The sequence below is a fragment of the Streptomyces sp. NPDC060064 genome (assembly GCF_042736455.1).
Lineage (GTDB): Bacteria > Actinomycetota > Actinomycetes > Streptomycetales > Streptomycetaceae > Streptomyces.
The window spans coordinates 1-57671 of record NZ_JBHWWF010000039.1 but is presented as its reverse complement, the minus strand read 5'-3'; the positions used below and the strand labels follow the sequence as shown (position 1 = coordinate 57671).

The window sequence follows — 57671 nt, the reverse complement described above, 5'->3', positions numbered from 1 at the left end:
GTGCGTCCACGCGGTGCTGTCGACCTCTTCGAGCAGCACGCGGAAGGGCAGTGCCGCCTTCTCGTCGAGGGCGCGCAGCATCACGGTCGTCTGGATCGGGTCGCTGTCGTGGGTGTAGCTGGTGAGCAGGGCGAAGTGGTCGCCGTCGCTGCGCAGCCGCTGCTCCAGGGCGCGGGTGGCCTCGTTCGCGGGGGTGGTGCCCATGCCGTCGGGCAGGAGGATCTTCTCCTCGGGGCAGCCGCGGGCGATCAGCCAGGACTGGGCCGTGGACGGCAGCGGCAGGTCCTCGTGGACGAAGCGGTAGGTGCGCGCTGCCGGATCGCGTTTGAGGTGCAGGGCGACGATCTGTGGTTCCCCGGGGATGCCCCAGGTGACGGCTCCGTTGTGCATCAGGTAGAAGCTGTGCTCGGCGTCGTCGCTGTGGTGCTCGGCGAGGACGGTCATCATGTCCTGCTCGATGCCGATGTGCCCCCAGAACTGATCGGCGACGTGGTCGTTGACGGCTTCGTATCCATCGAGGCGGAAATCGGGTTCGCTGGGCATCGGTGCTTTCGGTCGTGACGCCTGCGGCGCCGTGCGCGCGGCACGGACGCGCCGTTCAGCGGCGTGTACGGGAGACAGCGGGGAAGGCCGGCGGCAGGGGCACGGGCGTGGTCCCGGGCGGTCCGGCGCGGCGGGGTGCGGTCAGCGCGGCTCGGCCGGCGTCGGTGAGGGTGACGGGCTGACCGCCCTGCACCGGGTGCGCGGTGTCGCGCTCCACCAGGCCCATCGCCTCCAGGCGCTGCAGCTGGGCGTAGGAGATGCGGGTGCGCGTGGGAGTCGCCGCCGCGAGACGATGGGTGACGAGGTGCTCGTGCAGCTTGGCGCCCTGGGCGATGGCGAGCAGGGCCGCGACGTCCTGGGTCGCAACCTGGCGTGGCGCCTGCCGAGGAGCGGCGGCCTCGATTGCCTCCAGCGCCGCGGCTGCCGTGGTCTGCTTCGTATCGCGTACGTCGGCGGCCTTCGCCAGCTGATCGAGTGTGCGGTCGATCCAGGCGAACAGTGCCTGGTCCACGGGCAGTTCACTGGAGGCGAGGCGAGCGAGGCGGACGCGGTAGAAGGTGACGTCCCGCTCGCCCGCCACGAGGTCGCGGTGCGCGTCGGCCAAGGCTGCGTGCGGTGCGTCGAGGAGTCCGCCGTCGCGGTGCCGGCGTAGCTCTTCGACGCTGTAGCCCACGGCGGTCTCGATCCGCTGGTCGAGGACGGTGGGCATCTGTCGGCCGGAAGGGGGTGCGGTCATGGCGGAGCGGTTTCTGGGTCCGGGGCGAGCGCGTCCAGGGCGACGCGGACCTCGACGTACGGGCCGTCGCGGGTGTGCCGGGTCGTGCCCAGACGGTCGAGGAGCCGGAGCATGGGCGCATTGGACGCCTGCGTGAACGCGGAGAGGGTGTGCGCTCCTCGCGCGCGGGCGAGGCGGGCGGCCTGCTGGGCCAGAGCCGTGCCGATGCCCTGACGGTGACGGTGGTCGACGACCTGCAGTCCGAGGTCGAAGACACCCGGCTCCCGGCTGACGGGCCCGGCGCAGACGAGGGCCAGAGGCCGCTCGTCTGCGCCGATCCCGATCCAGCACTGCGCGTGGGCAAGCAGCCGGGACAGGTCGCGGGGCGTAAGGCGGGCGCGGCCCCAGCGGCGCAACAGGTTCTGCTCGGAGCACTGCGCGTGCAAGGCGGCGACCAGATCCCAGTCCGCCTCCGTCACCCGCCGGGTCCGCGCGAGGGCGGGATGCGTCAGCAGGAGTAGTTCGGGCGGGCAGCCAGGAGGTCGGCGCGTCGGTAGGCCCGGTAGCGGCTGCCGTCAGCGGCCCGCGGCTTGCGGGACTGGACTCCGTAGGCGCGCAGGAGCAGGGACAGCCGCAGCGGGGTGAGGTCGGCGTAGCGCCAGCGTCCATCGGCCTGACCGGGCAGATCGCGCAGGCGCTCGACCAGCTCCGCGGTGCTCACGTACTCCGGGGCACCCTCGTCGTCGAAGACGGTGAGGCAGGCGTGGACGATCGTCTGCGGGTGGCTGGGGCAGGACAGGAACTCCTCGCACGCGTCCTCGTGGAGGTCGTCGAAGTCGTCCAGCCCCTCCAGGTCTGCGAAGTCGTCGAATCCCTCGAAGTCCGGGTCGAAGTCGGGCTCCTCGTCGTCCACCGGTTCGTACTCGACTGGGGCCGCGGGCTCGTACACGGCGGCGCAGCAGCCGGAGGTGGACAGGAGCGTGTTCAACTCAGCACCGGCTGCCATCCGTTCGACCAACATGTCGGTCAGCGTGTTCAGCTGCTCAGTGGGGCTGACCCCGGGAAGCTCGGCGGCGGCCAGCTCGGCGAGCTGCCGGTCGAGTTCCTGGATCCCGACGAACGCGTCGAGGATGGCGCGGTGGTGCGGGTTCTCGGTGACCTGGGCCGGCGCCAGAACGGCGGCGGCGACCTGGTCGATCAGGGTGGGGAACTGCGTCAACGAAGAGGGCCCTTCAGGGTCGGGGGCAGCGCGGGTCGGGGAAGGCCGGGTATCGCATAGGGCGGTGGTCCCGGCTTGGGGACGGGCGGGCGCGTGCCCAGCTGCGGCGAGCGGGTGCGGGCGGCGTGAGTGCGCTCGCCCATGGGGCGCCGGCGGATGCCGAGGCGGGCGCGGGCGGTGTCGTACACGTCGTGCGCTGCGCGCGGTCGTACGGCCACGACGTGGATCTCGGTGGTGTGCGTGGAGTTCGCGGGCGCCGGCCGCTGGGCGTAGACGATGCGCCAGGCGTTGCGGTGATCGACGTAGACCTTGCGGCACCCGGCGAGGTCGCGGGTGAGTCTGGCGCCGAACAGGCGGGCGTTGACGATGTCCTGGAGCTGGGAGAGTGCCAGGTCGCGGATGTCGCCGGGGGCTTGGAGGAGGTCGGTCAGGGCGCGGGGGTCGAAGGACAGGCCGAACGCCGGCCGGTCCTCGTGGCCGGTCATCCGTCGGCCTGGATGGGCTCGCCGGTCTCCTCGTGGTCCTCGTGCTCCTCGGTGGCGGTGGTGGTCCGGTTCGAGGGACGGGGGCCGGGCAGCAGGCGGTGAGCGGGCCGGTCCGGATCGGTCATGCACGCGGACAGCGGGCCGCCGGCGGCGCGGACGGTGGCCATGGCGTGGGTGAGGAAGTCCCGGTGCCACACGAACAGCCCGGACAGTCCGGCTTCGGTGTCCTTGTGCTGCTGGTAGGCCAGCCACAGGGCGTGAAGCCAGGCGACGACGTCGGCGTGCTCCTGCCACTGCTCGCACCAGGGCGCGGCGGTCGTGACCTCCGCGCCGTAGACCCGGACGAGGAAGTCGTCGACCCAGTCACTGAGTGCGTCGAGTTCGTCCTCGTACTCCTCGTCCTCCAGCTCGAGGATCGGGCGCGGCTCGGGCGGTGCGGTCTGCGGGGGCAGGCCCGCGAACTCCGGCAGCCCGTAGGCGGCGAACGGCGAGTCCGGTGGCGGTGGTGCGGTGGCGAGGCTGTCGATCTGGCGGGCCTGCTCTGCGGATCGCGCCATCAGTTTGGCGACGTTCGCGTTGACGCTCGCCAGATCGGCGTCCGGCATCCGGACCGGTTCCGTCTCCCCGTCCTCCGGGAGGAGATCGGAGTCGGGTATCCGGACCGGTTCCGTCTCCGCGTCCTCGGGTGGGTTTATGGATTCAGGCACGAAAAGGGGCCTCCTTGAGCCGCAGCCATAGGGTGTGAATTGCGGCTCCAACCATCCGGAGAATCCCCGGTTTCGGTAACCGGGGCTTCGCTGCTATAGCGCCGGGCGCGGCGCGGCGGGGGCATGTACAGAACGCGCCGTAAGCCGCGCCGCGCGGCAGGATCAGCCTCAGACGGTGAGGGCCAAGTCGACCTGGGAAAGGGTCTGTTGCAGTGTTTCGGTGAGACGGTCGGCGGCGATCTCGGCGTAGTGATTGGTCTTCTCGACGCCGATGAAGTCGCGCCCCTCCAGCAGGGCAGCGACCCCGGTGGAGCCGGATCCGCAGGTGAAGTCGAGCACCGTGCCGCCCTCCGGGGCGATCTGCACCAGCTCACGCATGACGGAGACCGGCTTCTGCGTGATGTGCTGGCGTGCCTTGCCGCTGGGCTGCGAGGCGCTGTAGAGGCCGGGCAGGTAGACCGGGTTGCGGGCGGCATCGATCGGGCCGTTGGACGCCCAGACGATGAACTCGCAGTTCTGGGTGAACCTGCCCTTCTGCGGCCTGGCCTGCGGCTTGTGCCAGGCGAGCACGCCGCGCCACAGCCAGCCGGCGGCCTGGATGGCGTCCGTGGTGATCGGGAGTTGCCGCCAGTCGGTGAACAGGAGCGCGGTGCCGCCGACCTTGGTGAGCCGGTGGGCCTCGGTCATGATCTGGGTCAGCCAGAAGCCGTAACTGCGCTGGTCCATGTTCTCGCCGGTGAAGTCCGGCAGCTCGTGCCCGGCGTCGGCCGAGGTGTACTTCTGCTTCGCGGACCGGGAGGTTCGCTCCTTCGCCGTCCGCCCACCCGAGTTGTACGGCGGATCGGTGATGACGGAGTCGACGCAGTTGTCCGGAAGCTCGGCGAGAACGCCGAGCGCGTCGCCCTGGTGCAGGGAAAAAGGCAAAGAGATACCCCAATTCGGGTCGCGTGAGATGAGGGAGAGACGCCCCAGCTCGCCTGGATTACCCCACAGGACCGAATGCGGGCCGACGGCTCCGCGGTCTGCGACGTGGGGGGCGAGGGGAGGAGCCAAAACTGTAGGGCACGATCCCCGGTTGAGCGCTATCGCCGCCGAAAACCCCGAAACAGAGCCTTGATCAGACACGATTTCGGCAACCGGGGATCCGCCCTTACTGTTTTGGAACTGCCCGGCGGACACCGCCGATGGCACATCCCCGCCCCTGCCTTCGTGGAGGTATCCCCATGTCCTGGCACACCTGACCCGACGCCCCGTGCCGGTGCGAGCGGCAACTCGCACGTGCACCCGGGCCACCCGAATGACCCACCACCCGGCCGTCGCGCCCTTTCCTCAACGACGCACGCGCCGCCGGGACTTCACCAAGGACCTCGCTGTGACATCGCTCTACCCACCCCTGCCCGCGATCCGTCCGCCGGCCCGTGACCGCCTGCCGGGAGGCGGGCCGGATTGAAGGGCATAGCCGCCGGCATCGGCGTCGTCGTCCTCTCTCCGCTCCTGCTCGCGGGCACCGCCATGATGATGGCGTCCTCCAGCGAAGCCACGACCACCAAGTCCCTCAGCAGATGCCTGACCGGCATCGACACCGACGAGGTGACCAAGGAGGTCACCAAGCTCCTCGACGGTGCGTCCGGCAAGGACGTCCACATCCAGGGCCTGGACCTTCCGGCCGAGCAGATCCCCAACGCGCAGACCATCGTGGCCACCGGCATCAGCCTTGACGTCCCCAAGAAGGGGCAGATCATCGCCATCGCCACCGCGATGCAGGAGTCGCGGCTGCGCAACCTCAACTCCGGCGACCGCGACAGCCTCGGCCTGTTCCAGCAGCGCCCCAGCCAGGGCTGGGGAACCGCGCAGCAGATCCGCGATCCGGTATACGCCTCCGAGCGCTTCTACAAGGCCCTGCTGAAGGTCGACGGCTGGCAGCAGATGAAGGTCACCCAAGCCGCCCAGGCCGTCCAGAAATCCGGCTACCCCGACGCCTACGCCCAGTGGCAGGACCTCGCCACCGCGCTGCAGAAAGCCATCGCCGCCACGTTCCCGAACGCCGACAAGGACGAGCCCGCCAAGGACAAGGACACCGAGTCCAGCTCCGGCGGGTGCACTCCGGACAAGGACGCCGCCTCGTACGGGCGCATCCCCGAGGGCAGCGTCCCGAAGGGCTACACGATCCCCAAGGACGCCGACCCCAAGGCCCGCAAGGCCATCGAGTGGGCGATGCACCAGCTCGGCACGCTCTACCAGTGGGGCGGATCCTGCACCGACGCCCACGGCCCCGACCCGATGGGCCGCTGCGACTGCTCCAGCCTGATGCAGCAGGCGTACGCCCATGCCGACGTCAAGCTCACCCGCACCACGTACACGCAGGTCAACGAGGGCAAGGCCGTCTCGGCGGAGAACATGAAGCCCGGTGACCTGATCTTCAGCCGCGGCAGTGCCGCCCGGCCCGAACACGTCGGCATGTACATGGGCGAGGGCCTCGTCATCGAGGCGCCGCGCGCATCCAAGCCCGTCCGGATCACTGCGATCAAGGACTGGACGATTCTCGCCGCCCGCCGCGTCCTTTGACGCCGCACCCCGCCTGTAGGTTCCGAATCACGTTGTCAGTGTCCGAGCAATCTGTCGGCAACTTGTCGGTTTGAGGCCGCCGTTGGTGGCTCCTGCCTCCGGCCGCCAGCCTGGCAATCGCCTGGGCGACCTGTCTCTTCGGCAGGTTACCCCCTGGTCGGAGACCGGCACACCGGCTTCCGATCGGTTGCCCCTCTTCCGTGCCGACGCCGACAAGTGGTCGGACGGTCCGGCGGGCCAGTTCTCCCGATCAGGGGCCGACACGCAGGAAGCGGCAGACCGGCCGAACAGATCCGCCGACAAATCGGCTGGACGGCCGCCAAAAATCGCTGGTCATCGCGGCGTCGGACGATAAGTCACATCGGAACCTACACGCCCGGACACCGCTTCGGGCGGGTCCCGGCCGCGGCACCTTCTTGCGCCCCGAGCGCCACCTCCCCCTCTCTTCTTTCCGCTTTCCGCCGGCCCTCATCCGGCTGCGCATGCAAGGAGTCCTGCCATACCCATGTCACTCGCAGACCGCGTCATCTACCTCGCCTACGACCCAGGCATCACGCCCGCAGGCGGCGGCCTGCCGGGACTCGCCGTCCTGAAGAACGTCGTCAACAGCATCAACCTGTTCGGCATCGTCGCCGTTGTCGGCGCACTCGCCGTCTCGCTCGGCGTGTGGGCCTGGGGCCACCACAGCGGCGGCCACCAGGCTGAAGCCAATGGCAAGAAGGGCGCCGTGGTTGCCGCCGGCGCCGCGCTCGGCCTCGGCGCCGCGAACGGAATCGTGGCCTTCTTCAGTGCCCTGGGGTCGCAGGTCCAGTGATACAGAAACGATTTCCTTCCTTGTCCGGGTACGGCGTCGGATGGTCGGCCAACCGCCGCATCGCGATCGTCGCCCTCGTCATCGCCGCCCTGCTCGCTGCAGCCGCCGCCGTCGCCTGGTTCACCGGGCGCGGCGAGCAGCACCAGGGCCGCGACACCCCGTCCCAGGCGAGCAGTTCCTCGCCGTCCGAGGCCGCGCCGAAGCCGGCGGCGGGGTCGGGGTCGGTGCCGGGGCCCCCGCAGATCGCCGAGCCGGTCGCCTACGCCAGGGCCGCCGCGGCGATGCTCTGGTCCTACGACACCCGCGACACCAGCCGCGACCAGCAACTCGCCGGCATGCGCGCGTGGATGACCAAGGAGACCACGTACGCCGACTGGGCCTCCGTCTCCGGCCAGGTCCCCGATCCACTCCTGTGGTCGCGCATGGCCGACAACGACCAGTACGCCACCGCGACGGTCACCGAGGGCCACTACCCCTCCGCGTTCAAGCAGGCCCTGGCCGACGACCCGTCCGCCATCACCGAGGCGTACATCTACGTCGTCACCGTCAACGGCAAGCAGCAGATCGCGTGGAAGAAGGGCGGCGGCGGAGCCGAAGACCGCGCCGTGACCCTCGCCGTGCAGTGCCGGCCCAACCACGACTGCTCCCTGGCTGCCATCGCCCCCCGCGTCGCGCCCTGACCTGACCCCGACGATAAGGAGGGACAACTTCCCTTGGGCTTCTGCGATTTCCCCCTGGCAGACAAAGTGTGCGACGTCGGTGACGCGGTCGACTTCGCTTCCGATCCCGGAAAGGCGATCGGCGACTGGATTGCCAAGAGCTCCGGCGAGCTCGCCGCCGCCGCAGCCGATCTGGCCGCCAAGGCCGTCAACGCCACCACCAAGGTGGACCTGTCCGCGGGCTGGTTCCGCGACAACTACGAGATGCTGCTGCCGATCGGCCTCATCATCCTCGTCGGCACCTTCTGCGCCCAGCTCATCAGGGCAGCCGTCAAACGCGACGGGCAGGCACTGGCCCAGGCATTCACCGGCACCATGAGCGGCGTCCTGTTCGCGTTCTGCGCCATCGCGTTTACGACCGTGGCCATTGAAGTGGTCGACGCCCTGTCCAACGGGCTGTTCAAAACCTCGCACCTGAATATCGAGACCGCCGTACGCCGCATCGTCAAGGTCTCCCAGATCGGCGCCATGTCCGGCCTCGGCTGGATGGTCCCCACCATCACCGCCCTCGGAGCCGCCGTCGGCGCCTTCCTCTACTGGTGCGTGATGATGGTCCGCAAGGTCGGCATCCTCGTCATGGTCACCCTCGCCGTATTCGCCGGAGCGGGCGGCGGCTGGGAGGTCGCCCGCCGGTGGCGCCGCGGCTGGATCGAGGCAACCGCCACCCTCGTCGTCAGCAAGCTGCTCATGACCGTGATCTTCGTACTCGGCATCGCCGCCATGGGCAAGTCCGAGTCCAAGGACGGGCTCGCCGCACTCGCCGACGTCATGTCCGGCATCGTCATCATGGTCCTCGTGCTGCTCTGCCCCTACGCGACGTTCAAGTTCGTGCACTGGGCCGCAGAAGGAACGTCCGGCGAGGACATCCACCGCGCCGGCGGAGCAGGTGCCCAGCTCGCCAAGCAGCACGCAGAGAAGGCCGGACGCAAGGCCGCCGCCATGGCAGCCACCGCCGGAACCGGCGGCGCGGCAGCCGGAGCAGGCGCAGCCCCGCAGGGCCCCGACGCTGTGGGCGGCGGCTTCCCCGGCGACATCGCCGCCAATCCCACCGGAGGCGGCAGCGGCAACGAAGGCGGCGGCTCCGGAGTCTCGCCTGGGGGCGACGCGCTGAAGAACGGTCTGGAGAAGGCCGTCCAGCCCCCGCCGACCACCCCCCGGGACGACACCAGCGGCCAGTTCAGCGGCTCGCCCGGACAGGGCGGCCCCGGTTCGGGATCACCCTCCGGCCAGGGCGGCGGCTTCATGTCCCAGCCCGGGACGGACGCCTCGACGCCACCACCGCAGAGTGCTCCGCCGGCCCCGAACTCCGCCGGTACAGCCAGCGGGACCGGCGCGCCGCCACCCCCGCCCACCGGCATCTGACCCTGCCCGACTCCGGGGCGGCACGCGCCGCGCAGCTCCCGCCACGTGCCGCCCCGGATACCGCCCCGCGCTTCATCGGAACGGCCCTTGTCTGAACTTTCCGTCACCCCGCTCACGGTCAAATTCCCGCACAGGTCGAGGCGCGGCATCCTGCTCGGCCTCTCCCTTCCCCAACTCGTCCTCGTCTCCTGCGCATTGGCGCTCCTTCTCTTCACGGTGGTATCCACCGGGCTGCTCGGCGCCATCGCCCTGACCCCACTGTGGGCCGCAGTCGCCGCCCTGGTCGCGATCCGCCGCCACGGCCGCTCGCTGATCGACTGGGCGCCGATCGTCCTGCGCTACTCCCACCGACGCCGCACCGGGCAGACCCTGTGGCTCGCCCGGCCGATCTCCCGCCCCCGCCAGGACGGCATCCTTCACCTGCCCGGCACCGTCGCCTCGCTCCGCGTGGTCACCCCCGGCGACTCTGCGAACCAGGCCGCCGCGGTGCACGACCCGCACCAGCAGACCCTGACCGCGGTCGCCCGTGTCTCCTCCCGTGCCTTCGCGCTGCTCGACCCGGCCACCCAGAACCACAACGTGGCCGGCTGGGGACGAGCGCTGGCGGGCATCGCCCGCACCGGACACGTCGCCACCGTGCAGGTCCTGGAACGCACCGTCCCCGACTCGGGCGACACCCTCGCCCGCCACTGGACCCAGCAGGGCCGCCCCGAGACCCCGGTCGCCGGGCAGGTGTACAGCGAACTGGTCGCCGCCGCCGGACCGGCCGCCGCCCCGCACGAGGCATACCTGGCGATCTCCCTGGACCTCAAGGCCGCCAAGCGCCTCATCAGCCAGGCCGGCGGCGGACTTCCGGGGGCGTTCACGGTGATGGAGCAGACCACCTCGGCCATCGCCCAGGCCGCCCGCAGTGCGGGGCTTATGGTGACCGGCTGGCTGAGCGCGCGGGAGATCGCCGCCGTCATCCGCACCGCCTACGCCCCCAAGGCGCTCTCCGCTCTGCAGCAGTGGTCGGAATCCGGACGGGCCGAAGCCGACCCGGCCGCTGCCGGGCCCGTCGTCCAGGTCGAAGAGTACGACCGGCTCGCCACCGACTCCGCCCGGCACGCCACCTACTGGGTCGAGGACTGGCCCCGCACCGAGACGAGCGCCGGGTTCCTGCACGGCTTGATGTTCACCGCCGGTGTCCGACGCACCCTCTCCCTCATATACGTGCCGCAGGGGCTCGAGTCCGCGATGCGCGACGTCCAGCGCAAGAAGGCCGCGATCATCGCCGACGCCAACGAACGGGCACGTCGCGGCCAGGTCGACTCCGAGGCCGACTCCGTCGAGTACGCCGACGTGAAGGTCCGCGAACGCCAGCTGATCGCCGGGCACGCCGACGTCGCCCTGACCGGGCTGCTCACCGTCTCCGCCGAGACCGACGCCCTGCTCGACGCCGCGTGCGCGCAGATCGAGACCGCCGCCGTCACCGCCCAAGTCGACCTGCGCAGGCTCAACTTCCAGCAGCCCGACGCCTTCACGCTCGGCGCCCTGCCCCTGGCCCGGACTGCTCTGTGACCAGCCGGCGCGAATCGCATCTGTTCGACGAGATCCGGGCGCTGCTCGCTCCCCTCCAGGCCATGCACCGCCGCCACCAAGAGGAACTGGACGCTCACAGGAACGCGGACGGCGAGGTCATCGAGGAGCAGCGCGCCGCGTACGAAGAGGTGCGCGAGACCACCGCCATCGAGGCCAGCGACACGCTGGACACCGTCGCCAAGCGACTGGAACTGCTGACCGCTGTCCCCGCGCGCCGCGCCTTCACCGTCGCCCTCACCGGCCCCGGCCTCCAGGACGGCGAACGCCCCTGGCTGTTCGTCGTCCATGCCACCGACCTCAACGAAGCGCACCGCAGCCTCACTCAACTCACCGGATTCCGACGGTGGTTGGACGACACCGAGACTTCGAGCGCCGACGCGGTACTGGTGGCCGAGGAGAGTCACCCGGGGACCCGAGCCCCCGGCTCATACCTCGACCTACGCCACGAGCAGGCCCGGATCCTCGCCGAGCGCACCCCTTCCCTCGGCATCGCCACGCGCCCGGCCCGGCCCGCGAAGGCACCGCGCCGTTCCCGCTGAGCACTCTCCTTGGCCATCGCCCTGTGACCCCGCGCCACGGCGCACCACCCACCGCTGTCCCTGCCGTAGCGGCAGGAAGGATCCTTTCGCCTTTGACCTCTGCCATCCCCGTCGGCGACGCGCACCCGTACCTGCGGGCCGCCAACGCCGGCGTCCGCCACCACACCCGCGCCCTCACCACGCGGGCGCAGACCACCCCCACACCCGCTGACCGCGTCCACCTCGACGTGCTGCACGCCCATCTGACCGCTCTGCACCAGCTGCTCGACCACCTCACCGAGACCACCCGGCCCCCGCATCCCGCCGCCGGCCGACACCTGGCCACCGCGCACACCCGGCTGTGGCAGTCCGCCGCCGCCGTGCACGACGCCTTCCACCTCCTGCCCGCGGTGCACGAGACCACCACGGACACGGAATGCCACCCCGAACGGCTGCCGGAGGGCCCGCCCGTCCTGACCATCTGCCAGCGCCACCTCGCCGCAGGCCACATCGTCCGCCGCAAAACCACCCCGAGCGACCTCAACACCCCGCTGCACGGCCACACCACCATCTGCAGCCAGTAACCCCGTCCAACGAAAGGCACTGCATGCGCCCCTTGAAGCGCTCCACCTCCACCGCCGTCGTCATCCCCGCGCTCGCCGGCACCGCCGCCCTGGCCACCGCCACCCCGGCCTCCGCCGCCAGCTACCGCTGCAAGACCAGCAGCCACACCGTCGATGACCCGACGTACAACGGACCCGACTCCGACAACTGGGACTTCGACGTGACGCTCTGCGCCATACGGTCCGGCGGCTATATCTACACCACCGCCACCGTGTACTGGGACGGCCCTTACACGGCCAAGAACCGCAGCACCTACACCTTCAACAAGGCCAAGTTCCAGCTCCAGACCAAGCGCAGCGTCAGCGGCACTGACCCGGTCGTGAAGTCCGGCGCCTACACCGGCCTGGAGCACGCGCTCGAACACAGCAGCAGCAACGGCAACGGCTCCTACGCGACCGGAACCCTCAAGTCCACGGCGGGATCCGGCCGCTACCTCGCCGACGGCTACATCCAGCTGGACTGGTCGGGCGACGGCAAGAGCTACCGCAGCCCCATTCTGTTCACCGCCTCACCGGTCGTCTGACCCCCGCACCGCGTCCAGACCGCCGTCACGTGAAAGCCGCCCTGTCATGAGCCACCGGCCCGCGCGCCGAGCGCGTCGCGCCAGCGCCAGCCCCCTGTTCACCCCGCACGGCACCGATCGTGCCGCCCGCAAGGCGGCCCGACGGCAGCTCGCCGAGGCCGCCGCGAAGGCCCGCGTCGAGTCCGCCACCGCCCACACGGCCGGCAGCGGCACGGAGGAGCAAGAAATGCCGCTGCCCCTCTTCCCGCCCGCCGGACGCCCCGGCCCCGCCTCGGCCCGCAACAACAAACTCAAGCTGCCCGCCCACCGTATGACCACCGCCACCGCCTCCGGGGCGTACCCGTTCCTCGCCGAAGGCGGGCTGGGGGCCGAGGGCATCTACATCGGCCGCGACGTGCACGCAGAGGCGTCCTTCTGTTTCGATCCGTTCGCGCTGTACGGCAAGGTTGAGGGGTTCACCAACCCCAACGTGTTGCTCGCGGGCGTGATCGGTCAGGGCAAGTCCGCGCTCGCCAAGTCCTTTGCGCTCCGCTCGATCGCCTTCGGATACCGGGTCTACGTCCCTTGTGACCCCAAGGGCGAATGGACGCCGGTGGCCAGGGCCCTGGGCGGCACCTCCATCGCTCTCGGGCCCGGCCTGCCCGGCAAGCTCAACCCATTGGACGCCGCGCCTCGGCCCAACAGCGTCTCGGAGGCCGACTGGGCGAACGAGATCCGCAAGCGCCGCCTGCTGCTGCTCGGCTCCCTGGCCCGCACCGTCCTCGGGCGGGACCTGCTGCCGATGGAGCACACCGGCCTCGACGTCGCCCTCGACGCCGTCGTCACCCGCGCCGCTACGGCCGGACGCACCCCGCTGCTCGGCGACATCGCCGCCACCCTCAATAGCCCGGACGAACTCGACGCCGCTGGCGGCATGATGTCCGGCCGCCTCGGCGACGCCTCCCGCGACCTGGCCCACGCCATGCGCCGCCTGGTACACGGCGACCTCGCCGGCATGTTCGACGCGCCCTCCACCGTGGCGTTCGATCCGAACAGCCCGATGCTCAGTATCGACCTGTCCCGCCTGGGCGGCTCCGGCGACGACACCGCCCTCGTCCTCGCCATGACCTGCGCCTCGGCCTGGATGGAGTCCGCGCTGTCCGACCCGAACGGCGGCCGACGCTGGATCGTCTACGACGAAGCCTGGCGCCTCATGCGCCACCCGGGCCTCCTGCAGCGCATGCAGTCCCAGTGGAAACTCTCCCGCGGCCTGGGCATCGCCAACCTCATGGTCATCCACCGGCTGTCCGACCTGCTCACCGCAGGCGACGCCGGATCTCGCGGACGGGCGCTCGCCGAGGGCCTGCTCGCCGACTGCTCCACCCGCATCATCTACCGGCAGGAGACCGACCAACTCCACGCCGCGGCAGTGCTCCTGGGCCTCACCTCCGTCGAAGCCGACGCCATCGCGCACCTCAACCGCGGCAGGGGCCTGTGGAAGGTCGCCGGACGATCTTTCATCGTGCAGCACCTCCTGCACCCCCACGAACTGTCGCTGTTCGACACCGACGCCAGGATGCATTAACCCGCAAAATCCGGCCCGCGCACCCGCCCACCTGCGCTTTCACCACCGCTCACCTTGGGAACCCATGCCCCCATCCCGCACCGACCTGTCCGCCTTCGCCGCTGGCCTCGCCGCACGACTGCCCGGCGCCTGGACCAGCGAGTACCACCGCCACGCAGCCTACGAGGACCAATTCCCCACCGTCGAACGGCTCTGGGACGCCGGCCACGTCGACTACATCGTCACCCAGTACGTCCTCGGCCACGACGCTGTCCTCCACGGGCCCGGCGAGCAGCACCTCTACATCGCCGACCGGCCCCTATACCGCCACCAGTTCGTCGTCGCCCCGCTCGAGCCCGACGGCAACGACGTCAAGCCCCACCACTTCGTCGGTGTCGCAGAACCGAACGGCATCGCCGTCCCAAGCGATCCCGTGCGCGCCGCGGCCCAGGTCGCCCGCCGGGTACTGCCCCGCTACGAGCGCGCCCGGCACACGGTGCGCCGCAACGCCGAGGAGCAGCCCGAGCCCCCGCACCGGCTCGCCCCGCCGCAGGTGTCCAAAGTCGTCACCTTGACGTGGTACGACGACGGGGCGCTCGGCGCCCCGTACGAGAGCGTGCCCGCGGATGCCCGCATGACGCTGTACATCCACGGCTTCCAATACCACCCCCACCAGGCCGCCTTCCTCCTGCCCGCCGCGTACGGCGAGGGCGGTCGCGCCCTGCGCATCCAGGCCGTGGCCCGCCAACTCGCGGCGCAGGGAATCGGCGTGAACCTGCGCCACGCCGCGCCGACCACCCGCCCCGGTCTCCCGCCCACGCCGCCGAAGACCGCACGCGCGCATCACCGCTGACGGGCCCTTTCACCCAACCCCACGTGTTCCACGGAGTTCCCCTGTCCTTCGCCTTCGACGACATGAGCCATCTGCACGGACTGGCCGAGCGCATCCACAACGCGGCCGACGAGCTGCCGCTCACCGACTCGCGGTACGCCCGCAGCGACAACCTCGACGAACTCGACGAGAGAGTCGTCGACATCACCGGACTGTTCGTCCATCTGGCGACCGCCGCCGCCTTCGCCGACCGGATGGCTCGCCGCAACCGCGGTCAGGAGACCGACGTCACCCGGCGCAAGTTGACCGGGCTGACCCGCGCGGTGGGCACCGTGGGACGCGCCCTGGCCGACCTTGGTGAAGCCGTCGCCCAAGCCGGTCTCCTGCACCAGCTCAGCGGCCTCCCCGGCTCGCCGGAGCGGGCCGATGCCGCACGAGCCGCGCGCACGGCAGTTGACGTCCGGATCGACAGTGCCCGCCGCCACCTGAACGAGGCGGGCCGCCAGCTGCACCACGACGCAGACCGGCTCACACGCCGCACCCCACAGGCTGCCACCGCGCGCGTCACCCCACTGCCGGCCGTGCCCGCGCCGACCACCCGCACCCGCTGATCTCTCCGCCCGAAAGACTCTGGAGCGCCCCTATCCGCACCACCCGCCGCATCCTGCCGCTGATGGCTTCCGTGGCCTGCCTCGCCATCGCCGCGACCGCCTGCTCCAACGACAGCGACACCCCCGCCGCCGAGAAGGCCCCCAGCGCCAGCACCGCGCCGAAGCCGACGCCCGCACTCAGCACTGCGCAGGCCCAGGATGTCATCACCCACTACTCGAAGATCAACAACAGGGCCAACGCCACGCGCGACCGCTCCCTCCTCGACACCATCGAGGACGGCCCGCTGTATGCGATGTCCGTCTCGGAGTACACGGAGACCGAGGGCCTGCCCAAGGCCGACCGCAAGCCTTACAAGCCGTGGTCGTACGACACCGCCAGCGCCAAGCTGTACATCCCGCGCTTCACCCCCGGGCAGGACCGCTGGTTCGCAGCCGCGCTCTCCGGTCAGAAGGACACGGCCCCCTCCCGACTTACTGTCTTCGCCGAACGGCCGGAGCACAAGCGGTGGGAGATGGTGTCCGTCGTCGACCTCGAAGGCAAGAAGCTGCCGAACGTCGCCCTCGACCGGGACGGCTACGCCACCGCCGTCGCCGCCAATGGCAACAAGCAGCTCGCGGCCGGTGCCGACCTCCTGCGCACCGCAGTCCTCGACAACTTCGCCACCGGCGGCGCGAACACCGGAACGAAGGTCTTCACTCCGACCAAGGCGAGCAAGCAGCAGATCGAGGTCCACGACAAGACCGGCACCCGGTACGGCGACAAGGGCACCACCGTCTTCGCCGGGGCCGCCAACCGCTACAAGAACGCCTACGCGCTCAAGACCACCGACGACGGCGCCCTGATCCTCTTCGCCCACACCCACACCCAGACCGACGCCGTCGCGCACTCCGGTCTGCAGATCAACCCCGGCAAGGACGACCGGGCCTGGCTCCACGGCGTGCCGCGCAGTTCCATCCAGTACACGTTCGTGTGCAGCGACGCCGCCACCGTTCCCGCGAAGGGCGACCCGTCGCAGCTGATCGGCTACATGTGCGCCCGCACCGACGCCTCCGGCCCGCCCGTGACCTCCGGCCCGTCGACCCGCGCGTAGGACCTCCCGCGCCCGCACCTCCGACACCGAGGAGTGTCCTTGACCCATCCCGATTTCGAGCTGTGCGACAACGTCGGCCGCGACGCCGAGCAGATCGCCGCCGCTCGCTACGGCATTGCCACCCGCGACGACCTGCTCCGGTGGGCGAGGCGGGATGCCAAACCCTTCCTCGCCGAGCACCCGCTTCCGGACGAGCCGCTGCCGAGCCCGGACCTGGCCCCGTACCTCGCCGCACTCGCCGCTGCCGAGACACCCGCCGAGGTCCACGCCGTCACCAACCATCTCCTGGACGCGGCCGAACCCGCGCTCCGCGCTGTGAGCGACTACCTCCTGGCCGCCGCCCAATGGCGCGGCCAGAAACGCGGAGCGGCGAACGGCTCGCCGCCCAAGCTCCTCATGGAAGCAGCCGGCCGCAGCCTGTCCGCGCTGGCCATCGCGGACCACGCCGACCTGGCGGCGCTGCGCGCCGAATACGACCCCGCGCCGGCACCGAAGGCCCCGGCCCCCGACCGGAGCCGCGCTGCGTCCGGCCTTCCCCCGACTCCGCCGAACGCCCCGCCCGCCGGCCCGACCTCCGGCCGGTAGCCCGCACCCTTCTGGAGGCCCTACTGTCCACCCGTTCTCTCATAGCGCGCCCCACCCCGACCGGCTTCGCCGGCATGTACGTCCACTTCGACGGCTACCCCAGCGGACGACTCCCGCTGCTGCTCGCCGCCTACCAGCATCGCTTCGCCGGCGATATCGAGGCCATGGCCCGTCATCTGATCGACGAGGTGGACTACGGCTGGTCCGGGCTCGGCACCGACCTGCTCGACGGTGCTCCCGACGACCTGCGCCAGGAGCTGACCGGCGGCACGGAGTTCTCCAGCCGCAAGTACAGCAGCGTCATCAACTCGGACGGCAGGCCGGCTGAGCGTGAGCTGATCACCGAGGCGAACTGCGGTGGCCTGGATTGGGGTTACGTGCTGCACCCGCACGGCATCGAGGTCATCAGTCTGTCCGAGGAGGACCGCGGTCCTGTCGTGGACTGGGACACCGACCCGCGAGCGCGCTTCAGCGACAGCTACATGCGGTGGAAGCCCGGCCAGTCCGTCCCGGCCACCGTCCCGCCCCGCGCCACTCAGCCTGCTGCTCTGCCGGCGCAGCCGGCGGCCGCATGCACCACCAAGCGGTCCGCCGCTCGCCGCTAGCCCGCCCGGCGCTCACTTCCCCGCCCTGGAGAACGCCCGAGGACGCCGATGCTCTCGCACAGCTGGCCGACTCGCTCGCTGACGCCGAGGGCCTGGACGGGGGCACCCAAATCACCCGCCCGGAGCGCAGCACGCGGACATGCGCGGCCATCAACACCTGGCTCACCCACGGCGAACCGTTCCTGCGCCAGGTACGAGCCTCAGCCCTGGACATGCGATCCTCCCCGGCCGTCTCGGCACTGCCCCGCGCTCTCCCGCCGGGTCGGCCCGTCCCCCGCCGCTGAACCCTGCGGCACCACCACCGTAAGGAGACCTCACCTTTTGGATTCTGGCACCCACTTCGTCTTCGGCACCCACGAGCAGCACGGCTTCGTCGCCGCCTTCACCTCCTCCATGCCCGCCCACCTGCCCACTGGTTCCTCGTGCGGGAGCAGTTCGAGCCCGTCCCCGACCAGCCCGGGCTCTTCCGGCTCACCGAACCCGAGCGCGACGGTCCGCGCCGCACCCGTCAGGCCGTCCACGACCTGCGCCGCCACGGCTACGCCGTGCAGGCCGACGTCGCCCTGGACCCCGCAGCCTCGGCCAGCCCACCACGGCCTGTCCGGCCCAACGGGCTGCTGGAGCGGCGCAGCCGCATCGCACAGGCCGCCGCCGGCCGTTCATCCCAGCGCGGTTCGGCGCCCACCACCTCACCACCATCCGCACGGCCGATCCCCCCGAAGCCCGCCTACGCACCCACCGTCCACCTCACCGCCTCCGCGGCCGGGCGGTCCCGGTGAAGCCCGGAACCGAGCCGCTCCGCATCACCCGCGGTCAAGGCGGTGAGGTCGAAGTCGAAGGCGTCCTCGGCTCCCTCGCCGCAGACGTCCTGCGCCGCGCCGGGTTCCTGTTCGAGCCGACGCTGCGCGGTCCTTGGATCCGGCTCCCGTTCGACATGGGGCGCGACTGGGAGACGGAGCACGCGACCTGGGCGGCGGGGATGCTCACCGCCGCCCGCTACCCGGTGCACCTCGACCCCGACCTGCGCGCCGACGCCGCCGAGAAAGCCACATCCTCCGGACCGGCACAGCCACCGGCCATGACCGCTCAGGCTCCGCCCAGGCGCCGGGCCGGCCGCTGACCCCGACCACCAGGAGAAGCGATCACCGACATTCCCACGGCCACCGAACTCTCCCATCGAGCACGCGACTTCCGGCTGCGAATGGCCGTCATCGACCGCGAGACCGAGACCGCGCTCGACCCCACCCTGGACCGCTACGGACGGACCGTCCACCACGCCGCCGCAGCCGCCTGCGCCCGCCGGAATCAAACGGCCGTCGAGGCATACGCCACGTACCTCGCTGCGAATGCCGGCCACCTGCTGGACGCGGCCCGTCTCGCCCTCGACGAGATGCCGCCCGCCGGGCACATCGCCGCCTGGCAAGCCCTGCTGGATTCCCTCGCCGCCTCCCACTCCGAGATCGTCCGCATCCTCGACCGCCCCGCCGCCCCCGGCTCGGCGACCGAACGCGAACAGCACACAGCCGTGTGGCCGCACCTCGCCGTCTGGGCGGACCACGGATCCATCGCCGCCGACCTCGCCGACCAGCACCACCAGCCCGAACCCGAGCTGACCGACGAGGAACGGCAGATGTGGACCGAGATAGCCCAGGCCGCGCAGCGACGGGGCGAACTGGACCTGATCGAGTCGTGGTACGCGGCTGACGGCCGGCGCATCACGCTCGCCTACCTGATCGAGGACGACACCTCGACCGTGATCGCCCTGGCCGGCGACCCGGACGCGCCGGGCTGGGAAGTGATCGGGCACTACGTCCACGAGTACGCGGCCGGGCAGGCGCTGCCGCGAGCGGTCCCGCCGGGAGTCCTGCGGCCGGACGTCTCACGGTTCAACCGCCCGGCACCGACGCCCGAGGTGTCCCTGCAGGAACTGCTCCAGGACGTCCTCGAGGCACGTGCGGCCGGTGATGTCTCCGAGACGCTGCTCACCGCCACGCAGCACGGTCACGATGCAGGACCGATGGTCCGCATGCAGGAACTTCTCCACGTGGCCGGGTCAGTTCGCAAGCGCTCTGGAGACCGTGCAGGGCCGACAAGTCGCCGCCCGGCTCGAGGTCCTCGGCCGGCAACTCGACTTCCTCACCCGCGAAGTCCACAACGCGGCCGAGGACCTCGGCGCCACCGTCGCCGTCCTGCCACCGCACCGCGCCCCCAAGCCGCCGCGGATCCGCCCGCGCCCCGCCCTGGACACGACGCCCCCGGCTCCGCCGCCCCGCACCACGGTCCCCACGCGCCGCCCCTAACGTCCCCTGACAGAAAGCTCCCGTTGTCCCTGACCGCCTCGACGGCCCCAGCACCGCGCATCACCTACAGCGCGGTGCTGGGCAGCCCGCACGTCGCCCGCCTCCTCGGCGGCACCCTCACCGGCCGCCTCCCCAACGGCATGGCACCGGTGGCCATACTCCTGTGGACACTCGCGGCCGGTGGCAGCATCGCCTTCGGCGGCCTGCTGAGCGCCCTCTACGGGCTCGCGTCCGGGCTGTCCCAGCCGGTCAAGGGACGCCTCATGGACCGCTACGGCCAGAGGGCCGTGCACCTTCCGGCCGCCCTGCTCAACTCCACCCTGCTACTCGCCCTCCCTGTGGCCGGACCGTACGCAGGAGCGGCGCTCGCCACGACGATCGTCGTCGCCGCCGGTCTGACCACGCCGCCTCTCGAAGCCGGGCTCCGCGCCCTGTGGCCGAGCCTGCTGCCCGACCCGCGGCTACGGCACGCCGCCCTCGCCCTCGACACCGGCGCCCAGGGACTGCTGTACATCGTCGGCCCCCTCCTTGTCGCTGCGCTCGCCTCCGCGCACAGCCCCTCCCTCGCGCTCGCTGCCACCGCCGCCCTCGGTCTGGCCGGCACCCTCGTCGTCGCGATCGCGCCGCCGTCCCGCCACTGGCGACCCGCCCCAGCATCCGCAGGCGACGGCCCGGCCCGGCGGCTGGCCAGTCCCGAGATGGTGTCGCTGTTCATCGCCCTCACCGGCATCGGCTTCGCGATCGGCGCCCTGAACGTCTGGGCCGTCGCCATGGCCGAGCTGCACGGCCGGGACATGCTGTCCGGCTTGCTTCCCGCCTCGTTCTCGGCAGGCAGCTTCCTCGGCGGCTTGGTCTACGGGCGCCGCACCTGGCCCGGCTCCACCACGCGCCAACTCCTGGCCGGCACAGCCGCCTTCCTGGCCGGGTGGCTGCCGCTGCTCGCCCTTCCCGGCCCGCACGCGGCCATCGCCGCGGTCGTCCTGCCCGGCGCGTTCCTCACCGTCGTGGTGGCCTGCGCCTACCAGGCCACCGACGCCCTCACCCCCACGGGTCGCACCAGCGAGGCGTACGCGTGGCTGATCCTCTCGATCGGCGCCGGCCAGGCCGCCGGCACCGCGCTCGCCGGACGCGTCGCCGACCACGTCCTCGCCAGCGCCGCGCTCCCCGCCGCCGGCGCCGCCTTCGCCCTCACCGTCCTGCTCGCCTGCCCCGGCTACACCCCCGCCGAGCGCGGTCGGCAACGCCGCCCCCGTGCGGCCCGTCGCGGACGTGCCTGAGCAAGCGCCCTGCCCCCAAATTTCCGTTCTACAAACGTCTTTAAGGAGATCCATCTATGGCTGTCCGTACGAAGTGGACCGTCGAACACCCGTGTGGCCACGAGGTCGTCCATGACCTGTCCGACCGCCCCGCCGACCGGCGGGCCGGATTCGCCCGGTGGCTCGCGGGAAGGGACTGCTCTGGCTGCTGGAAGGCCGCCCGCGACGAGGACAGTGCCGGCAAGGAGGCGTGGCTCGCCGCCAAGCGCGCCGAGGAGCAGCAGGCCGCTGCCGAGTGGGCCGAGCAGTTCGACATGCCGCCGCTCGAAGGACACGACAAGGCCCTCGACTGGGGCGAGCGCTCCCGCCACCAACTCGTCACCGCCGCGTACAGCGCGCTGGTGAGCGAGGGCACCTGGGACGAGGCCGACTGGGCCGTCCTGGAGGACAAGATCCGCACCGTCGCCCGCGCCGGATGGTGGTTCGACCAGCGTGACTCTGAGGGCACTGACTTGCCCGAACTCCTGGACTCCGCGGCGTCAGACGACATCGGAACGGAGAACCCGTTCCGGTAGGACGCGGGGACTGTATACCCGACGATCCCCGGTTACCGAAACCGGGGATCGTCCGGATCCTTGTTCCTCCCACCGCCTCCCCGCGCACCTCGTGGAAGGAACTCTGCTGTGCCCGTTTCCCGCCATCCGCATGCCCCCGGTGACATCGTCACCCCCGACCGGGACGTCACCCACGCCCACTTCCGGCCCGGTGACCAGGTCGTCATCCTCAAGGGCACATCGGGCGGCGAACTGTGGGGCGACGCTTACAAGGTCGTCACCCCCTCGTGGCACACCCCGACCGACGAGGACGGCTGGCGCCTGTACGACCCGGCCGGCGGCGAGCGCACGTACATCACCGCGCACCCGCGCTACCTCGTGCACCTGTCCAGCCGGTGCCCGGACTGCCTCATCTACCAGCAGGCGCTGCGCACTTACCTGGTCCCGCGCCTGGCCGACGCCGAAGAGGACGTCGACTGCGGCTGGTACTGGGTCACCCACCTCAACGAGGTGGTGCACGTCGCTGACGCCCGGGGCGGCCGGTGACACACGCACTCGGCCCGGAGCGCGCCGCGGCCCTAACCCGTGCGGCTGCGGATGCCATCGAGGCGATCACCGACAGCGAGTGGCCGGTGCTTCTGGCCGAGGCACTTCGCGAACTGGAGGCGACCTGGCAGGAGTCGGCCGAGGTATGTACCGACGTCGCCTGGCGCGCCCGCGCCGCCCAGAACAGCGCGCTGGTACTGCTCACTCCCGAACACGTCACCGACTCCAGCCCCGACCCCGTGATGTGGCGGACCTACCGGCACCTCTACCTCAGTGCGCTGCGCTACGACTTCCGCTGCCGCACCATCGAATCGCTCATGAACAAGGTGCCGGTGAGCATGCTGAACGAGGACCCGTACAGCGAAGCGCTGTACGCCTTCTCGCGGTTGGGTCAATCACGCCCGGATGGCCTCGCCGTCATGGACCGGGTGCTCGTAGCCGCCTCCGCTCACCCCAAGACGCTGCACGTCCTGCTGCACGGGGTGTGGCTGGGCAGCCTCCTGCCCGGACGGGCTCCCATGCTGCTTGCCCTGGTGGGGCTGCTCCCCGAGGGCGGACTGAGCGATCCGATCGCACTGTTCCGCATGGCCTCGGCCCGGCGCAGCCTGGGCCACTACCCCGAGGCCCTCACCGCCATCAGCCACGCCCTGGAGCTACTGCCGCCCGGCGATCCGGCAGTCCACGCCGACGTGGTCCGCGAGCATGCGCTGATCACCACTGCTCGCGACCTCACCCAACATGCCCTAACGAGCCGGAACATCACTCCTTCATGATCATTCGCATCCACGAGCGAGGCATCGATCCCAACGAAGCGGTCGCCGAGGCGCTGGACCGGCCCGTCAGCACTCGGGAGGGCCCGACCGACCACACGGTGGTCGCCCACTGGCCGGGCCTGGATCACTACACCCTCGACGACGAGCAGAGGACCTGGACGTCGGCCGATTGGGCCGAGCATCTGGACGACCCGATCTGGCAGCACCCCTTCGCGGCCAGTCCGCACGGCGACCGCCGCGCCATCTGTCACGTGTCGGTACGCCTGCACCCGGACGACCGCGACCTCACCGGCCCCGAGTGGGCCGAGATCGCCCACCGGATCGCTCGCACCGCCGGCATCCAGCGCCCCGGGGACGATCACGGTTGCCGCTGGATCGCCGTTCAGGCGCAGCCCGGCCGCCTCGATCTCCTCGCCAACCTCATTCGGTCCGATGGCTCATGGACCACGCAGCCTTACCAGCTGCACAAAGCCCTCGCCGCGGAGAGCCGACGCATGGAGGCCGAGCTGGGCCTCATCTCGCCCCGCACCGGCCCCGATCCGCAGCAGGCCGTCCAGCAAGCCCGGTTTGCTGGACGCCCCACCCGGCAGGCCGACACCGCCGATGCCACTGCCCAACTCGCCGGTCTGCTGCGGCAGCTCGCCGACGAGCGCACCGGGCCGCTGTCCACCGTGCGCGGCCTCGTCGAGCACGCCGCCCACCGTCTCGACCGCCTGCCGGCCGCGTACGGTCCCGACAGCGCGCACCAGCTGGAGCTGATCGCTCGCTGCCTGCACGGCATCCAACAGGATCTCGATTCCATGGCCGCCGCCTTGCCGGCAGCTGCTCGGACGGCCCCTGCACGACCAACGCCCCCTGCTCCGACGGTGACCGTTGCGCCCGGCCCGCCCGGCACCCGGCTTGCCCGCCGACACGTCTGAAAGAACACCTTCTTGGCCCTTGCCGATCGTTTCCTGACCTTGGGGCGCGACGTGCACTCCGGGGAAGTCCTCGCCCGCGGCGGGGATCCCGAAGCCCACAGCATCCTCCAGCGCACCGGCTTCGTCCCCGTCGTCCGCCTCCACGAGACCTATCACCGCCTGCCCGTCGGCCTCGACGAAGCCGAGGAGAAACGTCTCGCCACACGCGCCGTCGCCCGACTCCGCGCCGTCAAGTACGGCGTCGAAGCCGACGACGCCTTCGACACCGAGGCACGCGAGCCGCACTATCTGCCGCTTGGATCACAGGTCGCGCACCTCGCCGAGCGGATCCGCGAAGCCACCACCAGCGACGAGGTCGCCGACATACTTACCGAACTGACGGCCTCTCACGACGGGGTGCTCATCGCTCTCGGCGAGGTGTTCGCGGCCACCGCGGCCTTCTATCAGGACCTCGGCCAGGCACCGGATCCGTACACCGCGAAGCGGCTGCAGTACCTCGCCGAGCACCGGCTCGCCGTCCTGTGGTCCGATCTCGCGCACATGCGCGACGACCTCGCCGACCGGCACCAGGACCATCCCCAGCGCCGCGCGTGCACCGCCGAGGTCGGACCGGACGAACGCGAAGCCTCCGCAGTCTGCGCCAGCCCGCCGCCTCCGCCGCGCCTGGCCCCCAGCCCCGTCGCCGTGCCCGTCGCCCCCGCACCGGCACGCCCGCGGCGCTGACCCGCGCCTCTTCCCTTTTCGAGGAGACCATGCACGACCCCACCCCCGACACCAGTCTCGGCGCGTTCGCTGCCGTCCTCGCCGGCGAACTGCCCGGCGCCTGGAGCAGCACGTACCACCCGGACCGCGGCAGCAACAACGACCACGGCGCCCTCACCGACCGCGTATGGGACATGAACGACGTCGCCGACGCTCTGGCCAAGCACACCGTGGACCACTGCGCCGTCCTCACCCGCGACGACGGAACCCGCCTGTTCGTCGCCGACCCGCCCGGGCACGGCAAGGGCTACCTGATCGCCGCCATGGCGCCCGACGACGCACCGGACGAGGCATTCCGTGGCGTGCGCGAGCCCGACGGCATAGCCGCGGTCGCCGATCCGTTCAGCGCCGCCGAGGACATCACCCACGACCTGCTGCCGCGGTACGACAAAGCCCTCGCCCAGGTCCGCAGCAACGCCGCCTGGCTCGCGGCACCGCAGCCCACCGAGCCAGAACACGTCGTGATGACCTGGTCCGGTGAAGCCATCGTCGTCGACAAGCCCGACCGTGCCGACGTCACCAAGGCCCTGACCGACCACGGCTTCGTCTTCGCGCCAGACCGGAACGTTTTCGTGTTGTCCGGGGACGACACCGCCCACCAGGCCGCCTCCGTGCGAGCCACCGGAGATCGTCTGTCCGAGCTGGGCATCGGCACCGTGCTGCGTCATCCGCAGGCTCGGCCCGCCCTGGGCACCGCCCCGGTCGCGCCGCCGGGCCCGCCCGTCACCTCCCCGTACCGGGGCCGATGACGCCCCGCGGCGAGGACGAACTGGTCTCCTTCGACCTCAACTACGTCACCATCACCCGTGCCCCGCACCCAGTTGGTCCTCGCCATCGGCGGCGACCCCGCGCGGCGGGCATCGTACAGACCGCCGGCGGCTTCCACTCCGCCTCCGGTGCCGCTCGCAACTACCACCGTCTGCCGCACCACCTGCCCGCCGAGGAGCAGCGGCACGGCGCCACCGCCGCCGCCCACGCCCTGCTCCTCGCCGGGTACAGCGTCCAGCTCGCCCCCTCCCCGAACACCCTGACTGCTCCGGACGGCGACCGGCAGGCAGCCCGCCGCTACCTCGCCCAGCTCGAGTCGCGCGCCCGCGCCGCCGAGACCGACCGCGACGTTGCCGCCCTCCTGACAGAGATCGCCGCACCGGAGGAAGGGGTGCTCGCGCAGGCGGTGCGGTCCTTGATCTCCACATGGGCGACGTGGGGCAAACGGCGCCGCGAAGCCGGGCTCGATGAAGAACCGGCGGAACAGCTGATGGAGAGCACCAGCAGCCTGTCCAACCACACACGACGCATCACGCTGATCCGCGACCAGGCCGCACCGCACACCACCTCGTCCGCGCCGTCCACGCGACGGCGATAGCCCCGGCCCGCACAGGAGCAACCGCACGTGGGAAACCGTGCCGACGACGAAGGCACCGACGTCACGATCTACCTCAAGCCCCTCACCGATACCGTTCACGCCGACACCCCGACCGACGCGCCCGAGCAGCTGCTCGCCCTCCTCGACAACCTCGGCTTCGAGCGCCGGACCCTACCCACCCCCGGGCCCGTCTACGTCTGGCACGAAGCACCCGCCCACCTCGACGCGGACGCGAAGAAGCAGCTCGCCACCCATGCGGTGCCCTGGCTGCACAAGGCCGGATACGTGGTCCACATCGACGATGACATCTGGGACGCCGCCGCCTACACCGACGCCGCAACGGCCATGCGCAACCAAAGCGCCCCGGCCCCGCCGCCGCCCGCCATGGCCGCAGTACGCACCACGGACCGTCCGGCAGGGGCACGCCGCCGGTGAGCCTCGCCGATGAATACAACATCGACGTCACCTTCTACCACCGCGACGCAACGATCTACGTCGACACCCGCACCGGCGCCTCCGAGCGTCTCCTGGCCCTGCTCGACGGCCTCGGTCTCGACCGGCACAGCGCCCTGGACGACGTCTGGCATCAAGTCCCCGACCAGATGGACGAGATCGCCATGACGGCCATGGCCGACCGGGCCGCGCCCCTGCTGGCCCGTGCCGGATACCGGGTCGACATCGACGCGGGCCTCTTCGGCGGCACGGCCTACCGCGCCGAACTCGCCGCACAGGCGGCACACCGACAGCCACCGACACCGGCATCGCGCTCTGCGCGACCGCGCCGTACGCGCTAACCGCCCGACAACGCCGGCCCCGGCCCACCGGGGCCGGCCCCACCCTCCCCAGGAGCCCGCCGTCACTCACGAACCCGACCGCACGCCACCGACCATCACCGCCAGCCGCAAACCCCGTCTGGTCACCGCCCTGTTCCGCCGCTACCTGCGCGCCGTCACCGTCGGCAGCCGGGAGCGCACCATCCCGCTGGCGGGCGGACGCCCCGAGGCAGCCCTCGACGAAGCCCGCCGCCGCGACGCGCTCCTCCTCGTCGACAGCTACCGCATCCCTCAGCACCACAACCAGCACCCAGCACCGGCCTGTTCAGGAGGCACATGACCGACTCGAACCTCCCTTCCGTACAACTGGCTGACAGCATCGCCGGCCAGATCGGCCAGCTCCGCCGTCTCTTCGCCCTGGCGCCGCCACACGAGGCGGCCCAGATCCTCGCAGGCGTCCTGGACTACGACACCGGCATCCTCGGCGAGGTCACCCAACTCGTCGAAACGGGATCGCGATTCGCGAAGGTCCACTCCGAGCACGGCGTCCTGCCGCCCGAGGTCTGGCTCGCACTCGGCCGTGCCGCCAACGAACTCGACAGCGTGGGCGTCGACCTCAACGAGCACACCGGCACGATCAAACAGGTGGCCAGGCCCTCCGCCCCGTCCAGCAGGCCGGCCGGCGCGCCGGCCGCCGTGTCGGTCGCCTCGGCGATGGTCATCCGGCGGCGCCGGTGAAGAAGAACCAGCAGTGGACCGGCTGGGGCCCCACCGGCCAACAGGCCCTGCGGCACTACCTCGTCGAGCCCCGCCACCTCGCCGGCGGCGGAGACCTGCGCTACGTCACAGAGTTCCTGCGCGCCTCGGGCTGGCGGGACAAGTCCAAGACCGGCGGCCCTGTCGTGTTCGACAGCCCGGACAAGTCGGTGCGCATCGGGTACGACCCGTACACCCAGCCCGGCGGCTGGACCATCAGCGGGAAGCCGACCAAGACGCAGGAGGCGTGGCACGCCACGCTCGGCCGGCAGGTCCCCGTCGAGATCGTGGCCGGAGTCACCGACGCGCTGACCCGGCCGCGCTCCGCGCACGCTCCCAACGTGTGGGCGCCGCTTGAGGCACAGGGCTGGGAGACCGAACGGGGACAGCACTTCACCGCCCGCAGCCCGGACGGCGACGCCGTCGTCCGCTTCCACCAGTCCGCTCCGGGACAGGCGCACTGGTGGGCCGGTGCCCGCAATGAACACGGCCGGGTATGGGAGGCGATGTTCACGCCGACCACGCCGATGCACCTGGTGCAGGCGTTCAGCACCGCGCTCGCCGATCCGCAGCCGGTGATGCGGCCCCTCGGTCACGTCCCGCCCTCCCAGAAGATCCGCACCACCTCCGTGTCCGTGCTGCCCTCGCAGCTCAGCGCGTGGCAGCAGGCCCGGATCACCGCGGCCCGCGCCGCCACCTGGGCCAGCAACACCTTCGCCACCAACAAGGCTCGTCCCCAAGGCCCCGGTGCACGCCCGTACGCCAAGGCCGGGCGGATGCGGTGAGTCACGAACGCTTCTACTCCCGCGTCAACGGCCCCACCCTGCACCGCGTCAACGCCGTCCGCCGGCTGGACGAGGTGTCGCCGTGGCACCTCGCCGGCGGGGGCGATCCCCGGCACGTGACCGAGTACCTGCTCGCGTCCGGCTGGAGCAACCACTCGGTCGTCGGCTTTCCGCATGTGCTGCTGGAGAGCCCCGACCACCACCTCCGCCTTACGCTGGAACCCGAATTCGACACACACAGCGTCTGGTGGCGCATCCACCCGGCCGAGAACCACGAGTGGTCCGCCCAGTTCGGCGGCAATACGCCCGTCGAGGTGATCGCAGGGTTCACCGACGCCCTCAACAGCGCAGCCCCACCGCCGGAGACGGACCTGTGGCACCTCGCAGCCGGCCGGTGCTGGTCCCTGCTCCGGACCGGGAGAGAAGAGGCCGCTCTGTCCCCGGATGAAACCACGCTCCTGTCCCGGGTCTCCTCGCTCGCCGAAACACCCGTATGGCGCTGGACCGTCCAAGTCTCCGTTTCCCTCTCCGAGGGGCGGCACCGGTGGATCTGGAACTCCTCCATCGACGAAGCCGCTCCGGCCGCCGCGCTCGCCGACCCCACTCCGCTGCTGCGCACAAAGGGGCAGACGCCGGGCCTCACCTTCGGCTTCCTCGGCTCCCACCGGAGCGTCGTCACACCGGAACAGCACCGCCTGCGGCATCTGCAGCGGCTCGAAGCCGCCCGGCAACCCGGGACCGCCCGGACCTTCCTCAGCAGGGCCGGCGCCCCCACCCGGCCAGGCCCGCCACAGGAGACGCCGCTGAACAGGCACCCGCAGAACCTCCCGAATTCCCTCTCTCCGCAAGGATGTTGATGCCCGACCCCTCTCTTCCCAGCTCTGACCAGGTCGCGCAGGCGACCGCCACCCTGGCCCAGGTCAAGGACTATCTGCGCACCGATCCGCCCGCCTCCGAGGTACTGCCGCTGCTCGCCGGCCTCCTCGACGAGGACACCGGCATCCCCATCCTGCTCGGCGACGTCCTGCGCAGCGCCGCGCGTCTCATCGCCCAGCAGACCAGTGCAGATACCGACGAGATCCGACTGATCATCACCGGGCTCCGGGAGGCCGCTCAGGAAGCCACCGACAGGCATGTCCTGCACTGGGACGTGCAGCGCCTGAGCGGTTACACGTTTGAGCCCGCCGGCCCGCCGACGGCCTCGTGACCCGTCCCTACATCGCCAGCAGGGCCGACGATCCCTGGTCCCGCATCTGGTTCGACACCACGCCCCGGCGCCTCGCAGGACCCGGCGACCCGCGCCATGTCACCCAGGCGCTGCGGGCCGCCGGGTGGAAGAACTACGGGCGACCCCGACTTCCCCCACGTCGTTCTGGCCAGCCCCGACTACCGGCACACGCTCGTCCTGGAGCCCACGCCGGATTCGTTCGCGTCCTGGTGGCGGATCTCTTCGAAGCAGTGGCACGCCTCCCTCGGCGGCAACACGCCCGCTGAGATCATCGCCGGATTCACCGACGCCCTCCTGCAGCCCGCAGCGGAGGTCGGGCCTGACATCTGGCCGACGCTGCAGGCAGTCGGCTGGAGCTACGAGCGCGACGAACGGGGCAACCAACGTGCCCGCCATCCGGACGGCGTCAGCACCATGGAGCGCTCAGCGACGCTGGACAGCGGCTGGTTCAGCTGGACTGCCGAAGTAGCGCTGCCCACCGGCCTCGGCGGTCACCGGCGACTGTGGCACGCGTACTTCGACGGCCGCACTCCCCGCCACCTGCTCTCCGGCTTCGCCGCTGCCCTCGTCGACCCCGCGCCCGTCTCCCGTGGCCACTACGACGTCCCGCATTCCCACCTGGTCACTCAGGTGGAGCGTGGCGCCCGGGGCGAGCAGCTAGCCGCAGCCCATGAGGCGCGGCTGAAAGCCAGCGAGTCCGCCGCCCGCAAGGCCCGTCGCAGTGCCCCGCCCACCGCGCGTCCTGTTACGGCGGCACTCGCCGCCGAGCCGCCCGTATCTGCGGCCCAGAGCCGCTGACCGTGCGGAGCGGTCCCGGCCGCTCCGCACCACGCCCCCGTCACATCCGTCGTCCAAAGGCCCTTGTTGACCATCTCACTCGAACCCGGGAGCCCGTCCCACCGGCTCTGCCTGAGTCAACTCGCCATTTATCTGCGGCACAGCCGGCAGATCCTCGCCGCCTGGGACCTCTACTCCGACCAGCGCTCCGACCCCAAGACGTTCCAGCCCCACGACGAGGACGCGTACGGCCTGCGGCAGCACAAGCGCGACGCCGACACCCTGTCCGCGTTCGGCCGGGTGTACTGCCACGCCGACGAACTGGTGCACGTCGCCGAACAGCAGCTCGCCCAGCTGTCGCCCTCCGACCGGACGCGCCGCTACGCCTGGCAGGTCCGGGAACTGCACGAGGCCACGGAACGCCTGTACGCAGTCCACGATGACTGGCGCGCGGTGCGCGACGCGCTGCCCGAGAGCGCCGTCCCCGGCACGAAGGCGTACGAGGAACCGCTCGCCGAAAGCTACGCGGAAGCCTGGTCCTACCTCGACCAGTGGGCGATCCACGGCCAGGCGCTCTTCGCCGTCAACGCGCTGGCGCAGAAGCAGTCGACGGCATCCGCGCCGACACTGTCGACGACGGCTCCCGTGCCCAAGGCCGCCGCCGGATCGTCCACGGTCCGGCGGTGACGGGCGTGAGCGACACCGTCGAGCTGACGCTCGTCTCCCCGGTCTATCTCGCCGGCCGCGGCGATCCGGGATTGGTTACCGTCCCTCTTCACCGGGCCAGCGGCTGGAGCTACGGCCACGATCCGCTGATGCCCCGTGTCCTGCTCACCAGCCCCAACCAGCAGGCGGCGCTGCGGATCGACCCGAACCCGGACGAGCCGTGGTGGACCATCGGCCACGCCCGCACCGACGACCAGCCGGCGTGGACGGCCACCTTTGACGCCCACACGCCAGTCGAGATCATCGCCGCCTTCACCGACGCCCTCACAAACCCCCGCGCCCTGCACGCTGCCACACCGCCCACCGCTCCTCTGCGGCAGGCAGGTTGGCGCGACGCCCCCCGCCAGAGCGGCCTCGTGTCGCCCGACGGCGTGGTCCGTGTCAAGTACACCACCGAACACGGCCTCGACCACTGGTTCATCACAGCCGCCGACGGCCGCACCCCAGACGATGAGTTGTGGGGCGCGTGCCTGGACGGCACCACCCCGCCCCATCTGGTCGCCGCCCTGACCCGTGCGCTCACCGACGCCACCCCCGTCATCCGTGATCCGAACCGCATGCCCGGTCTTGGCGTGCGCCACCGGCACGACGTCAGGCAGCACGTGCCCGTGGAGACGGTGGCCTTCGCGCTGGAGAACCGCCTCAAGCATCTGACCGGCCGCCATCCGCAGCCAAGTACGCCGCCCGCGCAGCTTCCGTCCGGTGCGCCTCCCGGCCGCACGCCCTGACTCCGTACGGCCGCCGCCCGCACTTGCCGCTGAGCGCGCGCTCCACCCTCACCCGCCCCAGGAACCGCCCTCTTGCCGAACTCCTCCTCCCAGTCCACCGACGGCTACGACATAGCCTTCAAGATCCTTCTCGGTGCCATCGCCGTCGCCATGCCTCTGTCCAACCTCGCCTGGCTCGGCGGCAATCTCACCGCCTGGGCCACCGCCTCCGGCACCGCCACCTACCAGCCGGTTCAGGCCCTCCTGCATCCCGCCCAGCTGTGGCCGGACCTGAGCGAAACGTCCCTCCTACTCGGCGCGCGCATCCTGCCCGGCGCCGTGCTCGTCGCCCTCGGCATCACCGCCGCGGTGCTCTGTAAGCGGCACCGAGGCGGCAGTGGCGGGCGCAAGAAGCGCGTCGCCGGCATGGCCAAGCAGCGAGACATTGAGCCGCTGATGTCCAAGGCCATCACCGACAAAGCGCGGTCGCTGCGCCCGAGCTTGAAAGACGCCAAGCACATCGACGCGGCCGACACCGGCATCCTCCTCGGCAATCTCCAGGGCACGAAGCACGAAGTGCGCATGGGATACGAGGACGTCGCCGTCGCGATCATGGCGCCCCGATCCGGTAAGACGACCAGCTTGGCGATCCCCTCGATCCTCAACGCGCCCGGTCCGGTCCTGCTCACTTCCAACAAAGCCGCGGGCGACGCCTACACCGCGACACTCGACGCGCGTGCCGCCGTCGGCCGCACCTGGTCGATGGACCCGCAACAGATCGCCCACGCCGAGCGGACGATGTGGTGGAACCCACTGGCCGACGCCAAGGCCCTCGACGGCGCAGGGCGGTTGGCCGGTCACTTCCTCGCCGCCTCCATGGACGCGAGCCAGCAAGGCGACTTCTGGTCCAAGGCCGGCAGCAACATCCTGTCCCAGTTGTTCCTGGCCGCCGCACTGGACGAGCGGCCGATCACCGACGTGATGGCCTGGCTCGCCTTCCCCGCCGACCGCACCCCGCTCGACATCCTGCGCGACCACAAGTTCGCCGCAGTCGCCGCCCAGCTCAAGGGCACCGTAGAGGGCCCGCCCGAAACCCGGGACGGCATCTACGAGACGGCCCGCCAGTACGCCGCCGCCCTGCTCAACAGCGAGATCGCCGCCTGGGTGACCCCGCAGAAGGACGTTCCGGAGTTCACGCCGAGGACGTTCGTCACCTCGAAGGACACGCTCTACCTGCTCTCCAAGGACGGCGGCGGCGGAGCCTCGGCCCTGATCGCCGCGTGCGCAGACAGCGTGATGCGGGCCGCGACCGCGCAGGCCGAACGTGCTGGCGGGCGCCTCGACCCGCCGATGCTCGCGATCCTCGACGAGGCCGCCAACGTCTGCAAGATCAGCGACTTGCCCGACCTGTACAGCCACTTGGGCTCGCGCGGCATCATCCCGATCACCATCCTGCAGAGTTACCGGCAAGGCCAGAGAGTCTGGGGCGACGCGGGCATGGACGCCATGTGGTCCGCCTCCACCATCAAGGTCATCGGGTCCGGCATCGATGACCCCGACTTCGCCGACAAGCTGTCCCGGCTGATCGGCGACCACGATGTCGAGACGACCTCCACCTCGACCTCGGAGTCCGGCAAGTCCACCTCCGTGTCCATGCGACAGGAACGCATCCTGGCCGCCGACGCCATCCGCGCGCTGCCCAAGGGCACCGCGCTCGCGTTCGCCACCGGCATGCGCGCGGCCATGCTCGACCTGCGCCCTTGGTATCTCGAGCTCGGCGCCGACGAACTCTCCGCCGCCTCCGCCCGCGCCTCCAAGGGCATCACCGCCCGCGCCGTCGCCAAGGCCGCCCCGAAGCAGAGCGACTTCGGCCCTGCCGCCTAAGCACCCCCGAGCCCGGCGGCCGTACCCAACCCGACGGGAGACGAGCCCCATTCACCCCTGCACGACCGCGCGGCGTCGCTCATGACCGAGCCGCCCGCCGAAACCCTGCTCTTCGACGTGCCGCCACCGCCCACCCCCGTCGAACGGCTGCTCCAACTGGCCGACCAGTACACCCAGCACATCGACGCGCTCGACCTCCTCCTGCGCGCCACCGACCCGCCCGCGCCGGATGCCCACACCGCCTCCGCGCAGCGTCTGGCAACCGACACCCAGTCCGCCATCAAGGCGATCCGGGGCGAACGGCTCTATGAGAGCGTCGAGTTGACCGAGACGGTCATGCGGCTGAAGCAGCTCACCTTTCTCACCAGCGCCTCGGCCGACCTCAGCGCCGGGGCCGCTCGCGAGCTGGCCGCGCTGGCCCCGGAAGCTGCCGTCAGCTGCGCCGTGACGCTGGCCGCCGAGACGCGGCGGCGCCGCTGGGCCACCGCGCCGGACCCCGACGACCGGCTGAGCGCCGTTCAACGCACGGCCCTGACGGAGATCGCCTGCGGACACGTCGTGTCCAGCAGCTCTCTGGGCCGCGAGTTCATGCGCTCCCGCGAACCCAAGGCGCTGATGAGCACCCTGCGCGCCCTGGAGACGAAGGGCCTGGCCGAGAGACCCCCACGCTCGGCGCACGCCGCCTACGTCGGCGGCCCGCCGCTGGACCGCGTGCGTCTCACCTCTGCAGGCATCACCGCCCTCGCCTCGCTCATCGGCTCACCTCCAGCAGGGCCGAGCACCGCGCCCGGGACCACGCCCCACCCCCTCCCCGCCACCGCGCAGGCCACCACCCGAAGCCGCTGAACCCTCACAGGAGCCATCCCATCCCCACGCCCCCACTCGACCTCCACGAACAAATCCGCCAACTACGGCAGTTGGCGCGCGACTTCGAAGCCCTCAAGGCGCGCGTGCGCGACGTTTCCTACACGCCTGGCACGGACGCACTGCGCCACATCAGCCCGCTCCTGCTCACGGCACAGGACCTCGCGGCCACCGCCCTGGTGCGCCTGACCGCGCTCGACAACAGCACGTACACCCACATCGCCGGCAGCCGCGCGAGCCTGGAGCTGCTGGCCTCGGTCGTGTCCTCGTCGTCGCTCGCCGGCACCGACCTGGCCCACGTGGTGCTCACCAACCCGTACGAGGGCGCGCAGTTCGCCGGCTACCCGGCCGACGAAGAGGCGGTGCGCACCGCCCGTCACGCAGAGGCCATTCCGAAGATGAGCGGGCACCTCGACGATGCCGTCCACCAGCTCGACCTGTGCGCGATCGGCTGCCGCTACCTCGCCCACGGCATCACCGAAGACCTGGGCACCGGGCAGGAGCACAAGTCGGCGGCCGTACGGCAGACGACGGGCCCCGCGCTGACCCCCGCCCAGTACGACGCCCTCACCGCCCTGAACGGCGGACGCAATCTGTATGAGAGCGCGACCCGCGGGCTGGGCGTGACCCGCGTCGCCACCGAGGACGGCACCCGCGTCTCCATCGCCACCTACCGGGCCCTGGCCAAGCGCGGACTCGTCACCCGCGACACCAGCACTTCCCTGGCCATCGGGTAGAAGATCACCGTCACCGAGCAGGGGCAGCGGCCCTGGCCCAGCCGCGACCCCACGCCGCGCTGACGACCGCAGTCGCCACCCCGCCCAAGGCCGCGGTCTCGCAGGGAGCCCACCGGTGACCTCTTACGCGCCCGACGACCGGGTCATGGTCTCCCCGCGGTACATGGCAGGCGCCGGCGACCGGATCGCCGGCCCACTGATCCACCTCTTCGGCTGGCCCACGCAGCACGACGCTGCCACCGGCCACGTCAAGATCGACAGTCCCGACGGTAGCGAAGGAGGCCCGGCAAGAGGCCGGCCGGCGCTTCACCATCGTCACCAGCCTCACCGCCCTGGGCTCCACGGACGCTCTGGCAACCGCCGAACTCTTCGTTGCCGAACGCCGGCACCGCGGCTTCGTACCCGAGTACCAGCCGCCTGCCCTCTCCCACGCTCAGAGCACCGCGCTGCGCGCGATAGCCCGCGGCGACGTCGCGATCACCAACGACAAGCCCTACCTGCGCCGCGAGGACATCCGCGTCAGCATCAGCACCATCCGCGCCCTGGAGAGCCGCGGCCTGGTGATGCGCGAGGACTGCCCGGACTGATTCCGCGACGAGCGCCTCCATCTCACCGCAGCGGAGCGCTGCGACCTCGCCGCCTCGTTCGCACGGCCACACCCCACCGGTCTGACCGCACGCCCAGCTCCACCAGTACCGACGGCCGCTGCCAGCCGTTCCCGCTGAACCCGCCCTCAACTTCCCGGGAGACCTCACGCCCTCCGACACCCCCACTGCGCACGACATCACGCTCGCCCTGGCCGCCCAGGTCCACCCCGACGCCACACCCCGCGACGTCGTCGTCCACTTCACCCTGCGCCGCCCGGCCGCGCCGCGCTACGACCACAGGTCCTCCGGCGGCCCCGCGAACGGCATCGCCCAGTCACTGCACGCCCGGTTCTACGGACTACCCGACGACCCGGGCCCGGTGCCCACGGCCCTCGACCAACTCCTCCAGACCGTGACCACCGCCCGCGACGGAGACCAGCAGCACGCCGTGCTGGCCCAGCTCGCCGAGCAGCTGCGCAACGCCGCCGAGATCCTCGAATGGCTCGCGACAACGCCCACTGGCGTCAACTGCCCGCCCCCACCTGGGAATGGCTGCGTACGGCCACGGACACCGCCCGCGACCTCGCCGACGGCCTCGACGAGGTAGGCCCCGCCTTCGCATCACCCTGTGCCCCCGCCGCGGCCCCTGCCCCGCCGGCACCCGCCGCGCACCGCGCCCCCACTCCCCGCCGCTGACCGACCCGCCCACGGACAGCGCCCCGCTCACCACAAGGACACCCCATTTCCGCCAACCCCGTATTCCGATCCATCTCGCTCGGTGCAGGAATTCAATCCAGCGCCATGCTCGCCCTGTCCGCCGAAGGAATTCTCCCCGAAGTCGACTACGCCATCTTTGCCGACACAGGATGGGAACCGCAGGCCGTTTACGATCACCTCAACCACCTGGAAAGAGAAATAGCCGAACCGGCAGGCATCCCCATCACCCGCGTCTCCTCCGGAAACATTAGAGCGGACGCACTCGACCCCGATCACCGGTTCGCTTCCATTCCTCTCTACGTCCTCAATCAGGACGGAAATACAGGGATGACCAGACGGCAATGCACAGGTGAATATAAGATAAAGCCGATCAAGAAGAAGGTGCGCGAACTCCTGAGATTCCCCTACCCCACACGCATTCCGAAAGGTGTGTTCGCGGAGCAGTGGGTCGGTATTTCGACCGATGAATTCCATCGCGCGAAGGACTCCGACGTCAAGTACATGCGCAACCGGCATCCACTCATCGATATGGACTGGTCACGCAGTGACTGCGTGCGCTACCTGACGTCACTCGGACTGGCAGACACCCCGAAATCAAGCTGCCTCGGCTGCCCCTTCCACGGAAACGCGCAGTGGAGGCACATCCGGGACACCTCACCGTCGGAGTGGTCGGACGTGGTCGAATTCGACGCAGCAATTCGGAAGGGAAATGCGCGCGCCAACGCCACCGGCAACCGGCTCCTGGGTCAGGCATTCCTGCACCGCTCGCGCGTCCCCCTCGGCGAAGCGCCGATCGACCACGTCACCGCTGCCGAATGGGCCGCGCTCCAGCAGGAACTCGGTACGGGCGAAGACGACGCGGACGACTTGGAGCAGGGCGTCCTCGACGGCTGCTCCCCATGGGCCTGCCGCGGCGAAGTCGAACCAGTCCAGGATGACTTCGGGCTGGCCTCGTGACGGTGCTGGATCTATTCGCCGGCCCCGGCGGCTGGAGCCACGCGCTGACCGTGCTCGGAGTACGGGACGTCGGCCTGGAATGGGACGAGTGGGCCTGCAAGACGCGTGCCGCAGCAGGCCAGCTGACGATCCGGACCGACGTGGCGATGTACCCGGCCTGGCCGTTCCTGGGGACGACCACCGGGCTGATCGCGAGCCCGCCGTGCCAGGCATGGTCGATGGCCGGCAAGCGCCTCGGGCTTCTCGATCAGCCATTGGTCCATCAGGCCGTCGCCGACCTGGCACAGGGCCGCGACACCCGCGAGAGGCTGCTCGCCTCCTGCCGCGACGAGCGGTCGCTCCTGGCGGCCGAGCCGATTCGCTACCTGCATGCCCTCAACCAGCACGGCCAGCCCGAGTGGGTGGCTATGGAGGAAGTCCCTGACGTGCCGCCATTGTGGCGCCAGTACGCGGCGATCCTTCGCACCTGGGGCTACAGCGTGTGGACGGGCATCCTGAACGCCGCGGACTACGGCGTGCCGCAGACCAGGCGGCGAGCGATCCTGCTCGCCTCCCGCACCCGCACCGCCGAGCCCCCGCCGCCCACACACGCCAAACTCGCTGAGCCGGAAAGCCTGTTCGGGCCGGGCCGCACGCAGTGGGTGTCCATGGCCGAAGCTCTCGGCTGGGGCGCCACCGACCGGCCCGTACCGACCGTGTGCGCCGGCGGCGGGCCCGGGGGCGGCCCCGAGCCATTCCCCTCCGGATCACGCAAGACCCTCGCCGACGCCCGTGACCGCGGCACGTGGAAACCGCAGCCCCGTTCCGTGGTGCTGAAGTCCCGTCGTGAAGGAGCGGGTTCGGCCGAGCGTCACGGAAGCCGGGAGAACCGGTCAGCCCATGCACCGGCCCCGACGTTCACCGACGAGGCGCACCGATGGTCGTGGTCCCTGCGCAGCAACAACCAGGCGAACGCGACCGTACGCCGCGCGGACGAACCGGCCGGCACCCTCTTCTTCGGCCACCGCGCCAACGAATGCGTCTGGGTGCCCGACCCCGTGGCCCCCGACGGCCTCGACGGGGAGCAGCCGGCACCGGAGTCCATCCGGATCACCGCCGTCGAAGCGGGTCTGCTTCAAACGTTCCCTGCTGACTACCCGTGGGCCGGGAACAAGGGGCAGCAGTTCTCTCAGATCGGCAATGCCGTGCCACCCCGGCTCGCCGCACACCTGTTGGCCCCGCACCTCGGCAAGACCCTCACTCCCGACGACTTCACCCTGGCCGCCTGATGCCCCATCCCTCCGACCCGTTCGAGGACGACCTGGACGACCTGCCCCCGCCACCGGCCGTGCACTACGCCGAGCAGGCCCTGCTCGGCGCACTCCTCCTCGATCCTCACCGCCTGTCCGAGATCGGCGCTCTGGAAGCCGATCACTTCGACAACCACGCCCACGGCGCGCTGTTCCGCGCGATGCTCGAGACACCGGCGCCCGACCCCGAGCAGCACCGTGACAGCCCGGCTTGGCTGAACGCGGTTCTGGACGCTGCCCGCCCCAACGCTCCTGGGCTGACGGCCTCCTACCTGCACACCGCCATCCAGGTCTGCCCATGGCCCCAGCACGCGATCAGCTATGCCCGGATGATCCGTGCCGACCACGCCCGGCGCAGCCTGCGGATGCACGCCGAGCGCCTGGCCCAGACCGCCAGCGACATCACCCTGCCTCACCGGGCCGCCGCCACCGTCCACCAGGCCGATGCCCTCGCCCGGTTCCTGGACGACCTGTCCGGACGGTTCGCCCCGCACCCCGGCTCGCTGCCGCGCACCCCGCTGCAGCCGGCACCTCCGCGCGACGTCGGCGAGGACGCTCTCGACGACGAGCGGTTCCTGCTCGCCTCCGCGACCGCGCACCCAGCCGAGGCCAAGAACATGCGCTGGCTCGTCGCCGAGGACTTCGCCGCTCCCCTGCACGCCGCCGTGTGGCAGTGCCTGACCGCGCTCACGCACCGAGGCGATCCCATCGACCCGGTCACCGTGCTCTGGGAGGCCCAGCACCGCGGCCTGCTCGCCCACGACGTCACCCCCGCGAGTCTGCTCACTCTGGTCGAGACGGCGGTCGGCTCGCCGGAGCACTGGGGCGAGAAGGTCGTGCAGCGCGCCCTGCTCGCCCGCGCCCAGGCCGTCGCCGCCCGCATCACCGCCTACACCGACGACCCGGCCAACTCGCCCCACCAACTGGTCACCGGAAGCCGTCGCGCGCTGGCCGACCTCGCCGCACTGCGCACCCGTTGGCAGCACACCATCGCGCCCGCCACGCCGACCTCGCCGCGCACCGCGCGCAACCCATCCGCCCCTCGGGCCGGCCCGCCTCCTCGCGTCACCGCTCCCGCCGCACGAGCCGCCCGCTAGAACACCCCGGTCCGGCCAGCGCCCCACCCTGGCCGGACCGGTGAATTGAGTTCTCCACCTCCACGCCGACGACGGCCACACCATCGTCGCCGCCGGCACCTACCAGCACGCCGACAGCGTCCACCTCCACGGCGAAGACCACCTGCGCGTCGTCTCCGGCTCCTACGACACCCCCAACGAAGCCATCACCGAGTTCGAGCGCCTCTACGGAGAGGCCGTCCGCCCCGGCCCCGCACCCGCCACGGACACTGAAAAGCAGACCGCCCAGGCCACCGCCACCGTGATCACAGGAGCCCCGCCATCGCATCGGAAGCCCCACTCGAGCCCCCCGTACCGAAGATGGAGGCCGTTGCGGTCCATGCCGCCGATCCCGAAAACCACGAGGCGCTCCTCGACAACTTCCTTGAATCGCACGGTGACTGGGAGCGCTATAGAACCTGGGACGACGACAGCACCGTCGCCAACCACGAATCACTCACCCTGCGGGCGCTCTTCGACCACGAGGCCCAAGGACGCGATACCAAATGGACGCTCGCCGCGTACGAGACGCCGGTCAGCGAGCGCCTCTGGTACGCAACCGCCGCCGCCGCCACCCCCGCCGAGATCGTGCGCACCATGCTCAACTCCGCCGCCAGCGAGTCAGCATGGGGCCCAGCCGCCCTCACGGAGACCACCATCACCCAGGCGACGCGCCCGCTCGCCGACGCGGGCTGGAAACAGACCATCGAAGGCCGCTACATCCGATGGGAAGCACCCGGCGAAGAAGCCACAGGCATCCAGTTCGACGCCTTCGCCGCCGGCCAGAAGCCCGGCAGTCTCCTGCCGACCTGGACCGTATGGGGCGGCAACGCCGTCCACCAGCCGACCTGGTCCGTGGAGCTCTCCGCGCACTTCCCAGCGCCCCTTCTACAGGACATCGCCTTCGAACTCGCCGAAGGACAAGGCGCACGGTCCATCCAGCCGGTACCCCCGGGAGGTCCGGCGCTGCGCACCGCCCAGGCCGGTACGACGCCGGCGCCACCGGCCTCCCTCCCTCCCGGACGGCGCCGGTGACCCCCTACCCTGAAGAGATGACGATGTTCTGGGTCGGCCTCGGCATCCTGGCCGTCTTCGGAACGATCTGCGGCTTCCTGACGCGACAGCTGATCGGCAGACTGCGCTCGGTGGTGGGCCGCATCGCCGTGGAAGGCCGCTGTGTCAGGCAGTACTCAACCGAGGGCAGCGAGGGCAACACCTACTGGCACCACGTCCACGGCTTCACCACGCTCGACGGGCAGTACATCGAGTTCGAAGAAGACGCCATACTGCTGGCCCAGGGCGACACCGTGACCGTGCGATACCGGCCCAGCAACCCAGCCCGCACCGCCACCATCATGGGACGCGGCGGAGCATGGTCGCCGCTGTTTGGAAGCCTCTTCGGCATCCTCATCACCGGGGCTTTCACCCTGTTCGGCATCCTGTTCGTGTACCTGAGCTTCGACACATAGACCAGCGAGGCGATACACACGGACTTCCTCCACCAGCCCCCTCATTGTGAGTGGGCAACCGTCGGGCAGACATTCCGTGCGTGGCACGTGTGTCGATGAGGGGGGAAGGCGTCATGCCCGGCTGGTTCAAGCTCAGGAGCACCCGTCAGGAGCTCGATCGGGCCTGGCAGGCCCAGGTGGCCATGGCGACCCGTGCGCCGTTCGCACCCACCGTCGCGGACTCGCCTCGGGACGACCCGGATTCGCTGGTCGGCGAGGCGGTGTATGACAGCGAAGGGGTCCATGAAGCGCTGACCACGCTGGTACACGGCATGGCTCCTGACCGGCCCGTGGTGGCGACAACGGCCGCCGCCCTGTCCGCGGTATCCGGCCTGCTAGTGCTCCGGCCCTCGTGGATCACCTACTGCAACGACACGTTCGCCCCTACCGAGGACGCCAGCGACAGCCGAAGCGAGTTGTCCCGCCAGTGGGTATCCGCGGACATCGTGCGGCCTGGCCACGGTTCGCCGACGGCCAGGCCGCACATGAGCGGGCGACCGCGAACATCGCGCAGCTCAGGCAGAACTAGCCGAGTTCTGCGGGTGCGATGTCACGGCCTCAGCATGGCGGGCGGCGTAGAGCGCAGCACGCGCTCGGCCAGGAGCAGCGCCAACACTGCCCGCCTCCGTGACCTCACCGTTCTCGACGGCACCAAGCACTGCCGACAGCGGCCTCCACTCCACCGTCATGCCGGACTCAGTGGCGTCCCGGTGCATGGCCCCCGGCGTCAGCTCGGCGGCCAGGAACAGGTACGTACGCGCGGCCGTGGTTCCCGGCAGCGGGTCGATCACACCCAGGGCACGCGTGACGTCAGCCAGCAGACCCGACTCCTCCTCCAACTCCCGTACCGCGGCGACGTGCAGATCCTGGCCGTCGGTTCCACCGCCCGGCAGGTGCAGCACACGACGCTGTTGAAGATAGAAGTCACTGCCTTTACCGACCGGTGTGGCGTTCGGATCGTCCATGGCCTGCGTCGATGCGTCGCGTAGGCGTCCGGGACGTTGTCCGGGGCCAGCCTGTTGTCAGACCCTCGCCTTATGTTGTCTCGGTGATTCATGATGCGTTTGATCACCGGGTGGTAGAGGCCGCAGTAGCGGATGTCCGGCTGGCAAGAATGGAGCTCGACGGCGCCGGCCAGTGGCTCACCGCCAATGGCCATGCGCCTTCGGAGCCTCTTGCCGCGGAGGTGTGGGTCTTCGATGAGGATCTCGCTCAGATACTGCTGGTTCAGCATCGGTGGCGGGGCTTGGTCCCGCCAAGTGGGCGCGTTGAGTCAGGGGAAACGCCCCGAGAGGGGGCGCGCCGCGAGCTCTTCGAGGAGACCGGCATCGAGGCGGAACTGCTGCCGGAACCTGCTGCAGCCACGGTGCGCTCCTATCGCCGGGAGTGGTCGGCGAGTCTTGGGCTGTCGTTCGTCGCAATCGTGGATGCTGCAACGCCGTTGGTCGCAGAGAATGGACAGCCAGCGGCGTGGACGTCCTTGAACGAGGACTGGGCCAGCTACTTCCCCGAGGACGCGTTGCGTGTCCGTCAGCACGCGCGCTGGCTGCGTGAGGTCTCCGCTCGCTGATCTGCGGCGTCCTTCACTCGGCGGACCGCGGGAACAGGCTGGGTGAGGGTGATCTGCGGCGACATCAGATCCACCGGGCCGTGGGCGAACGGGCGGTCATGGATAGACGATCATTTCGAGGATTCTGCCGACATGTTCAGCACCCATCGGGACGGCCGTGTCGTTCATCGCGTACTCGTATGCGGTCCAGAGTCCAAGCGCGAAGTCGCAGTAGCTCGTCGTCTGCCATTCCGCTGCTGTGTGGGCATGGGGAAACGCCTCCTCCGCTGTGCGGCCGTGGCGGTCGAGGAGGACCCATAGAACTTCGGTGGGATCAGGCAGATGGACGCTGCCACCCCCATCCTTCAATGGCCTGACCCACCTATCGGGAGTGCTTCGGTAGAAGTCGATTTGCGGCATTCCAGCAGCCCATCGGCCGTTCCGAAGGCCGGTGTGCCAGTGCGCTTCGCAACCCCGGCACTCCTCAGGCGTGTGCATACCGGGGGTGTACTCCGGGATGGTCATGGACTGGGCCACGGCGTCGTTGAAACGCCTGCGGCCTTGGAAGGTTCCGTAGGAGGTGACGTTGCTGTAGGCGTCACGCTTGTGCTCGAACACGGCCAGGACTCGGTCGTCGGCGTTCAGGATGCCGAAGTCGGCCCCTGGGTTCGCGTTCGGGGTCCAGCTCCACAGCTCGTGCCCGCTGATGATCCTGTCCCGCTGAACTGGTTCCACTCCAGCCAGCAGGGCGTTATGAACGAGCCGTGCGGTGTGGGAGCCAACGTGCTCAAAGAGTCCGAAGATGCCGTCTGTGGTGTCTCGCTCGCTGAACTCACCCGCTCGCGAGGTCAGTCAGTGGTCGCGCATCCGCGATATCAGATCGTTCCCTGCCATGTCGTCGCCCCGTCACGTTCGTCCACCGGCTGCTGAACTCCCGGTCAAGCTACGGGCCTTCGTCACATGCCGTCGACCCTCGTCACCTTTACCGACTCTCGACGGGTTCGGATTGGCTCTGAACTGCGGTGATGCGTCGTGTAGATGTCCGTGACGGTTCTGCGCCGCCCGCCAAGACGGCTTCGATGTTGTCCGCATGGAAGCACAGGGCCGCGCTGAACGCCTCGCTCGCCGGGTGAAGATCGAAGTGGGCGGCCAGTGCCTCCTCGACAGGCTCATCGCACTCATCAAGGAACTGCTCGACAGGAGTACCGGCAGCTCCTCAAAGCCCGTCAGCCTGCCTGAAGTTCCTGCACCATCTGCTCCGCCGTCTTCCGCGCGGGGCCAGTCGGGGGTCCTCGGGACCAGAGTAGGGACCAAGGATTTTCGCGGCGACGAACAGCGTCATCAGCTTGCCGTCCCGGCTCGCCAGATCGTTGCACCGCTCTCTGCGGACGCGGTCGGCCAGGGCCGGGACGGCAAGGGAGGCCGCCCACAGATTTGCCGCATCCAGGCCGCGCGGGGCCATGCCCCAGTCCTCCCAGTCGAACACGCAGAACACCGGCGCCGTCACATTCGCCCAGTTGAGGTCCGCATGGGCCGGACGCCAATCGGTCACCGCCGTATCGACGCCGGGAAAGGCACTGCGGATCGTTCCCGTGACCAGTTCCTGCGTGAGGGTCTCGGCATCCGGCGTTGCGATCCGGTTCGTGTGCTGCGCGGCGAGGGCCTCCAGCGAAGCATTCAGCGAAGCCCATCACTCCTCAGTCAGTCTCGGGTCCTCTGCCACCACGGCGCTCCCCACTGGAGCACCCGGCAGCAGTCCCGTCTCGTCCCCCCGCCACATCACTGGCTCCACCTCGTCCCGCCACGCAACACCAGCGAGCCAGGCCGGCTTCACGATCCCTCGCAGGGCCTCCGCGGACGCGGTGCCATCCCCGCCCTGAACTCCGATCCGGTCGAGCCCACGCCGCTCGATGCGCACCCACGTATCGCGGCCCGTACGAGCCCCCACAGACCGCCGCTTACGCACCACAGTCTCGCGATCGAGTCGCACCCCCAGTATTCGCTCCGCACGATCCAGTACGGCCTCCACAGGCTCTTTACGCAGATCCACCGAACGCAGCGTCATACGCCAGAACGTACCAAGCCCCAGCCGCAGCAGTGCGCCCTTCAGACGTCGTAGGACAACGTCAACAAGCTGTGCGTTGGCAGCCTCGGCCCTGCGGGTGGATTACCGCAGTTGCGCGGCGCGGGCTGCATTGAGGGCGGGGTCCAGTAAGTACCGGCCTCACTACAGAGGTTCGAGGTGCAAGGCGTGGTTTGGCCCCTCTGTGCGTCGCTCGCGCCGCCACATTCCGGGGTGATCTCCCTCGCGATACTCGTGTGCATTGAGAGTGATTTGACGGCCCCATGGATGATGAGGACCTTCTCCTGTGTTTGCTGCCGCCGATGCGGTTCCTGGCGAGATCGACGAACTGGATCAGGAGCAACGTGAAGCCCTGGATGCGTGTGTCATCGCAGCGATGACGTGGTGCGCCCCGGAAGGCGACGTGCGCGCTCGCGTTCGACTGCTGATGGAGTGCCACGGCCGTTATATGCGTGCGTGCGGCGTTTTCGGCGAGGCGGCGTCGTTCCCCGAATTCCTGGATCGACTACGCCGTGCCCCGGTCGGAGAATTGCTGCCCAGTCCGGGCTCGTGGTCGCAGATCTACGACGAACGCCTGTTGGAGGACGACGGCACGGCCACCGCAGTCTTGATCCGGCTGGTGATGGAAGCCTCGGAGAAGGCGCAAGACGTGCCCGGAATGGGTGCTGACCTACGGCATGTGCATAGCGTGCTACGAGCGTTGGGCAAACTGACGGTGGGCACCAGGTTGTCGCGCATCACCGCTGAGGCGGTGCAGCACGCGGTGTTCCGCGCCCTGCTGGATGCCGGGTTCGTCGCCTACACGCAGGGGCGCGAAACCTTGATCCTCAGCCCCGCGATGGCGCGGCGTGCCCTTGCCCGGCATACGCACCTGGTGGATCTCGGGGTGTACACGGCCATCTCGCCGATGCGTCAGTTTGCTGGCTGGTGGGCTCCATGTCCGCTCTGTCGTTGGACCATGCGTGCTATCCCCAAGGGCCGCTATGCAGCCGAGCTTCTCTGCGAGGACGTGCGCCATGTCGAGCGTGGCGCCCGGTTCAGGATGTCATCGCGGGATGGTCAGTGGCGGCTTGAGCCGTGCGGCGGCGAGATCCGCGATGCCCCGGACCTGCTGCCGGTTGAAGGGCACGTCGCCCTGTCCTACGGCTTGTGGCAGTGGATCGTCGTCCCGGGCCTGCTGGAGATCGAGCTGAAGGATCTCGCCGAAGCGGCCGGCGCGGAGGTACGGCTGTGGCCCTATGGCGACAGCTACGACCTGCACATCACCAAGAACGGTGTCACCTGGCGCGTTGATGTGAAGACATGGGCGGATCCGCAGGGCATCGCAGAGCAGATGCGCGACGATCCAGAGGGTTGCTCGGGGCTGATCCTGGTCATCCCCGAACACCTCAGCGGATACACCGGGGTACTCGCACGCGTTCTGGGGCCGCTCGGCGCCCGGGTGATCACCGATCTGGCGCTGATCAACGAAGTGATTGCGGCATGAGCCGGGTTCTGGCTGCTGCACTGGCCCTAGCCGAGCAGTACTTCCCTGCGAAGGACACCGAAGGGCGGGCGGTAGTCCGGATCGAAGACGCGCATGTCCTGCTGTCGGGTCAGGTGGCGCAGGTATGGCCGCAATGGGATCACCTCCCGTACGAGGAGCAGCAGCGTATCGGCCGGGTCGTGGCACAGCGGTCACGTGCTGAGGCCGATCTGTCCTCCCTGCAGCGACGTGTCCGCAAGGGATTCGACCAGCAGTGGGAAGACCCTGTCGTCCACCGCTATGCACCGGGTGCCCGCGACGGCTGGCGGATGGTAGAGGTCTATCCGCGGCACGGTCAGCACCCTCTGGACTCGGCGGACCGGCTCTTGGAGCTGCAGGAACGCCCCGTGCGGATCGAGGTGGCCACCGGAGGCGGCTGGGTGGCGGAGAGCCGCCGGGGGCCCGTCCAGCTCGCTTTCGACACACTCAAGGTGGGTTATGCACCGCCCGTGGTGACGACGGTGGACACCACGGGGCCCATTCCGGTCGACCCGAACCTATTGGGCTGGCTCACGCGCACGACGGATGAGGCCATGGAGGGGCCTGCCTTCCGCGAGCACCAGGTCGGCCTTCTGCTGAGCGGCACGATGGGGTCGGGAACAAAGCCGCCCGCCTCCGCGGTCCTGATGGATCCGGGCCCGATGCGACATCTCAGTGCGCCGACCGGCGTGGGCAAGAACGTCTTCGCCCGCGCCCAGGCCAAGCAACTGGCCCGTGAGGGCTACACCGTTGCTCTTCTCGTCAGCGACAACACCGACGTCTTCGGCGAGGTGGAGACGCTGCGCCGCGAGCTGAAGGCGTTGAAGCTCGATGTGTCGGTCACGCCCCTGATCGCACCGGGGAGCCGGCATGAGTTCACCCTGCAGACCGCGCACAAGGCGGTCGACGACCAGACCGCTCTGTCGCAGATGCCGGAGGACCTCGTGGAGCGGCTGTCCGAGTCCGGTTACGGGTGCGCGGTCACAGCGCAGATGGACGGACCGGACGGCTTCGGTGACGGTCAAGAGCCGTGCACGAGCCTGCGCCACACGGATCCCGACGGCCCGAAGGGGGCATCGCTGTGCCCCTATGTGAACCGGTGTGACAAGTTTTCTCATGTCCGCGCTGCGTGCTCCGCTCAGATCGTTGTGACGACGCATGCCTGTTTTCAGCGCGGAATGGTCAAGATCCCTCTTCTGGTCGACGGCGAACTGCGTCGACAGGTCAGCGTTCGGGAGCTGCTGTTGCGCCGCGCGCATCTGGTGGTCATCGACGAGGTCGACGCCTATCAGTCCCGTGGCTTCGATGCCTCGCAGAGCCTGACCCTTGCGTCCGTCAGCGATCCGAACACGGCCCTGCGGAAGGTCCGCGACAATCTCCACCGCGCTCCCTCGCGGCTGCGTGTGGAGTCACGAGGCCCGCTGACTAGAGCTGTGTGGCTCGCCGAGCAGCTCCTCGATCTGGCCAGCAGCGGGGAGATCTGCACGGAGATCGGGCAGGCTCGCGCGCTGGCGGCCGGAAAAGATCCTCGCCGGATGCGTCAGGTCCTGAGAGACCGGCGCCGTTGGTACCAGCCGCACCGGTGGGACCGGGAACTCCTGGACAACCTGATCGGCGTCGACACCGAGGAGAGCGCCACCGAGGAACAGATGGACCATCTCCAGGCCCTGCTGCCCCCGGTTGCCGCCCGGCCCGAGGATCGCGTCTTCCCTGCGGTCCTACCGCAGAGGCTGCGGCCCATCCCCCACCTGCTGGAGCGGATGCTGAGCCTCGACGAGAGCGGGCTGTGGGAACTCGACACGATCAAAGAGGAGCTGCGGGCGGTCGTCGACAAGGCCGTCATGCAGCTTGCCCGGGACCGCGTGCCCCAGCCGGAACCTCGGGAGGCGGGCGAAGCGTCGGCGGCAGACGGCACCGCGAACCGCAGTGAGGACCAGGAACCACAGCAGCCACCGGAGCTGACGCCTGGCCTCGCGGGCGGCGTCTTCCACGCCGTGATGATGAAGGCGTGGCTCACCGCGCTCAACCACACGGTGTTCGACCTTGCCGACCGCGCGGGGGAACTCGCCGGCCACGCCATTGACGGAGCGTCCGTGCTTGCTGACACGGTCGGTCATCGCGACACCGGAAACGTGGTGCCGTTCGGGCCGCTGGGACAGCAGATCAGCGGCTTCCGGTTCGAGGGTCTCGATGACCCCACAACCAAACCGCGCCTGCTCATGGAAGTCCTGCGCAGCGACCCGCACACCGAGACCGCCTTCCTGGGCGACATCGTGTCTCTGGCCCTCGCTGGCCACCGCCGGGTTGTGCTGGGGATGTCGGCCACTGGGTACCTTCCGCGGGCCGCCCGCACCCATCTGCTGGCCGAGCCGCAGTGGGCTATGCCCGACGCGCAGCGCGGAGGGCTCAGCATCTTCCGCAGTACGCCCATGGTCGACAATCGCAGCCTGGCCGTGGGCAGCACGCCCTTTCACGAGCGCGACGAACGCGTTGCCGCGCTCGCCGGTGGGTACGCACCAACCCTCATCAGCGACCTTCAGCGCCTCGCAGGCGACATGGCCACCGCCCACCGAGCCCGCGCCTTGATCGCCGTCAACTCCTACAGGCAGGCCCGCCTGTTCGCGACGGCCCTGTACGAAGCCGCCCTCGCGCTGGGGCACAGGTTGAAGATCTTCGTGGCCACCCCCGACACGGACGACCCCGACCTACCGGCGGTTCCCGACGCCATCACCGTGGTCACCCGCGATCAGTTCTCCCAGCTCGCCGACTGCGGCGGCGACGTGCTCATCTCACCGCTCCCGCGCACCGAGCGAGGTCTGAACATCCTCACCACGGCCCCCTCGGGCAAATGCGAATCCGCCATCACGCTCATCGCTCTCGCCATCCGCCCCGTCATGCCCGTCGATGAACCGGCTGCCCTGTCCGCCAGCATCGCCGCCTGTGCCTGGCGCTCCACGCCCGACTACGGCACTCCCGCCGCGCGCCTTGCCGCCGTCCGCAAGACAGCCCGCGCCCGCCTCCGGACCATTCTTGCCGCCCCCAAGCGCTTCACGGCACTCCCCGAAGACCTGCGCAGCGAACTGATCGCCACTGTCCTCGGCCAATGCATCCAACTGGCCGGCCGCGGCCGACGTGGTCAGACCCACGTCGAACTGCACCTCATCGACGGAGCCTTCCACGACACCACCTGGGGAACGGACCTGCCGACTCTCGTGCGCGAGCTGTACGAGAGCTACACCCCCCAGGAACTCGCCGGAACCGGCCGCACCTACGGGTACACCGCCGAGGAGCTCCTCGACTACGCCCAGGCCCCACACCTGCTCACCGGGTTGCGCAAGGGGTACCCAGACCACTTCGGAGTAGCCGCATGACCCTGTGTCCCCCCGGAGACGAACACCGCAAGCGCGCCGGCCTGCTGCAGTACCGCACCCACCCGGCGGTCCTGGGCACCGTCTTCGCCTACCGCCCCGGCCCCGCCGCACTCGGCCTGTGGCACGACGTGTGCCGCGCCTACAAAGACCGTGTGGGTGACAAGAAGCAGGACGTCCAGCCGCCGTACCGAGCCCTCGAAGCCATCCTGCGTGCCGTGCTGGGCACCTGGGCGCGCTGGGACGTCAGCAACGGACAGGCGCAGCTCCTCACCGCGGCCGAGATGGCCGACGAAGACCGCCGTGACGTCTTTGCCTACTGGGGCGAAGCCTTCCTCCCCGACGGGCCCGGGTACCAAGCTGTCCTGCAGCTGGCCGACTTGATCGCAGCAGCACCAGCCCTGCCCTACCCCGCCCTTCCCCGCTCCGTGGCCGGACGGCGCACCCTGACCTGGTGGCCCGGTGAACTGGCCCGCTGGCGCCTGGCAGAAGACTTGGCCGCCATCGATTGGAACCTCGGAGGCAAGGAGCCGACCCGCTTCGTGCTGTGCACCGACGGGACACTCGCTGCCATCGGCCACGAACTGACCAGCGCACCGGACGCGGAGGGTCGGCTGCACCGCCTCCTGCCGCGTATCAAGATCGGAACCGCAGCCGCGGGGCACTCCGCCCGGCATGCCGTCACCGTCAACGCCGTCACCACGCTCTTGGCCAACCGCTGGTACGGCGTCGCCACGGTCCTGCTTTCCAACCCCGACCAGCCCCTCGCCGTGTCCGCCCACACCGATGGGCCACCCTGGAAACGGCGCCTGAACGTGCCCGCCGTAGCGGCCAGTCGACGTCTGGCCGGACTGCAGCGCCTAACTCGCCGGGTGCCGCCGTTCCCCGACGCTCTGGAGGAGAGTTCCATCGCGGCCGGGACAGCACTCGGCGCTGTCCGGGCCGTAGCTCCCGAGAGCATCACCACACCCGGCCTGGGCCGCGGCCACGGAATAGAGATGTTCCGCCGGATCGAGTCCCACATCGACCAGCACTGCGAGGCATACCGGGATCAGACCCCCGTCTACATCGAGGTGCCGGGTCTGTCGGTTCCCACGACGAAGACCGGCGTGCGCACCAGCGGACCGATCCTGCCCGAGCACCTTCCTGCCGCCATGGACGCCGCAGGCATCGACCGGCTCCTCGTTGTGGTGCTCTACCACGAAGACGAAGTCCGCTCCCGCGTCCAACAAGAGATCGCACGCCAGTGGCACCTGGGCGACGACTTCGTTGCCTTTGATGGCACCGTGAAAGACAACGTCATCCCCGACCGTGTAGACGTGCTCTTCCTGGAGGACAAGGGCGGCGCCCTCGTACACGGGCCGGCCACCGCAGAGCGCCGTCAGCAACAACTCGACGAACTTCTGGCACCGTTCCGGCAAGAAGGACGAGTCATCGCCGCCGTCTGCGAGACGGAGCGGGACCCCAACCGGAAGTACCCCACGCCAGAGCAGAAGAAGAAAGCGGAGGCCGAGGACGGCAAGTGGCCGTCCAAAGCAGCACTCGCCAGGCTCGGGGTCAGTTCGCAGTACATCAAACAGGCTCCCCCTCCGGTGCCCACGGTCAAGAAGAACGGAGAGCCGTGCAAGCCGTACTTCATCGAACGAGAGACCAAAGCGCGCGAGGGCGGCCTGGCCAACTCGACGGAGAACGCCGTCCGCGACCTATTCCGCGGGCTTGGTGTCATCGACCACCGACTCGGCACCGCGTTCGGGAAGATTCCGCTCCCTGACTACTGGCATATCGGCATCCACGTCCGACGGCACGCCCAGCCCCGCCAGTACGGGCAGCGGAACACCAAACCCGCCCCGCTCACCATCGTGTTCACAGCCATGCGGCCCGTTGGCGGTGCGACCGAGCCATGGACCACGTGGGCCTATTCACCCATCACCTCGCAATGGGAGCCCTACCGCAAGACCCGACTTGCCGTTCACTCCACTGACCTCGGACTGGACGTCTCCAGCTTCCCCACCATCGGAGATGAAAGCCATCAGGCATCGGCAGCAGCACAGATCACCGAAGCCGCGCTCCTGGCCGCACGGACCCAGCTGCCTCAAGCCGCCCCTATGGTCATCTACGTCAATGGCGATACCAGCGAGCCCACTTGGGCCGGTCTCCGAGACGAAAACCTGGGCCAGCAGCCACCCGTAGATCTACCCAGGCCCGCTTCATGGCTCCCCGGCCATGGCCTTCCCCGAACCCAACGCCCCCTTGCCATCGTCCGCACCATCACGGACATCGAACGCATCGGAAGGCCGACCGGCGGCTACGTCTGGGGCAAGAATGGAAAGTGGGAGCGGACGAAAACCACTGAGAGCCCATTCCAGCTCGTGTCCGACGACGGATCGAGCTACCTCCCCGACTTCCTCCTCACCACCGTGCCGCAACCCTGGGCCGCCGGTCCCCCCGGCCGCTTCGGATCGGAGTACTCACGATTCGCGCCGGAAGCTGCCCAGCGGCAAGGCAAGAACGGATACGCGCACACAGCCGTACGTCTCACGGTGATTCCCACCGCGGACAACGCCGATGTGGATCTGATCGGCAAGGGAGGCATAGTCCTCATCAACCAGGGTGTCAGCTGGGACGGCCGACAAACCGAACCCTCGCCCTCCCGGTTGGCGAAACAGATCGATACTAACCACCCCTACTACCGGCGTAGTTGCGATGAACCAGAAGCGCTCATCGCGGTGCCGGACGTTGCCAACGCCTAACGCGTTGGCGGGCCGGTGATACCACCGTCGCCCGCAACCAGTCCGGAAACAGGAGCGCGGCACTATAGCGGCGGATCCCCGGTTACCGAAACCGGGGATCCGCCGAATACTTGTAGCTCCACCGCCACTCCCGATCCGTCGCGTCGAAAGGAAACACCACGACAGCAACCCACAACGCCGCGGCCCCGCCTCGCACGACCGCACCGGCCGCCGGCGCGCTACGCCGCGGCGTAGCTGAGGCGAAACAGGTCCTGGGCGCGCTCCAAGTCCCGCTCTGTGCGCAGCTGCAGCTCCAGATCGCCGGTGCCGTGGTGGCCGAGCCCCGTCACGTCCCGGGTGAAGCCCGAAACGAGGTCGACCTCCTTGGGGTCCGCCTTGATGTAGACGAGGAGTTTGGTCTGCTGCGGCGGGCAGACGCAGGCAAAGTTCCGAAGCCGCTGGTAGGCGGCGTAGCTTGCGCTGGACTCGGGTGACGCCTTCACCGAGGCTGATCAGAGTCTCGTCGACGGCCGCGGCCAGGTCAGCCATCGCACCGCCCTGCTGCCGAACCAGCGACGCCCCGGGCGCACGGCGGCGCACCCGCTTGTCCTCGGCCGAGTGACCCGTGACCGAGGCCACCGTCTCAAGACCAAAGAGGTCCCTGCCGAAGTACCGGTAGCGGACCAGGTCGATCGAGTGCCGGTGCTCGCGTACGGCGTGTGCGTCGTAGCGAGTGAAGTCGCCGGCCACGCAGATCAGCCGGGGTGCGCTCCACAGGATCTGGGACGCAGCCGTCATACCGAGCCGGTCGCGGACCAGGCCCCGGAAGGCGTCCTTGTGGCTCATCAGCCAGGCCATATAGAAGAGGCCCTGGTTGATGACCCCGGCATCAGTGCCGCGCTTGTACTCCACGATCACGGGCGCACCGTTCTCGTCGAGCCCCAGCGAGTCGATCCGCCCGCCGTCGACGCAGTCGATGACGTACTCGCTCGCGAGGAACGTGACGCCCAGCATCGTCTCCATGTGTGCCTCGACGAGGTCCTGCACATGTGCCTCGACAGCAGCAAGACGCGGCATGACCTCACTCACGCCGCCTGTCATGTTGAACAGCTTCAGCCCCACTACTCCCCCCAGCACACCATCGCAATGACAGCGATCAAGGTCAGCGGGCCTAGGAATATTTCCGCTGCCAAAACCGTCTTGAAAGGACTCGACAGCCACACATGGACATACAGACCAGCACGAGCCACGATGCCCGGTTCAGCCCCACGCATATCCGTGTCACCTGGGCAGGGACGGGGAGTGTCGAGGATGCGTCCAAGGCATTCGGGTTCTCTCGATCCAAGGGCTACACCCTGGTCCGTCAGGGAATGTTCCCCTGCCGTGTGCTGCGCATCGGCCGCAGTACACGGGTCGTCACCGCTTCGCTGCTCCGGGTCCTCGAAAGTGGCGAGCCCGAGTACACCGGCATCAGCATCGGCAGCTGACGTTCAGGACGGGTACCAGATTCCGTTGCCAGATACCCGCATGTCTTCCAGCCACGTCTGCAGCGCGGCTCGGTTCACCTCTGCGACCTGATAGCTCCTCGTGTGGACGACCTCCCGCGCCCCCGGCGACCAGTCGGCTGTCGCAACGAGCAAGCCCTGCTGCGCCCCTTCCCACACAACGTCGGCAGCCAGGGATTTCACCACCACCTTGTCGATCTCTCGTCTCACGCGCTTGCACTGAATGAGCATCGTGGGCGGCGAGGCACCAGCAGACGGAGAATCTTCCCAGACTCGAATATCCACGCCGTTGTCATTTCTGCCGGGCCCGATCTCTACCCGAAAACCTTGCCGGTCAAAGTACTCAGCGACAAGCCCTTCGAACTTTCTCCAGTGAATCGCCCCGATGGCCTCATAGTTGGCGGCCAGGTAGTTGACGAAACGCTGATCAAAGAACTTTCCGTACGAGGCCATCACCGACTCCGACGAGAATAGTTCTGCCAGGTCGAGGATGCGTTCCCACCGGTGTCGCACACCCAACACAATGGGGCTGCGCGCCGCCCCATGCCGCATCTCATCGACGACGACCGCAACAGCGGCAGCGAAGGCCCGCCCGTGGAGACGTAGGGCCTCCGCCACGCACTCAGATGCGTCCACGTCCCTTATCCCGTACTCAAGTTGCGGGATGTGCACGGCGTCGAGGTACCGGCCTTGACGGTAATCGTCAACAAGGTCGGACCCGGCGCCCGGCATCCCGCACTCCTTGGACGCCACCCCTGGCCTGACAATACGCTCCATCATGAAGGCAATGGCCCGCACCGCCAGTTCCCCGTCTCCGACTCCTTCGCGGACACGCGCGATCACTCCACCGCCAGCAGAAATCGCGCCACGCAAACCGAGACGCTCAAGCGCACGGCGCCCGAAGACTTCATTCACCTGCTTGTAGTCAGAGATTGGGAAGTCCTGCATCGCCTCACGGACGATGCGGGCCAGCTCATCTTCCGTAACGGCTAACCCAAGCCGAATTCCAACGAGTTCCCCAAGCCATTCGAGCAGCGACCGATCGCTCGACCAGTCCCGGGCCGCACACTTGGAACACATCCCCACCCTTCTCGCCTCGGCGTGCCAACGTCGCCGGATGCTCGCACTCCATCGCTGCATCCTGCCTGCACTCCCAGATCGATGGATCACGGTTGCCAGGACATCACGAGCTGAGCCCGGGCGGGCCGTCTCATCCCAAGGCCACTGTGCACAACTGCGCCCCCAACCGTGAGCGTTCCGCAACGATCAGTCCGCCCTCTGACACATAGCGCTCTGCCCAGATAGCCCGCTCGGTCCGCCGGGCTGTCAGCCGTTCTCCCTGCGAGCTACGATCACAAGTGGCCGGTTCTGGCAGGATCGTTGGCGTCTGCCAGCTTCCCTCCATCGGAGGCCCAACGTCATGCAACTGCCGCCCGTGGACCACCGTCGGATACAGACAGCTGTCATCGGTAGCAGCGAATCAGACCTGGCAATCATCCTCCCAATGGAGGCAGAGGAGCTGACGCGATGGCGCCAACGCCATCCTCAGTACACCTATTGGTGCGGCACCCTGCTTGGCGGGTGCGGAGAACCACTGACCGACCGGCTCTACCACTCGAAGGTCTGCCACTTCGCACACCATCCCCATCACACCTGCACGCGGACCGCCAACGGCGAGGACAGTGCCGACCATCTCTTCATGAAGCGGGCTCTGCACAGCTGGATGAGCAGTCACGGGCTCACAGCGACCGTAAAGATGCCAGGTAACACCACCACCCCTGGTGAGTCGATCGACGTCGACCCCCAGGGCATACCGCGGCGGCTGCGCTTCCGCCTGCGGCCCGACCACAACGGCTCGTGGGGTCCAGCACCTGGCCAGGCAGGAGCACCGGGACAGCAGGAGTCCGACTGGATCTTCGGGCTAGGAGGCACGGTGCCCAATGCGTTCTGGAACGACTCCGGGTACGTCTTCCGTATCCGCTTCGAGACCAAGGGAGCCGGGCGATGCCCCTATCTCGGAGTGCAACAACGCGGTCAAGCGACCGAATGGACTCCGTTCTCAGACGCGGTCCTGACCCCCGACGGGCTCGCTACGCCGGCAGTCGAGGAGATCCGAGCCGCCCGCCGACGGTCAGCTGCCGGCAGCAAGACGCACAGCGGGAAGGAACGATCGCCTGCAGCACCGTCATCGCCCGTCCGCCGCCTGAGCCGGGACGAACTGATCGTCGCGCTTCGAGATGCTTTGGAGCTCGACGCCCGCTGGGCAACCAAGCCGACCCTGAAACATCTCGGGCAGACGATCGGCGTGGACTTCGCCCGATACGACGACGCGGACCTCGTCGATCTCCTCACCGAGGTCGACATGCCTTTCCCTGCACGCGATCCAGTGCTGTCCGCCCTCATACGCACGGACACGGGTGCTCCCCTGCGGCGGGCCCAGATCCACAAGACGCACCGGGAGGTCATCGCGGAGAGGGCCGCGAGGGACCACGCGGCCCTCAAGCCGCTGCCATCGGTCCCGTATCTGGTGGCCGAACGGCAGCTGCGTCACGTCGGCAAGGACTGCCTGGTCGCCTTCGACGGGAACCTCTACTCCGTGCCGGCCCGGCGAGTCCGTGCTCGTCAGCTGGTCGAGGTTCGGGCAACGAAGTCCCAAGTCATGCTGCATGGCACCCTCGCCGACATCCATGGCAGCACACTGCTGGCCGCCCATCCCCGGGCGGTCGGCCGCGGTGCCCGTGTCGTCGATGAGATGCACTGGGACGGCCTGCCCACCGGAAAGAACCGCCGGACCACCACCGGCGACATCCCCATCCAGCCTCGGCAAGAGCGGCCGCGGGGGGAGGAGACCGGCCCGTTGCAGGCCCTGCTGAACCGGGCCGCAGCCACCCGGATCGAGGTCGGGCGCCGACCGTTGTCGGTCTATGACGAGCTGACCGGAACTCGCCCCTTCACCACCCATCGAGCGACGAAGGAACCGTCTTGAGCGAGCTGACCGGCAACCGCATCCGCACCACGGCCGGCAAGCTCGGCCTGCCCCACCTCGCGGAAACCATCAACGAGTTCACCCGCCGGGCGGACGAGGCGAAGATGGGCTACCTCGACTTCCTCGACCTGGTCCTCTCCGAGGAACTGGCCGTCCGCGACGACCGCCGATTCCGGCAAGGTCTGCGGCTCTCCAGGCTGCCGCACCACAAGACGCTCGACGAGTACGACTTCTCGTTCCAGCCCGACCTCGACCCGCGCAAGGTCAAGGACCTGGCCACCCTCTCGTTCGTCGAGGCCAAGGCGAACGCCGCCCTCCTGGGCCCGCCCGTTATCAACGGGGCCTGAGCCCCTCTCTTCTCTGTCTTCAACGAGCGTCACCGTGAGCGTTCTGCGTCGTTGATGCATTGCTATCAACG

General features: G+C 69.6%; 58 protein-coding genes and 4 pseudogenes (1 of these 62 running past the window's edge). 49 read left to right on the top strand and 13 right to left on the bottom strand.

From position 1 onward, the window contains the following. The 7 genes from ACFWDI_RS34000 to ACFWDI_RS33970 all read right to left on the bottom strand — a co-directional run. Positions 1–543 carry the 5' portion of a hypothetical protein gene (locus tag ACFWDI_RS34000; protein ID WP_385309996.1) on the bottom strand. It extends 171 nt beyond the left edge of the window, so 543 of the gene's 714 nt are visible here — the first part of the coding sequence; its start codon is at positions 541–543; the stop codon falls past the left edge of the window. 55 nt (positions 544–598) lie between these two features. Next, positions 599–1279 (bottom strand): hypothetical protein, encoded by a 681-nt coding sequence (locus ACFWDI_RS33995; protein WP_385309994.1) that lies wholly within the window; start codon positions 1277–1279, stop codon positions 599–601. After that, positions 1276–1737, bottom strand: a complete 462-nt coding sequence (locus tag ACFWDI_RS33990) for a GNAT family N-acetyltransferase (protein ID WP_385309992.1) — start codon at positions 1735–1737, stop codon at positions 1276–1278. Before ACFWDI_RS33990 ends, ACFWDI_RS33995 begins: the two co-directional genes overlap by 4 nt. Positions 1738–1766: 29 nt before the next feature. Then, entirely contained in the window at positions 1767–2477 is a 711-nt protein-coding gene (locus ACFWDI_RS33985; protein WP_385309990.1) for a DUF3631 domain-containing protein, read from the bottom strand. Then, on the bottom strand, positions 2474–2962 hold the full coding sequence (locus ACFWDI_RS33980; RefSeq protein WP_385309988.1) for a hypothetical protein: 489 nt from the start codon (positions 2960–2962) through the stop codon (positions 2474–2476). The genes ACFWDI_RS33985 and ACFWDI_RS33980 overlap by 4 nt, the downstream gene beginning before the upstream one ends. Then, positions 2959–3519 (bottom strand): DUF4913 domain-containing protein, encoded by a 561-nt coding sequence (locus tag ACFWDI_RS33975; protein WP_385310027.1) that lies wholly within the window; start codon positions 3517–3519, stop codon positions 2959–2961. The genes ACFWDI_RS33980 and ACFWDI_RS33975 overlap by 4 nt, the downstream gene beginning before the upstream one ends. A gap of 318 nt (positions 3520–3837) precedes the next feature. Beyond that, entirely contained in the window at positions 3838–4593 is a 756-nt protein-coding gene (locus ACFWDI_RS33970; RefSeq protein ID WP_385309987.1) for a DNA-methyltransferase, read from the bottom strand. Positions 4594–5115: 522 nt separating this feature from the next. Between ACFWDI_RS33970 and ACFWDI_RS33965 the strand changes: the two genes are divergently transcribed. From ACFWDI_RS33965 to ACFWDI_RS33790, 36 genes and pseudogenes are all read left to right on the top strand, one after another. Beyond that, positions 5116–6234: a C40 family peptidase gene (locus ACFWDI_RS33965; protein ID WP_385309985.1), complete on the top strand. Its 1119-nt coding sequence runs from the start codon at positions 5116–5118 to the stop codon at positions 6232–6234. A gap of 499 nt (positions 6235–6733) precedes the next feature. After that, positions 6734–7048, top strand: coding sequence for a hypothetical protein (locus ACFWDI_RS33960; protein ID WP_385310025.1), 315 nt, complete (start codon positions 6734–6736; stop codon positions 7046–7048). After that, positions 7048–7728, top strand: coding sequence for a hypothetical protein (locus tag ACFWDI_RS33955; RefSeq protein WP_385310023.1), 681 nt, complete (start codon positions 7048–7050; stop codon positions 7726–7728). Before ACFWDI_RS33960 ends, ACFWDI_RS33955 begins: the two co-directional genes overlap by 1 nt. 33 nt (positions 7729–7761) lie before the next feature. Then, positions 7762–9129, top strand: a complete 1368-nt coding sequence (locus ACFWDI_RS33950) for an ATP-binding protein (protein WP_385309984.1) — start codon at positions 7762–7764, stop codon at positions 9127–9129. 87 nt (positions 9130–9216) lie between these two features. Further along, positions 9217–10689 (top strand): SCO6880 family protein, encoded by a 1473-nt coding sequence (locus tag ACFWDI_RS33945; protein ID WP_385309982.1) that lies wholly within the window; start codon positions 9217–9219, stop codon positions 10687–10689. After that, positions 10686–11249 carry a hypothetical protein gene (locus ACFWDI_RS33940; protein WP_385309980.1) on the top strand — a complete coding sequence of 188 codons (564 nt, stop codon included), beginning with the start codon at positions 10686–10688 and terminating at the stop codon, positions 11247–11249. Before ACFWDI_RS33945 ends, ACFWDI_RS33940 begins: the two co-directional genes overlap by 4 nt. A gap of 92 nt (positions 11250–11341) precedes the next feature. After that, on the top strand, positions 11342–11812 hold the full coding sequence (locus ACFWDI_RS33935) for a DUF6238 family protein (RefSeq protein WP_385309978.1): 471 nt from the start codon (positions 11342–11344) through the stop codon (positions 11810–11812). A 23-nt stretch (positions 11813–11835) separates the two neighbouring features. Beyond that, on the top strand, positions 11836–12375 hold the full coding sequence (locus ACFWDI_RS33930) for a hypothetical protein (RefSeq protein ID WP_385309976.1): 540 nt from the start codon (positions 11836–11838) through the stop codon (positions 12373–12375). Positions 12376–12421: 46 nt separating this feature from the next. After that, entirely contained in the window at positions 12422–13939 is a 1518-nt protein-coding gene (locus tag ACFWDI_RS33925) for a VirB4 family type IV secretion system protein (protein WP_385309974.1), read from the top strand. Between the two features lie 64 nt (positions 13940–14003). Beyond that, a complete protein-coding gene (locus ACFWDI_RS33920) occupies positions 14004–14771 on the top strand; it encodes a hypothetical protein (protein WP_385309973.1) in 768 nt (255 codons plus the stop codon). A 23-nt stretch (positions 14772–14794) separates the two neighbouring features. Beyond that, positions 14795–15361: a hypothetical protein gene (locus ACFWDI_RS33915; protein ID WP_385309971.1), complete on the top strand. Its 567-nt coding sequence runs from the start codon at positions 14795–14797 to the stop codon at positions 15359–15361. Between the two features lie 62 nt (positions 15362–15423). Beyond that, positions 15424–16452: a hypothetical protein gene (locus tag ACFWDI_RS33910; RefSeq protein ID WP_385309970.1), complete on the top strand. Its 1029-nt coding sequence runs from the start codon at positions 15424–15426 to the stop codon at positions 16450–16452. 39 nt (positions 16453–16491) lie between these two features. After that, complete coding sequence (locus tag ACFWDI_RS33905) at positions 16492–17037, top strand: hypothetical protein (RefSeq protein ID WP_385309969.1); 546 nt, start codon at positions 16492–16494, stop codon at positions 17035–17037. A 74-nt stretch (positions 17038–17111) separates the two neighbouring features. Further along, on the top strand, positions 17112–17642 hold the full coding sequence (locus ACFWDI_RS33900; RefSeq protein WP_385309967.1) for a hypothetical protein: 531 nt from the start codon (positions 17112–17114) through the stop codon (positions 17640–17642). A gap of 321 nt (positions 17643–17963) precedes the next feature. After that, positions 17964–18421, top strand: a pseudogene (locus ACFWDI_RS33895) (hypothetical protein). Further along, the gene (locus ACFWDI_RS33890) at positions 18418–18762 is read left to right on the top strand and encodes a hypothetical protein (protein WP_385309965.1); all 345 of its coding nucleotides are present in this window, start codon (positions 18418–18420) and stop codon (positions 18760–18762) included. Before ACFWDI_RS33895 ends, ACFWDI_RS33890 begins: the two are co-directional and overlap by 4 nt. Before the next feature lie 81 nt (positions 18763–18843). After that, positions 18844–21219, top strand: coding sequence for an MFS transporter (locus ACFWDI_RS33885; RefSeq protein ID WP_385309964.1), 2376 nt, complete (start codon positions 18844–18846; stop codon positions 21217–21219). 56 nt (positions 21220–21275) lie between these two features. Beyond that, a complete protein-coding gene (locus ACFWDI_RS33880) occupies positions 21276–21773 on the top strand; it encodes a hypothetical protein (RefSeq protein WP_385309962.1) in 498 nt (165 codons plus the stop codon). 108 nt (positions 21774–21881) lie between these two features. Next, positions 21882–22298: a hypothetical protein gene (locus ACFWDI_RS33875; RefSeq protein ID WP_385309960.1), complete on the top strand. Its 417-nt coding sequence runs from the start codon at positions 21882–21884 to the stop codon at positions 22296–22298. Beyond that, positions 22295–23071: a hypothetical protein gene (locus ACFWDI_RS33870; protein WP_385309958.1), complete on the top strand. Its 777-nt coding sequence runs from the start codon at positions 22295–22297 to the stop codon at positions 23069–23071. The genes ACFWDI_RS33875 and ACFWDI_RS33870 overlap by 4 nt, the downstream gene beginning before the upstream one ends. After that, positions 23068–23991: a hypothetical protein gene (locus ACFWDI_RS33865; RefSeq protein ID WP_385309956.1), complete on the top strand. Its 924-nt coding sequence runs from the start codon at positions 23068–23070 to the stop codon at positions 23989–23991. Before ACFWDI_RS33870 ends, ACFWDI_RS33865 begins: the two co-directional genes overlap by 4 nt. Before the next feature lie 12 nt (positions 23992–24003). Then, complete coding sequence (locus tag ACFWDI_RS33860; RefSeq protein ID WP_385309954.1) at positions 24004–24714, top strand: hypothetical protein; 711 nt, start codon at positions 24004–24006, stop codon at positions 24712–24714. 29 nt (positions 24715–24743) lie between these two features. Then, positions 24744–25502: a hypothetical protein gene (locus ACFWDI_RS33855; protein WP_385309952.1), complete on the top strand. Its 759-nt coding sequence runs from the start codon at positions 24744–24746 to the stop codon at positions 25500–25502. Then, positions 25499–26119: a hypothetical protein gene (locus ACFWDI_RS33850; RefSeq protein ID WP_385309950.1), complete on the top strand. Its 621-nt coding sequence runs from the start codon at positions 25499–25501 to the stop codon at positions 26117–26119. The genes ACFWDI_RS33855 and ACFWDI_RS33850 overlap by 4 nt, the downstream gene beginning before the upstream one ends. Positions 26120–26146: 27 nt before the next feature. Further along, positions 26147–26554, top strand: a complete 408-nt coding sequence (locus ACFWDI_RS33845) for a hypothetical protein (RefSeq protein ID WP_385309948.1) — start codon at positions 26147–26149, stop codon at positions 26552–26554. Further along, positions 26551–26913, top strand: a complete 363-nt coding sequence (locus ACFWDI_RS33840) for a hypothetical protein (protein ID WP_385309946.1) — start codon at positions 26551–26553, stop codon at positions 26911–26913. Before ACFWDI_RS33845 ends, ACFWDI_RS33840 begins: the two co-directional genes overlap by 4 nt. Positions 26914–27228: 315 nt before the next feature. After that, positions 27229–27630, top strand: a complete 402-nt coding sequence (locus ACFWDI_RS33835) for a hypothetical protein (RefSeq protein ID WP_385309944.1) — start codon at positions 27229–27231, stop codon at positions 27628–27630. Then, entirely contained in the window at positions 27627–28433 is an 807-nt protein-coding gene (locus ACFWDI_RS33830) for a DUF317 domain-containing protein (RefSeq protein ID WP_385309942.1), read from the top strand. The genes ACFWDI_RS33835 and ACFWDI_RS33830 overlap by 4 nt, the downstream gene beginning before the upstream one ends. Continuing rightward, on the top strand, positions 28430–29290 hold the full coding sequence (locus ACFWDI_RS33825) for a DUF317 domain-containing protein (RefSeq protein ID WP_385309940.1): 861 nt from the start codon (positions 28430–28432) through the stop codon (positions 29288–29290). The genes ACFWDI_RS33830 and ACFWDI_RS33825 overlap by 4 nt, the downstream gene beginning before the upstream one ends. Then, positions 29290–29640, top strand: a complete 351-nt coding sequence (locus ACFWDI_RS33820) for a hypothetical protein (protein WP_385309938.1) — start codon at positions 29290–29292, stop codon at positions 29638–29640. Before ACFWDI_RS33825 ends, ACFWDI_RS33820 begins: the two co-directional genes overlap by 1 nt. A gap of 96 nt (positions 29641–29736) precedes the next feature. Beyond that, positions 29737–30459 (top strand): DUF317 domain-containing protein, encoded by a 723-nt coding sequence (locus ACFWDI_RS33815; protein ID WP_385309937.1) that lies wholly within the window; start codon positions 29737–29739, stop codon positions 30457–30459. 66 nt (positions 30460–30525) lie between these two features. Next, on the top strand, positions 30526–31125 hold the full coding sequence (locus ACFWDI_RS33810) for a hypothetical protein (RefSeq protein WP_385309935.1): 600 nt from the start codon (positions 30526–30528) through the stop codon (positions 31123–31125). A gap of 5 nt (positions 31126–31130) precedes the next feature. Beyond that, on the top strand, positions 31131–31892 hold the full coding sequence (locus ACFWDI_RS33805; RefSeq protein WP_385309933.1) for a DUF317 domain-containing protein: 762 nt from the start codon (positions 31131–31133) through the stop codon (positions 31890–31892). 72 nt (positions 31893–31964) lie between these two features. Next, on the top strand, positions 31965–33755 hold the full coding sequence (locus ACFWDI_RS33800) for a type IV secretory system conjugative DNA transfer family protein (RefSeq protein ID WP_385309931.1): 1791 nt from the start codon (positions 31965–31967) through the stop codon (positions 33753–33755). 81 nt (positions 33756–33836) lie between these two features. Continuing rightward, positions 33837–34601, top strand: a complete 765-nt coding sequence (locus tag ACFWDI_RS33795) for a hypothetical protein (protein ID WP_385309930.1) — start codon at positions 33837–33839, stop codon at positions 34599–34601. A gap of 104 nt (positions 34602–34705) precedes the next feature. After that, complete coding sequence (locus ACFWDI_RS33790) at positions 34706–35356, top strand: hypothetical protein (RefSeq protein ID WP_385309929.1); 651 nt, start codon at positions 34706–34708, stop codon at positions 35354–35356. 248 nt (positions 35357–35604) lie between these two features. Here ACFWDI_RS33790 and ACFWDI_RS33785 read toward each other — a convergent pair whose 3' ends face one another. After that, positions 35605–35964, bottom strand: a complete 360-nt coding sequence (locus tag ACFWDI_RS33785) for a hypothetical protein (protein ID WP_385309927.1) — start codon at positions 35962–35964, stop codon at positions 35605–35607. Between the two features lie 358 nt (positions 35965–36322). Here ACFWDI_RS33785 and ACFWDI_RS33780 point away from each other — a divergent pair, with 358 nt between their 5' ends. From ACFWDI_RS33780 to ACFWDI_RS33755, 6 genes are all read left to right on the top strand, one after another. Beyond that, positions 36323–36550, top strand: a complete 228-nt coding sequence (locus ACFWDI_RS33780; RefSeq protein WP_385309925.1) for a hypothetical protein — start codon at positions 36323–36325, stop codon at positions 36548–36550. A gap of 194 nt (positions 36551–36744) precedes the next feature. Next, positions 36745–37617: a hypothetical protein gene (locus ACFWDI_RS33775; protein WP_385309924.1), complete on the top strand. Its 873-nt coding sequence runs from the start codon at positions 36745–36747 to the stop codon at positions 37615–37617. After that, a complete protein-coding gene (locus tag ACFWDI_RS33770; RefSeq protein ID WP_385309922.1) occupies positions 37614–38885 on the top strand; it encodes a DNA cytosine methyltransferase in 1272 nt (423 codons plus the stop codon). Before ACFWDI_RS33775 ends, ACFWDI_RS33770 begins: the two co-directional genes overlap by 4 nt. Further along, positions 38885–40003, top strand: a complete 1119-nt coding sequence (locus tag ACFWDI_RS33765) for a DnaB-like helicase N-terminal domain-containing protein (RefSeq protein ID WP_385309920.1) — start codon at positions 38885–38887, stop codon at positions 40001–40003. Before ACFWDI_RS33770 ends, ACFWDI_RS33765 begins: the two co-directional genes overlap by 1 nt. Positions 40004–40342: 339 nt before the next feature. Further along, the gene (locus tag ACFWDI_RS33760) at positions 40343–41056 is read left to right on the top strand and encodes a DUF317 domain-containing protein (protein ID WP_385309918.1); all 714 of its coding nucleotides are present in this window, start codon (positions 40343–40345) and stop codon (positions 41054–41056) included. Between the two features lie 17 nt (positions 41057–41073). Then, a complete protein-coding gene (locus ACFWDI_RS33755; protein WP_385309916.1) occupies positions 41074–41490 on the top strand; it encodes a DUF3592 domain-containing protein in 417 nt (138 codons plus the stop codon). Between the two features lie 554 nt (positions 41491–42044). Here the strand turns inward: ACFWDI_RS33755 and ACFWDI_RS33750 are convergent. After that, positions 42045–42494 (bottom strand): NUDIX domain-containing protein, encoded by a 450-nt coding sequence (locus ACFWDI_RS33750; RefSeq protein ID WP_385309914.1) that lies wholly within the window; start codon positions 42492–42494, stop codon positions 42045–42047. 83 nt (positions 42495–42577) lie between these two features. Here ACFWDI_RS33750 and ACFWDI_RS33745 point away from each other — a divergent pair, with 83 nt between their 5' ends. Continuing rightward, positions 42578–43099 (top strand): NUDIX domain-containing protein, encoded by a 522-nt coding sequence (locus ACFWDI_RS33745; RefSeq protein ID WP_385309913.1) that lies wholly within the window; start codon positions 42578–42580, stop codon positions 43097–43099. 96 nt (positions 43100–43195) lie between these two features. On the opposite strand, the gene ACFWDI_RS33740 is transcribed toward ACFWDI_RS33745, so the two are convergent. Together ACFWDI_RS33740 and ACFWDI_RS33735 are read right to left on the bottom strand one after the other, a co-directional pair. Continuing rightward, the gene (locus ACFWDI_RS33740) at positions 43196–43696 is read right to left on the bottom strand and encodes a hypothetical protein (RefSeq protein ID WP_385309912.1); all 501 of its coding nucleotides are present in this window, start codon (positions 43694–43696) and stop codon (positions 43196–43198) included. A gap of 608 nt (positions 43697–44304) precedes the next feature. After that, positions 44305–45143: pseudogene (locus tag ACFWDI_RS33735) on the bottom strand (hypothetical protein). 304 nt (positions 45144–45447) lie between these two features. Here ACFWDI_RS33735 and ACFWDI_RS33730 point away from each other — a divergent pair. From ACFWDI_RS33730 to ACFWDI_RS33720, 3 genes are read left to right on the top strand one after another with little or no spacing between them, the layout of a single operon-like run. Further along, positions 45448–46647 carry a hypothetical protein gene (locus ACFWDI_RS33730; protein WP_385309911.1) on the top strand — a complete coding sequence of 400 codons (1200 nt, stop codon included), beginning with the start codon at positions 45448–45450 and terminating at the stop codon, positions 46645–46647. Beyond that, positions 46644–50036: a hypothetical protein gene (locus tag ACFWDI_RS33725; RefSeq protein WP_385309909.1), complete on the top strand. Its 3393-nt coding sequence runs from the start codon at positions 46644–46646 to the stop codon at positions 50034–50036. The genes ACFWDI_RS33730 and ACFWDI_RS33725 overlap by 4 nt, the downstream gene beginning before the upstream one ends. After that, positions 50033–52783 (top strand): RNaseH domain-containing protein, encoded by a 2751-nt coding sequence (locus tag ACFWDI_RS33720; RefSeq protein ID WP_385309908.1) that lies wholly within the window; start codon positions 50033–50035, stop codon positions 52781–52783. Before ACFWDI_RS33725 ends, ACFWDI_RS33720 begins: the two co-directional genes overlap by 4 nt. A 218-nt stretch (positions 52784–53001) precedes the next feature. Here the strand turns inward: ACFWDI_RS33720 and ACFWDI_RS33715 are convergent. Further along, positions 53002–53839 (bottom strand): annotated as a pseudogene (locus tag ACFWDI_RS33715) (transporter). Between the two features lie 146 nt (positions 53840–53985). On the opposite strand from ACFWDI_RS33715, the gene ACFWDI_RS33710 reads away from it, so the two are divergent. Further along, the gene (locus tag ACFWDI_RS33710) at positions 53986–54249 is read left to right on the top strand and encodes a hypothetical protein (protein ID WP_385309906.1); all 264 of its coding nucleotides are present in this window, start codon (positions 53986–53988) and stop codon (positions 54247–54249) included. A 3-nt stretch (positions 54250–54252) separates the two neighbouring features. On the opposite strand, the gene ACFWDI_RS33705 is transcribed toward ACFWDI_RS33710, so the two are convergent. Beyond that, positions 54253–55347, bottom strand: coding sequence for a restriction endonuclease (locus tag ACFWDI_RS33705; RefSeq protein ID WP_385309904.1), 1095 nt, complete (start codon positions 55345–55347; stop codon positions 54253–54255). 424 nt (positions 55348–55771) lie between these two features. On the opposite strand from ACFWDI_RS33705, the gene ACFWDI_RS33700 reads away from it, so the two are divergent. After that, the gene (locus ACFWDI_RS33700; RefSeq protein WP_385309903.1) at positions 55772–57253 is read left to right on the top strand and encodes a competence protein CoiA family protein; all 1482 of its coding nucleotides are present in this window, start codon (positions 55772–55774) and stop codon (positions 57251–57253) included. Next, positions 57250–57582 (top strand): annotated as a pseudogene (locus tag ACFWDI_RS33695) (ATP-binding protein); the annotation flags it as partial. The gene ACFWDI_RS33700 and the pseudogene ACFWDI_RS33695, both read left to right, overlap by 4 nt. Between the last annotated feature and the right edge of the window lie 89 nt (positions 57583–57671).

Coding starts and splice junctions, on each gene's coding strand:
- ACFWDI_RS33995 (WP_385309994.1), bottom strand. CDS start 1,279: ATGACCGCACCCCCTTCCGGCCGACAGATGCCCACCGTCCTCGACCAG.
- ACFWDI_RS33980 (WP_385309988.1), bottom strand. CDS start 2,962: ATGACCGGCCACGAGGACCGGCCGGCGTTCGGCCTGTCCTTCGACCCC.
- ACFWDI_RS33975 (WP_385310027.1), bottom strand. CDS start 3,519: ATGGCGCGATCCGCAGAGCAGGCCCGCCAGATCGACAGCCTCGCCACC.
- ACFWDI_RS33930 (WP_385309976.1), top strand. CDS start 11,836: ATGCGCCCCTTGAAGCGCTCCACCTCCACCGCCGTCGTCATCCCCGCG.
- ACFWDI_RS33925 (WP_385309974.1), top strand. CDS start 12,422: ATGAGCCACCGGCCCGCGCGCCGAGCGCGTCGCGCCAGCGCCAGCCCC.
- ACFWDI_RS33920 (WP_385309973.1), top strand. CDS start 14,004: ATGCCCCCATCCCGCACCGACCTGTCCGCCTTCGCCGCTGGCCTCGCC.
- ACFWDI_RS33910 (WP_385309970.1), top strand. CDS start 15,424: ATGGCTTCCGTGGCCTGCCTCGCCATCGCCGCGACCGCCTGCTCCAAC.
- ACFWDI_RS33900 (WP_385309967.1), top strand. CDS start 17,112: ATGTACGTCCACTTCGACGGCTACCCCAGCGGACGACTCCCGCTGCTG.
- ACFWDI_RS33885 (WP_385309964.1), top strand. CDS start 18,844: ATGGCCGTCATCGACCGCGAGACCGAGACCGCGCTCGACCCCACCCTG.
- ACFWDI_RS33880 (WP_385309962.1), top strand. CDS start 21,276: ATGGCTGTCCGTACGAAGTGGACCGTCGAACACCCGTGTGGCCACGAG.
- ACFWDI_RS33865 (WP_385309956.1), top strand. CDS start 23,068: ATGATCATTCGCATCCACGAGCGAGGCATCGATCCCAACGAAGCGGTC.
- ACFWDI_RS33855 (WP_385309952.1), top strand. CDS start 24,744: ATGCACGACCCCACCCCCGACACCAGTCTCGGCGCGTTCGCTGCCGTC.
- ACFWDI_RS33850 (WP_385309950.1), top strand. CDS start 25,499: ATGACGCCCCGCGGCGAGGACGAACTGGTCTCCTTCGACCTCAACTAC.
- ACFWDI_RS33835 (WP_385309944.1), top strand. CDS start 27,229: ATGACCGACTCGAACCTCCCTTCCGTACAACTGGCTGACAGCATCGCC.
- ACFWDI_RS33820 (WP_385309938.1), top strand. CDS start 29,290: ATGCCCGACCCCTCTCTTCCCAGCTCTGACCAGGTCGCGCAGGCGACC.
- ACFWDI_RS33815 (WP_385309937.1), top strand. CDS start 29,737: ATGTCACCCAGGCGCTGCGGGCCGCCGGGTGGAAGAACTACGGGCGAC.
- ACFWDI_RS33795 (WP_385309930.1), top strand. CDS start 33,837: ATGACCGAGCCGCCCGCCGAAACCCTGCTCTTCGACGTGCCGCCACCG.
- ACFWDI_RS33785 (WP_385309927.1), bottom strand. CDS start 35,964: ATGGAGGCGCTCGTCGCGGAATCAGTCCGGGCAGTCCTCGCGCATCAC.
- ACFWDI_RS33775 (WP_385309924.1), top strand. CDS start 36,745: ATGCTCGCCCTGTCCGCCGAAGGAATTCTCCCCGAAGTCGACTACGCC.
- ACFWDI_RS33765 (WP_385309920.1), top strand. CDS start 38,885: ATGCCCCATCCCTCCGACCCGTTCGAGGACGACCTGGACGACCTGCCC.
- ACFWDI_RS33760 (WP_385309918.1), top strand. CDS start 40,343: ATGGAGGCCGTTGCGGTCCATGCCGCCGATCCCGAAAACCACGAGGCG.
- ACFWDI_RS33755 (WP_385309916.1), top strand. CDS start 41,074: ATGACGATGTTCTGGGTCGGCCTCGGCATCCTGGCCGTCTTCGGAACG.
- ACFWDI_RS33750 (WP_385309914.1), bottom strand. CDS start 42,494: ATGGACGATCCGAACGCCACACCGGTCGGTAAAGGCAGTGACTTCTAT.
- ACFWDI_RS33725 (WP_385309909.1), top strand. CDS start 46,644: ATGAGCCGGGTTCTGGCTGCTGCACTGGCCCTAGCCGAGCAGTACTTC.
- ACFWDI_RS33720 (WP_385309908.1), top strand. CDS start 50,033: ATGACCCTGTGTCCCCCCGGAGACGAACACCGCAAGCGCGCCGGCCTG.
- ACFWDI_RS33710 (WP_385309906.1), top strand. CDS start 53,986: ATGGACATACAGACCAGCACGAGCCACGATGCCCGGTTCAGCCCCACG.
- ACFWDI_RS33705 (WP_385309904.1), bottom strand. CDS start 55,347: ATGTGTTCCAAGTGTGCGGCCCGGGACTGGTCGAGCGATCGGTCGCTG.
- ACFWDI_RS33700 (WP_385309903.1), top strand. CDS start 55,772: ATGGAGGCAGAGGAGCTGACGCGATGGCGCCAACGCCATCCTCAGTAC.